We start from the raw sequence: 55970 nt of genomic DNA on the forward strand, positions 1-55970 counted from the left end.
GCAATGACTTGGCGTGGATCGTTTGGATTCAGAATCAGTTCAGTCACATCGCCTATCTCAATGCCGTTGTACTGCACTTTGCTGCCTACGGACAGGCCGCTTACGCTGCGCTCAAAGAGGATGCGGTAGGGCTGATAGCTGCGTTCACCGGCGGCATAGCTCATCCATAGCGCAAACAGAAGTGCGCCAGCGGCCGTTGCCAGCGTGAAGAGACCGATTAAAACGTGATGCGCCCGTGTTTCCATGTGCAGTCACTCCTGGACGTTAGCGTTAGTTGAAGAGATGGAATGCGCACTTTGTGCAGCTCTTCCACGGGGCCCGTGAAAGTAGTCTTGAATCCATTCATCGTTGGTTTCAGCCACTTTGTCGATGGTGTCCACCACCAACACGCGTTTTTGCGAGAGCACGGCAACCCGGTCACAGGCGGCGTAAAGCGTATCCAGGTCATGGGTGACCAGGAAAACGCTGAACCCAAGTGCATCACGAAGGGTTACCAGCAACTGATCGAATGCCGCCGCGCCAATAGGGTCAAGCCCTGCAGTAGGCTCATCAAGAAACAGTATGTCTGGGTCTAGCGCTAAGGCGCGAGCCAGGGCTGCGCGCTTCACCATGCCGCCCGACAGTGATTCAGGAAATTGAAGCGCGGCCTGTGGGGGTAACCCGACCAGCGAAAGCTTCACCCTGGCGAGATGTTCAGCATCTTCGCGAGGTAGCTTGGCGTGCTCAATCAGCGGCAGGGCAATATTCTCCTGCAAATTCAAAGAGCTAAACAGCGCGCCACGCTGGAATAGAACGCCAAAGCGGCGTTCAATATGACTGCGCTCTTTTTCGCTTAGCTCGTTAAGGGTGGTGCCCAGGACTTCGACCGTGCCGCCATTGGGGCGTTTTAAGCCGACAATGCTGCGCAAAAGTACCGATTTACCGGTACCTGAACCGCCCACGACGCCAAGAATTTCGCCGCGTTCAAGAGTGAGATCCAAGTCTTCGTGAACGACATGGGAGCCGAAACTGTTGACCAATCCCCGTACCTTAATTACGGGTTGGTTGTTTTGCTCTATGGCTTTATCTGAATCCATTACCAGCCCATCTCCATGAAGAATAGCGCGGCGAGAGCATCAATCAGAATCACCATAAAAATCGACTGCACCACGCTGGAGGTGGTATGCGCCCCCACTGATTGGGCGCTGCCGCTCACCTTAAAGCCCTCCAGGCAGCCAATAACGGCAATCACAAACGCAAATACCGGGGCTTTGCTTAGCCCTACCAGAAAGTGCGTTACTGACACGTCTTTTTGGAGTGTGTTCATAAACTGGGTAAGAGAAATATCCAGTGACAGAGTAGCGACCATAGCGCCACCCGCTAAACCGCTGAGCATGCCCACAAATGCCAGCATGGGTAGGCTAATTAACATCGCCATGACCCGAGGCAGCACCAAAAGCTCAATAGGGTCTAGCCCTTGCGCTTGAAGGGCATCTATCTCTTCATTGGATTTCATGGCGCCAATTTGCGCTGTAAAGGCGCTGGCGGTACGTCCTGCTAGCAGTATGGCGGCGAGCAGAACGCCGAACTCGCGCAAAAAAGAGAACGCCACCAGATCGATGGTATACACCGTGGCACCAAAATCCTGCAAAACGGTAGCGCCCAGGAACGCTACTACGGCGCCTACCATAAACGTTAATAGCGCAACGATAGGCACCGCATTAAGGCCGCTCTGCTGAACATGCGCTACCGTGGCAGTCACACGCCAACGGCGCGGCCGTAATATCAGCTGGAATAGGGTGGCAATGACCAAGCCAATAAAGGCGAGCAGTTGGCGCTGCTGGGACCAAAGTCCCAACATTTGTTGGCCTACGCTGGCAAGCGCTTGGCTGATGCGCGAATAAGAGGGAGTTTCAACGTCCAGTGGTGCATCCATGGCCTCGGCTATACGCACCAGCAGTGCCTGCTGTTCTTTAGGCAGTTCAGCTGCCCACTCGGACACTTTTTGTGCTTTTTCGACACCAATTAGCTCAATAACGAGTATGGCACCGGCCGTATCAAGGCGGGTGATCGCTTCTAGGGAGATCGTTTCTTTCGCAAACCTGTCAGCCTCGTTCGGCACTTTAGTGTCGGCTTTATGATCAGCAAGTGTCGATTTAATAGCGCGATAATTGGCAAGTGTCCACTCGCCTTGTAGCGTTAAGGTTTGATCATCACGCGCAATCCACTCGCTTGGCATCCCCACTCCTTGGCGCTAATAGTATTGATGAATAGTATCAATGCGCTTGTTTAGAGGACTATTATGCATTCAAACGAGCGTTAGTTAAAGTCTTCCTAGCTCAAGGCTATCTACCAGCACGATATCTGGGGGCCAACTCCAGCTTTATCTGATTAGCGACTTCTTGGAGCCGCGGGCCTAAATTGTTAACCAAGCGGTCGTGATCCAGGCGCAGGCTGGAGCCACCACAATTTATCGCCATCACTTCCGCACCGCCTTCTAAGATCAACGGCATGGCGACTGCACTAATATCGCGCTGCCAGTCTTGCTCAGAAAGACAAAAGCCGTATTGAGCATAATCTTGTAAGCTCTGTTGAATGCCTGCTTCATAACGTGGCCACTCGTTGCCATAAACTTCGGCCAACTCATGAAGCACCTGCTGGCGACGCTCCTCGGATAAGCCACATAGCCAGGCACGGCCAATCGCAGAGGTGGCAATGGGCAGCCGTGAACCGGCATCCAAACGGATGATGAGTGGGCCATGACCATGGCATGTTTCCAGATAAACCATATCGCTGCGGTCAGCGCCGCCCAGGCTTACGTTACAGTCGGTGGCATCGGCGAATTTTTGCAGATGCGGGCGGGCTATTTCACGAATGCCCATATTGGCGAGAAAGCGATACCCCAGCGCCAATACGCCGGGGCCGAGGCGATACTTCTCTAAATGCGTGTTGTGCTGCAAATAGCCCAGTTGGGTAAGGGTATAAGTTAACCGTGAGACCGTTGGGCGGGGGATATTGGTACGCTTGGAGAGTTCGGCATTGCCTAAATACTCTTCACCAGCGCCAAAGGCACGCAGCAGCTCTAAACCGCGCGCAAGCGCGGTGACAAAGTTACGATCTTTTCCTGGCAGCTGCGGGTCGTCAGCATCAGTGTCGGTGGGGTGCATTCAGTATCCCAACAATAGGTGGCTTAGGGTGCCAAGTATCGCATATCTACTTTGGCGCGGCTGTTATGCCCATCAACGAAAAGGCGTTCATTATAAAACTAACTTAGCTGTCTAGACGCTCAATAATAGTGGCGATGCCCTGGCCAACACCGATACACATGGTGACCAGCGCATAGCGTCCGCCAGTGGCCTCTAACTGACGCAAGGCCGTTAGTGCCAAGCGCGCGCCAGAAGCTCCCAGCGGGTGGCCGATAGCAATGGCACCGCCGTTGGCGTTTAATCGGCTGTCGTTGGCGGAAATTCCTAACTGCTGTACGCAGCCCAATACTTGAACGGCAAACGCTTCGTTAATTTCAATCACATCCATTTGCTCAAGCGTGAGTCCTGCACGGGCAAGCGCCTTTTGCGAAGCAGGAACCGGGCCCAAGCCCATCACTCTTGGCGCAACACCGGCAACGGCGCTGGCAACTATGCGCGCGCGGGGCGTTAAGCCGACACGCTCGCCGACACCTTGGGTGCCAACAATCAAGGCAGCGGCGCCGTCATTGAGGCCTGAGGCATTGCCGGCGGTGACAACACCCCCATCGAACAGTGCTCCTAGCTTGGCTAGCTTGTCCTCGGTACTTTGCGGGCGGGGGTGCTCGTCTTTATCTACCCGTAGTGGAGGCTGTTTGCGTCCTTGGGGCACCTCAACGCCAAGCATCTCACCGTCGTAGAAACCGGCGGCCAGCGCTTGGGCGTAGCGGGCCTGGGAGCGGGCGGCAAAGGCATCGCTGGCGTCGCGGCCAATATTCAGGTCGTGGGCAATATTGTCGGCGGTTTCCGGCATGCTGTGGCTCCCAAACTCTTTAGCAATCCTAGGGTTGGGAAAGCGTGAGCCAATCACCGTATCGTACATTGGCTGGTTGCGAGCAAAAGGAGAGTCTGCTTTACCTAATACGTAGGGCGCACGGGACATCGACTCAACGCCGCCTGCTAAAAACAGCTCGCCTTCGCCCAGTCGAGCTGCCCGGGCAGCATCCATCATCGCCGCTAAGCCGCTGCCGCAAAGACGATTGACGGTTTGCCCGGCTACCTCAATCGGCAGGCCCGCCAGCAGCGCACCGTGGCGCGCCACGTTACGGGAGTCTTCACCCGCTTGGTTGGTGCAACCTGCTAACACCTCTTCATAGCTTTCTGGCGCAAAAGGGTTGCGGGCGACCAGCGCTTTAAGCGTTAAGCCCAGCAGTTCATCGGGACGAATAGCCGCTAAACTGCCACCATGGCGACCAAAGGGGGTGCGTAAACCGTCGTAAATATAGGCGTCTTGCATAAGTGTTCTCCTTGTTGTTTTTTTAAGCAGTTGTTAGCGGCATTTGCAGCGCGGCGCGGCGACGAAGCCACGGGCTAGGGCGATAGCGCGGGTCACCGGTGGCCTCTAGCAGGTTGGTCAGTATCGTCATAATGCGCGTGGCGCCGTAATGGTCGCCCATGCTTAGTGGCCCAAAGGGGTAGCCCAAACCAAGCTCAACCGCCCGGTCGATAGTCGCGGGTTCGGCAACCCCTTGTTGGGCAATATCGGCACCCACGTTAACGATGCAGGCAATCACCCGCTGGAGAACGAAACCGTTGCTATCTTGAAGCGTGCTCACCGGGGTGCGGTCATGATTGAGCAGGCTTTGCGCTGCTTGAATAAAGGTGTGTTGGGTAAGCGGTGTCGTCATTAGGCTGCGGCGTTTATCGAGCCCTGCAAGCATATCCACGGCCACGCACTGCTTGGCGTCTAGCCCCTGGCGCAGGGCGCAGCTGGTGACGTCTTCGCCAAAGGGCGTCAGCAGGCAGAGTGCTTGTTCACTGGGCTGCGCGCCGGTTTCTAACGGCCAGCCCGCCGCGTTTACCAATTCGGCGAGAGCAGAGGCACTTTCGGACTCATCCTGGCTGATCCACACTGGGCAGGCGGGCACGGTTTCAATGGCAGGCTCATCCGGCATTTGCTGCTTGCCTTCTACATAGCGGTAAAAACCTTCGCCGGTTTTACGCCCTAATAAGCCTGCAGCAAGACGTTGCCGGGTCAGCGGTGACGGGCGAAAACGTGCCTCTTCATAATACTGGTGGTAAACCGACTCCATCACGGCGTGGGAAACATCCAGGCCGGTAAGGTCCAACAGGGTGAACGGTCCCATTCTGAACCCGCCTTGATCGACCATAATGCGGTCAATGGTCGCCGGGTCAGCAACGCTTTCGCCTAAAATCCGCAGTGCTTCGGTGCCGAAGGCACGCCCGGCATGGTTAACCAGAAAGCCAGGTGTGTCGGTGGCCTGGGCCGTAAAGTGGCCCATGGCTTGACCTAGAGCATTCACCCGATTGGTAACCTCATCGGCGGTACGCAGGCCAGGGATGACCTCGGCAATTTTCATCAGTGGTACGGGGTTAAAGAAGTGAAAGCCGATGACCCGCTCGGGATGCTGGCAGGTGGCGGCAATGGCGGTGACGGATAGCGAAGAAGTATTGGTTGCTAACACCGCCTGCTGGCTGACGATCGCTTCTAAATCGCTGAACAGCCCCTGCTTGGCCTCAAGCTTCTCGACAATGGCTTCTACTACGATATCGCAGGGGGCGAGGGCGGCAAGTTCACTTGTCTCTATCAACTGCTTACTATACTGCTGCGCCTGCTGTTGAGTGATGCGCTGCTTCTCAGCACTTCTCTCCCATAGGCCATTGATAAACGTTTTGGCTTCTTTTACAGCACCCTCTTTAACATCGAACAGCATGACCTTTAGGCCTGCTTGGGCAGCCAGTTGAGCGATGCCACGGCCCATGGCACCAGTGCCGACAATACCAAGCGTGGTGAAAGGCGAAAGTGTTGATTCATTAGACATACGCTAAATCCTCTCTGTAAATGGGTTCTTTTGTGCGTTTGATTCTGCATTGCAAAATAGTGTTTCAATTATTGACTGCCATCCTAGGCTATGCAAAAGTGCCTGACAAGCAATGCAGACGCTAATTTTGCAGGGCGAAATAGGGCGTTCGTACCTAATGCAAACCGGCTTATTAGCGCCATCTATAAGCACTTCTTCCTAATAACAGTTAACAGCAGTCTCTAACGATAAAAAATACGTTGCCACCAGGAGCCGTCATGATTCGCGATCCCGAATTGATTAACCAGCTTGTCGATACTATCGCCCGTTTTGTCCGTGAGCGCTTAATTCCTAATGAGGCGCGCCTGGCAGAAGAGGATGCGGTGCCACCGGAAATTCTTGCGGAAATGAAAGAGATGGGGCTGTTCGGGCTATCGATCCCGGAAGAGTACGGCGGCCTTGGCTTAACCATGGAAGAAGAAGCGCTGGTGGCAATGGAAATTGGCAAAACGTCCCCCGCCTTTCGCTCGGTGTTTGGTACCAACAACGGCATTGGTGCCCAAGGTATTTTGATTGATGGCACCGACGAGCAGAAAGCCAAATATGTTCCACGACTGGCTACGGGTGAGATTCTTAGCTCGTTCTGCCTGACCGAGCCGGATTCAGGCTCCGACGCCGCCAGCCTGCGGACGACCGCCGTGCGTGATGGCGACCACTATATTTTGAACGGTACCAAACGCTATATCACCAACGGCCCCGAGGCGGATCTGTTCACCGTAATGGCGCGCACTGATCCCAATAACAAAGGCGCGGGCGGTATTTCTGCGTTTATTGTTGAAGGCGACACCCCTGGGTTAGTTCGCGGCCCTGCGGATAATAAGATGGGCCAGAAAGGCGCCCACACCTGCGATATTATTTTCGATAACTGTCGGGTGCCCGCCGAAAACATCATTGGCGGAAAAGAGGGCCAAGGCTTCAAAACCGCCATGAAGGTACTTGATCGCGGGCGGCTGCATATCTCCGCTGTATGCGTCGGTGTTGCTGAACGCTTAGTGGAAGAGTCATTGCGCTACACCATGGAGCGTAAGCAATTTGGTGCCGCGCTTGCCGAGCACCAGTTGATTCAAGCGATGCTTGCAGATAGTAAAACCGAAGCTTATGCAGGCAAAACTATGGTAATGGATGCCGCACGACGCAAAGATGATGGTGAAAACGTCTCAACGCTGGCTTCTTGCTGCAAACTGTTCTGCGCTGAAATGGTTGGCCGTGTGGCTGACCGTGCAGTACAGGTGCATGGTGGCGCGGGTTATATGTCTGAGTACGCGGTTGAACGTTTTTATCGTGATGTGCGGCTATTTCGTATTTACGAAGGCACGACGCAAATTCAGCAGATCGTCATCGCGCGGAATATGGTGCGGGAGGCGTCCTAATGGCTTTGTCGGTTCCCTACCAAGCACCGGACGAAAATATTTTTGGTCGCCTTGCCAGCGAACTGGTGGCTGAACTTCCTGATCGGCTCAGCACCCGCGTGCTTGAGAACGCCAAACGCCTGGCTGAACAGCCCGCCATTGTGGATGGCAACGTTCGCTGGAGCTATGCAGAGCTTGGCCGGGAAATAGACGCTGCCTGTGAGTGGTTAAGCGCAATGGGCATACGCCCTGGCGACCGGATAATGACGGTGAGTGAAAACTGTCGTGCTCTGGTCGTGCTGCTGTTGGCCGCCAGTGAATTGGATGTATGGGTGGCGATTGTGAATTCGCGCCTCTCGGCCCAGGAAGTGGACTTGATTCAGGGCAACTGCCTACCCCGGCGCGTGTTCTACACATGCAATGCCTCGCCAGAAGCTTCCCAACACGCCGAGCGCCACGCCGCCGACCGCTACCAGCATCCTCAGTTAGGAGGGCTGGCGATTTCTCCGCTGTACGACAGTGAACCTGAACCGGTATATGCCAGCGGCGCCGAACAGGTCGCGGCGATGATTTACACTTCAGGAACGACCGGTACACCCAAAGGGGTGATGCTGACCCATCGTGGCATTCTCTATATCGCTTCGATTTCGGGCGGCATGCGCCATTTAAGCGAGGGGCAGCGGGTGTATGGCGTGCTGCCGTTGTCCCATGTGTTTGGGCTTTCCTCGGTCTGTATGGGGTCGCTGTATAACGGTGCCTGCCTATATACCGTGCCGCGTTTCGATGCGGCGCATATGCTGGAGACGTTAAAGCAGGAGCGAATTACCGTACTCCAGGGCGTGCCCGCCATGTATGCCCGGGCGCTGGAGTTTTTAAAACGCGAGCAGCGCCCCCTGGAAGCGCCAGAACTGATTTATATCTCAGCAGGTGGTTCACCACTAGATAGCGACACCAAGGTGCGGGTGGAAGCGACCTTTGGGCTGACACTGCATAATGGCTACGGCTTAACTGAGGCCAGCCCCACGATCAGCCAAACGCGCATTGATGACCGCCATAGCAATAGTACCGTTGGCCGTGTATTGCCTCTGCTCGAGTACCGTCTGGAGCCGCTTAGCGATAGCGGAACTTCCGAGCAGTCCGGCGATGAGGTGGGTGAGCTATGGGTGCGCGGGCCCAATATTATGAAAGGCTATTTTCGTCAGCAGGAAGCTACCCGCGCCACTTTAACCGAAGAGGGTTGGCTCAACACCGGTGACATCGCCAAGCTCGACCACGATGACCAGCTGTATATCGTAGGGCGTAGCAAAGAGCTGATTATCCGCTCGGGCTTCAATATCTACCCACCGGATGTGGAAGCGGTGATCAACGAGCATCCTGCGGTCACGCTTACTGCCGTTGTGGGGCGTCAAGTCGCCGGTAACGAAGAAGTGGTCGCCTTTGTGCAGTGCGAGTCGGGCATTGACGTTGATATGGCAGAGCTAAAGGCCTTTATCGCCGAGCGATTGGCACCCTACAAACGGCCCACCCAAATTGTCTTAATGGATACGTTACCTTCTACCGCCAGCGGCAAAATACTAAAAGGGCGGCTGCGGGATTTAGCGCAGCAGGAGAGCGCCTCATGAGCCCTTCGCAAATACACACTCCAGATACGTCTCAACAAGCGCTCATGGGCTATCACGAGTTATTAGGTATGCATGTGGTTGAGTGGCAGCAAGACCGCGCCGTGGTTGAACTCACCATTGAGCCAAAGCACCTAAACCGCAGCGGCAATGTTCACGGCGGCGTATTGGCTTCGATGTTGGATAGCGCTCTGAGTCTGGCGGGTCTGCACTGTGATGTGCCGGGCAATATTCGCCGGGGGATGACGCTGTCACTGACCACTACCTTTGTTGGCCCCGCTCGGCAAGGCGTGTTAAGAGCAACGGGCACGCTGCGTGGGGGTGGGCAGAAAACCTATATGACGAGTGGTGAGGTCGTCGACGAAAAGGGCAATTTAGTGGCCATGGGAGAGGGATCGTTTCGGCGTCGCAGTGGCAGCGAATCGTCCGAGGGCTTTCCGGAAAATAACCCCGGGGAGTCTGCTGAGTGAACCCAGCCCGTCTACGGGTCTCGCTATTACTGCTAGTCACCCTGGCAACGCTGTTCCATCTGGTGGTCGGCAACCTTTTTTGGCAGGCGGTTGGCATTGTCGCGTTGCTGCTCTATTTATCCACGCTGGCGGGTCAGCTTACCCGTATGGCCAAAGGATTACTGCTGGTGGCGGGCGTGTTGACGCTACTTACGCTTTGGCGTTTGCCAAGCCCAGCTCAACTGCTGTTTGAGGCCAGCGGGCGTTTTGCTTTTTTTGCTACCTTTGTGGTGGCACTGAGTATGCTGCGCTTACCTGCCTATCGTTCCCGTTTGGTGCGCCGCTGCGGGCAGAGCATGCTGCTTCAACCACCCAGCCGCCGTTACCCGATTTTGTCATCAGGCTCGGCGCTGTTTGGCATCATACTCAATATCGGCGTATTAAATCTGTTCGCTGCGATGATCGAAAAGAGCAACACTTTGGGTGCCGCCCAAGGGCGGGCCTGGGTTCGCGAAGCTCGCCAGCGGCGCATGATGCTGGCGCTGTTGCGTGGGTTTTCCCTGGCGCCGCTTATTTCGCCCATGGGTATCGGTGTTGCCGTCGTATTGTCGAGTCTTCCCCAGGTCACTTGGCTTGAGCTTGCGCCCTATATTTTGGGCGCTGCAACGCTAATTTTTCTAGCGGGTTGGGTGGTGGATTTTGTGACCGGCCCACATCCTCCTGCTAGTAAAACTCAGCTAGCTACTCCTTCGTTACGCCCGTTGGGCCAGTTTAGTGTGCTGCTGATGGGCATCGTGGCGCTGGTGTTTAGCCTTGCTTGGCTGTTAGAACTGCGTTTACCCATTGCCGCACTGTTAGGCGCGCCCACGGCGGCGTTGCTTTGGCTTGCCTGGCAGCGGCGTAGGCTTGGCTATGGTGGGCTGCCAGCCGCCGTTAGTGCGGTACATCGTCAGTTGCCTTGGCTGTTGTCACCTAGTGCCAATGAGATAGTGGTGCTGGGGGCGGCGGGCTACCTGGGACATTTATGCGTTGGGCTTGTGGATACCCAGCAGTTAGCGCCGCTCTTAACGGTGTTGAATCAGTGGGGCGCCTTTAATGCCGTACTGGCTATGCTAATGGTGGTGGGGCTGGCTCAGGTAGGCGTTAATCCTATTGTGACGGTGACACTGCTGGTAGGCCTGTTACCGCAGTTAGCCATTGAGGGGTTGACGCCACCGCTAATCGGCTCGTCGCTCATGGTAGGTTGGGCGCTGGCGCTGATGTCGTCACCCATGACCGCGTCGATGCTGATATTGTCTCGCTTTACTGGGGTATCCGCCACGCGAATTGGCTACCGCTGGAACGGCCGGTTTCTGGTAACCTCGATTCCGCTGTTAGCAGCATGGTTTTTGTGGTCACCTTTTTAACTAGGTGCTGGAATTAAGGAAGCGCTTGACCTTTGTTCGGCGTTTTTTTATTGTTCTTGTTATAAAATGAAATTACATTCCGCCTTGCAAAATAAAGGCAGAATGAAGGCAAGATTAACCGAATTGACTAGCTCAGCATTGGAGCACGCCCTATGAAAATTCTCGTCGCGGTTAAACGCGTCATCGACTACAACGTCAAAATCCGTGTTAAAGCGGATCACTCGGACGTCGATCTCACCAACGTCAAAATGGCCATGAACCCCTTCTGCGAAATTGCCGTGGAAGAGGCAGTACGCCTGAAAGAGAAGGGCGTCGCGACGGAAGTCATCGCCGTGTCGGTGGGCCCCAAAGCCGCCCAAGAGCAGCTGCGTACCGCGCTGGCGCTGGGCGCGGATCGCGCCATTCATATCGAAACCGACGAACGCGCTGAATCCCTCGCTGTCGCCAAGCTGTTGGCCAACGTGGTTGAGGAAGAGCAGCCCGGTCTGGTCATTCTCGGCAAGCAGGCCATTGACACCGACAACAACCAGACTGGCCAAATGCTCGCTGCCTTGACGGGGCTTCCGCAAGGCACCTTCGCTTCGGAAGTGGCGGTGGACGGCGACAAAGTGAATGTCACCCGGGAAATCGACGGCGGCCTGCAAACCATCGCCCTGACGCTGCCCGCGATCGTGACCACCGATTTGCGTTTGAATGAGCCGCGCTATGCCAAGCTCCCCGATATCATGAAGGCCAAGAAAAAGCCGCTGGATGTGAAGAGCCCCGCCGATTATGGCATCGACGTCGCCTCCAAGGTCAGCCTGCTCAAAGTGGAATCCCCAGCCGAGCGCAAGGGCGGCATTAAAGTCGCCTCGGTAGACGAGCTGATCGATAAACTCAAAAACGAAGCCAAAGTTCTTTAAGACAAGTACTTTGCTACAAGCGCTTTGAAAGGAGCTGATTCCATGAGCATTCTGATACTTGCCGATTTACACGAAGGCCAACTGGCCGGCGCCACGGCCCACGTTGTGGCGGCCGCGACAGCCATTGGTGGCGATATTGACGTTCTTGTTGCCGGTGAAGGCGTTCAAGCCGCGGCCGACGCCGCCGCCAAACTCGACGGCGTGAGCAAAGTGCGCATCGCAGATAACGCTGTCTACGCCCACCAGCTCGCCGAGCCCATGGGCGCGCTACTGGTCGAACTGGCCGATGGCTACACCCACGTACTCGCCAGCGCCTCCACCACCTGTAAAAACGTGCTGCCGCGCCTGGCCGCACTTAAAGACGTCAGCCAGCTATCAGACGTGCTGGGTGTCGAGAGTGCCGATACCTTCCTGCGCCCGATTTACGCCGGTAACGCTATCGCTACCGTCAAAAGCGACGATGTGCTGAAAGTGATCACCATCCGTCCCACCGGGTTTGATGCGGTCAGCGAAGGTAACAGCGCGACGATTGAAGCGGTTGACGTCGTGGTTGAAAACAGCCAGTCCAGCTTTGTTAAAGAAGAGTTGGCGAAATCGGACCGTCCCGAACTGGGCGGCGCCAAGGTGGTGATCTCCGGTGGTCGTGGCATGGGCAACGGTGAAAACTTTAAGCTACTCGACGGCATTGCCGACAAGTTGGGCGCGGCGATTGGTGCTTCCCGCGCTGCAGTAGACGCAGGTTTCGTACCCAACGACATGCAGGTCGGCCAGACCGGCAAGATCGTCGCACCGGATCTGTATATCGCCGTGGGTATTTCGGGAGCCATTCAACACTTGGCGGGCATGAAGGACTCCAAGGTGATTGTCGCGATCAATAAAGACGACGAAGCGCCGATCTTCCAGATCGCTGATTACGGGCTGGTGGGCGATCTGTTTGAGATCCTGCCGGCGCTTGAGAGTAAGCTGTAAGAGTGTTTTAGAGACTCAGTAAGAGGGTCGGGCTCAGCCCAAAGCGGGGGTTATTCGCCATGGCCGGAAAAAAGTTCCCAACGTTTCCGGCATTTCCGCCATCCATGGCGGTCAGATGGCGAATTTAGCGTCCAGGGAAGGATTTATAGCGCCCCCGCGGCGGGCTGTGCCCGATCCGGTATTATGCTTCGATAATAACAACCAGCGAGTTGCCCATGCTAACGCGCCTAACCGCTTCGTTAACTCTGCCGGTGATCGGCTCTCCCATGTTTATCGTCTCAGGGCCTGATTTGGTCATTGCCCAGTGCCAGGCAGGGATTATTGGTGCTTTTCCAGCGCTCAATGCCCGTCCAGCGGAAGTACTGCGCGAGTGGCTACAGCAGATCACTCAAACCCTGGCCGACTATGACGAGCTCCACCCCGATAATCACTCAGCGCCCTTTGCAGTTAATCAAATCGTGCACCCCACTAACGACCGTCTGGAGCACGATGTGGCCTTGTGCGCCGAGTTCAAGGTGCCGCTAGTGATCACCAGCCTGCATGCGCCTAATCGCATAGTGGAGCAGGTGCACGCCTATGGCGGGATGGTGTTTCATGATGTCACCACCTTGCGACATGCCAAGAAAGCGATTGATGCGGGCGTGGATGGCTTAATATTGGTGTGTCATGGCGCAGGCGGTCATGCCGGACGGTTAAACCCCTTTGCGTTTGTGGCTGAGGTGCGGCGCTTTTATGATGGCCCATTGGTGCTGGCGGGGGCGATGACCAGAGGTGAACAGATCGTTGCCGCCCAAGCGCTGGGGGCGGACTTGGTCTACATGGGCACGCGCTTTATTGCTACTCAAGAAGCCAATGCCCAAGCGAACTACAAGCAGATGGTGTTAGACGCAGCGGCGGGAGATATCGTTTATACCAACCTGTTTACCGGAGTGCACGGTAACTACTTACGACAAAGTATTGAAAATGCTGGGCTCGACCCCGATGAGCTACCTGAGGGCGATAAAGCCTCAATGCGCTACGGCTCAAGGGGCAGCAGTAAAGCTAAAGCGTGGCGGGATATCTGGGGCGCAGGGCAGGGCGTGGGTAGTATTAACACGCTGAATAGCGTGGCCGAAGAGATTGCCACGCTACGCGCAGATTATCACCAGGCGCTAGATCATTTGCGACGGCGTTGACGAAACGCCGCCACCCGCGTTTGGAAGTCGTCAGACGCTTTACACTGATCCTGTAGCTTGCCTTCTAAGTGCATGGTGTCGCTAAGTGAACGTTGTGCCGCTTCCCGTAAGGCGAGCTTGGTGACGCTTAACGCCTGGGGCGATTGGCCAACCAGCGATTGGGCCAACTTACGAGCTTCCATTAGGACCTGGTTATCTTCAACCATCCGGTTGGCCAAACCCAGCGTCACACAGCGCTCGGCAGGGATGGGCGTGGCGAGGGCCGCCATCTCAAACGCCTGGACGTGGCCAAGTTGGCGAACCAAGTGCCAGCAGGCGCCGCCATCGGGAATGAGGCCAATATTGATAAAGGCAAGTTTTAGGTAGGCGGAGCGCCCCATCACTACCATGTCGCTGGCGAGAACGTAGGAAACACCGATGCCCGCCGCGGCGCCGCTAACCGCGGCAATCACCGGTTTATCCATCGACATTAACGTGCGTAAGGCAGGCAGAAAGAGTGTTTCGAGGCGTTGGCTGGCGGGTTGGGACATTGCTTTCTCAAACTCGGCAAGATCAGCGCCCGCACAAAACGCGCTGCCTTCTCCATGCAGAATTACGCAGCGCACCTGTTCATCAATCGCTATCGCCGCCAGCGCTTTATTAAGCGCCAAGGCGGTGGTTTCATTGAGGGCATTACGTACCTCTGGGCGCGCAATCGCTACTTCGACGACGCCGTTTTCAATGGCACTGATAGTTACTAACTTGCCGAGAGGGTCTGACATATAGCGCTCCTTTTTAACTTTCCCAGGCAACGTTTTTAGGTAACTTTTAACAGCTCGCTGACCGTTTCAAGGTGGTAGTCGCTGTCGCCCAAATAGTGATCGAACATCACCAGGTGCTTGGCGTAGCTTGCGACATAGCACTCGTCAGACATACCCATGCCGCCGTGAAGTTGGATCGCCTGTTCGGCAATAAAACGCGCCGATTCGCCGCAGTAGGCTTTGGCCGCGGCAATTTTATAGTCCCGCTCACTGGCGGGCAGGGTTAGGCTAGTGGCGGCCAATATCGCCATGGAGCGGGACTGCTCCAGGTGTAGATGCATATCCACCATGCGGTGCTGAAGCGCCTGGAAATTGGCAAGCGGCAAGCCAAATTGCTTCCGCTCTTTTAGGTAGGCCAGAGTTTGATCGCAGGCCTCCTCCATTGCGCCGATAGCTTGGGCGCAGAGCGCTGCGCGGCCTAGGGCCAGCACCTCGGCCAGCGCGTCACTGACATCGACGCTCAGACAGTTTTCTACCGTTAGCGTAACGTTTTCCAGGGTAAGGTCACCGGCAGGCTGATCATCGATAGTGCGATAGAGGTGGGAAGATGTGCCAGGAGCATTTGTGGGCACAATAAATAGCCCTAGTTTGCCGTTATCTAATCGTGCTGTGACCAACGTTGCAGCGGCGGCTTGTAGGTTCAATACCACATCTTTTCTGCCATTTAACTGCCACTGGCCGTCACGCTGGGTGGCCTGGGTAGAGATGGCAAAGGCATCGTAACGAGCGCTGTGTTCCTGCCAGGCAAAGGCTAACTGATGCTCGCCTTCAAGCAGAGGGGTTAGCCAGCGCGTTTGCTGTTCGCCGTTGGCGGTTAGGGCCAGCAGTTGGCCGGGTAGCACCAGGCCCGCAAGGTAGGCTTCCGGAACCAGACCGCGTCCTAGCGCCTGCATAATGATCATCAGGTCGGTACCGTCGCCACCTAGACCACCCACGTCTTCGCTGAAGGGCATATGCAGCAGACCCAGTTCGGCAAAGGTGCGCCATAGTGCAGAATCACCGTTTAGAGTGGCGGCCAGCACAGCGCGGCGCTGCTCGGGGGAAACCTGATCAGCCATCAGGCGGGTGAGCGTCTCTTCGAGCATGCGCTGCTCGTCAGTTAAAGCAAAATCCATGGTGACCCCCTTACATACCTAAAATGGTTTTGGCGACGATACTTTTTTGTATCTCGTTGGCACCGCCATAAATCGACAGCTTGCGGCGGTTGAAGTACTGGGCGCTGGCCGCTGCGCTTTGGGCGCGTTCGGCATCCAGGCTGCCTTCGCCATGTAGGAAATCGGGGAAAAACGGCAGGGCGGCGGGGCCAAGGGCACGACGGGTAAGTTCGCTTAGCTCCTGGCGAAGTTCTGAACCGCGCACTTTCAGCAGCGAGCTCTCTGCCCCGGGCACGCCGCCATCACGAGCTGCGGCAATCACGCGAAGGTTGGTAACTTCCAGCGCCATTAGCTCAAGTTCCGCTTTCACTACCCGCTGGCGGAAGCTGGGCAGCTCTAGCAGCGGTTTGCCGCGATGTTGAATCCGGCTAGCCAGGGACTTCAAATGACGTAAGGCTTGCTTGGCGTGTCCAAGCCCGGCAATACCCGTGCGTTCATGGGTGAGCAGAAACTTAGCGCAGGTCCAGCCCTGGCCCTCTTCACCGACGCGGTTTTCAACCGGCACCCGCACGTTGTCTAAAAAGACTTCATTGACCTCGTGAGCACCATCCAAAGTGATAATAGGTCGCACAGTGATGCCAGGGCTCTGCATATCTATCAGCAGAAAACTAATGCCCGCCTGTTTCTTAGCGTCTGGATCGGTACGCACCAGACAGAACAGCATGTTGGCGTGCTGGCCGAGGGTCGTCCACGTCTTCTGACCATTAACGATATAGTGGTCGCCATCGCGCACCGCGCGGGTATTCAGTCCCGCTAAGTCGGAACCCGCGCCAGGTTCAGAGTAACCTTGGCACCACCAGTCCTGATTGCTCAAAATGCGCGGCAGGTAACGCTGCTGTTGTTCAGCGCTACCGAATTTCATAATCACAGGCGCCACCATATTGACGCCAAAGGGCACTACCGTAGGCGCGTGGGCCGCGGCGCACTCTTCATCAAATATATGCCGCTGTACGGGGCCCCAGCCTGGGCCGCCGTGCTCCTTTGGCCAGTTAGAGGCTAGCCAGCCCTGTTCGCTGAGAATGTTCTGCCAGCGCAGGTGATCATCGGCACGCAAGTGGCGTCCCAGGCGCCCGCGGTCGCTGATATCGCTGGGCAGCGCATCGGCTAGAAAAGCGCGAACCTCTGCGCGAAAGGCCTGCTCTTCGGGACTAAAGGTGAGGTTCATAGGTGTGTGTCCTTAAGGGTAGCCTGACGGTGGGGCCCACCTAAATGGCGCGGATAGCCGAGAGCCTCCACCGCCAGCAGATCAATATCGCTCTCGCGGTAGCAAAAGCCCTGCTCGGCAATGCTGCGACTCGCCTTTTCAAGGGCAGACTGCCTTTCGCTGGCCGACGCTTGCTGGCTGGCAGCGTGTAGGGTGTTCAGCAGACTTTGCTGTTGGCTAACTACCACGCTTAACCGTAACGCTTTAAGCGTAAGCGCCGCTCGCTGTTGGGTAAGTGCTTCGCCACTGTGGTTAACCAGCTCTACCATAGTGCCGTTTTCAGCAACGATCAGGGTTAGCGCCGTATCGCTTTCACTGCTGGTGCCGATATTTTCTAGGGCGATGGCAGGGCACGCCATGCCCGAATCCCTGGGCGCATTTGGCGCCAGTAGGCAGAGTTCGCTGGCACTGTCTGGTGCACTGGTTAAGGTAATGCCCGCCATTTTCGCGGCTTTCTGCAGGCGTTCAAACAGTGGATCTTCGCCGATCAGCGCAACCTGTTTAAAAACGTCGGCGTGCTCAACCTCAGGCACCACGTGGGGGCTGCGGGCAGCGAAAAAGAGGTGAATCAGCCCGGCGCGCTGTGGGGAGTCCATACAGGCCAAAAACAGCTCCCGCTCACGACGCAGGCCATCTTGAAATGATTCAGCCATCACGCTGGCCTCAACGGCCTCCACAATACGAAACGGTGAGAAGAGTTCGGGAGATTCCTGGTTAAGGCGCGTGAGTGTAGAAGCGATCGCTTGGGGATTAGCCGTAGGGGCAGTGAGCTTGCCAGTGATGCGTGGCGTCTGATTGCCTTTCAGCACCTCTTTGGCTGCCGCCAGGCCTGCTTCAAGTGGTGTTGCAGCACTGCTAATGGCATCGATAATGCCCGCCTCAAGCGCTTCTTCTGCCGTCACAAAGCGTCCGCTGGTGATCATCTCTAAAGCGCGCTCAACGCCGACTAAGCGCGGTAACCGCTGAGTGCCTCCGGCGCCGGGCAGTAGGCCAAGCTTTACCTCCGGAAGCCCAACGCGGGTTCCGGTCAGTGCCACTCGGTAGTGGCAACCCAGCGCAACCTCCAAGCCGCCGCCCAGCGCCGTGCCGTGCAGGGCGGCAATCAGCGGCTTTGGGCAGGCTTCCAGTTGGGTGATCACATCGGGCAGCAGAGGCGCTTTGGGCGGCTTACCAAACTCCCGGATATCGGCACCGGCGATAAAGGTGCGGCCATCAGCTAACACTACCAGCGCTTTAGCTTGCGTATCGGCGATACCTTCTTCCAGCGCGTTTAGTAAGCCACTACGTACCGCGTGGCTTAGCGCGTTAACCGGCGGATTGGCGATCTTTATAACGCCTACATCGCCGTGGCGCTGATAATGAACGGACATAGCTTGCTCCCGTATTTCGTATGATAAGTTGTTGAAGGTATTCTTGTTGCCCCGGCCGCTAAACAACGGATGCTTTATGAGATCTTTGATGTTGCCGCTGACTTAAACGCGCCAAGATAACGCCTGGCAGCAGCGCTGCAGCGGCCAGGCCGATCAGTTCCCACTGGCTGAGGGGCACCATTCCGCCGCCCGGTAGTGCCAGCAGTAAACCTGCAACCAATACCAAACCGCGAATAATGCTCTCTTGCAGTGCGCCGTAACCCAGACGTCCCACACCTATCAAGTAACCCTGCATCGCGGAGGCAAACAGAATGATGCCCGCCACTGCCTGGATAAACACCGCCACAATGATCAGTGGCTCTCCCTGCATAATCAGCGCGGGGTTGAGCACAAACAGGAAGGGAATAAAGTAGATCACGCTGCCTAGTCGCATCGCCTGTAGGCCGGTCGCCATGGGGCGAGCGCCAGCAACGGTTGCGGCGGCAAAGGCACCAAGTGCCACTGGTGGGGTAATAAAGCTCAGCATGCCCCAGTACAGGATGAACATATGTACCGCCATGGGATCCAGTCCGCCGCCTTGAATCAAAGCAGGCGCTAGCGCCACGGCAAGGAAGATATAGGCGGCGGTCACGGTCATGCCAATACCTAGCACGAAGCTCGTTACTGCGCCCATGAGTAGCAGTAACGGGACACTGCCACCGGCGATATTGATAAAGTCGTTGGCGATAGTGCCAGAGAGGCCGGTCATGGAGAGTGCGCCGACCAGCATCCCGACACCAGCCAGGATGGCGATGAGCTCGGCAAACAGCTTAGCGGCAGAGGAGAGGGTGTCTCCGACATCCTTCCAGCCCCAACGGTTGTGTTTGGAGAGCTGGTTGAGCACCAGTAGCAGTGCAGTGGCGTAAAAAGGGGCGACCGCTTCACGCTGCATAATCAGCAGCATCCATACCAGCAGTGCGAAGACGAAAATAAAGTACCAGCCTTCCTTTAAAGTTTGCCATAAAGAGGGCAGTTCAACAGCAGGCAACCCTTTGATGTCGTTACGCGCTGCGTAGGCATCAATTTGTATAAACAAACCTAGGAAGTAAAGGATTGAAGGAATCACTGCCGCAAGTGCGATGGTGGAGTAGGGAACATCCAGAAACATCGCCATTACAAAGGCGGTGGCACCCATAACCGGGGGCATCAATACACCACCGGTTGATGCGCAGGCCTCGACGCCCCCTGCAAAAGAGCGGGTCATGCCGATACGGCGCATGGCGGGGATTGATAGAACGCCGGTGGTCAGCACGTTGCTGATGACGCTGCCGCTCATGGAGCCCATTAGGCCGCTGGAGAAGATCGATACCTTGGCCGGGCCGCCGCGCACATGGCCCAATAGAGCGAAGGCTAAATTAATGAAAAATTTACCGCCGCCGCTTTTTTGCAGCACCACGCCAAACACCAAAAATCCAATCACCAAGCCTGCAAAAGCCTGCAGCGGTACGCCCATGATGCTTTCGGTGCTCATGGTGTGGTACATGGCCGTTTCTTCAAGGGATGAAGGAAACGCTTGGATAGGGCCGGGCACAATATCCGCTACCAGCGGATAGAGTGAAAACACGCCAGCAATAATCGCAATCGGTAAGCCACCCGCTCGGCGGGCGGCTTCAATAATTAATAGCCAGTAGGCGTAACTGGCGTAAATGGCTAAATCTGGGGCAGCAAACGCCCAGCCACGTTCAAGAATCGGTACGGCGTTATAAACAAAGTAGCCACCGACGATGAACGTGACGGCACTTAATAGGTAGTCGTACCAGGGAACAGGTTGCTCTTGCTGGCTACTGCGCATAGGCCAAAGCAGGAAAACCAGCGGTAATAGAAGAGCAACCACGGCATAGTAGAACTGTGTTTCCAGGCCAGTCACGAAGGTAAGCCAGCCAATGTTGAACAGGTAATCCAACGTCATCAGCATTAAGACCACGGTGACAGCGGCGGGTACCCAGCGCAGCGCCGGGGGGAGCTGACGAATTTGGCTGATTTTTTCTTTAACCTGCTGAGCATTGGCAGGTGCGGTTTCTGTGGTCATGGCGAGGTATCTGTGGTTGTGACGACTGGTGTATGGAAATATCCGTCAATCAGCAGGGGCGACGAACGCCGCCCCGTAGAGGATTATTCGAGAAAGCGGTTCACTCGAAGATTGGTTCGAAGCCGGCGTCATTCAGCGCGGTCGCGCGGGCTTCCATCCAGTCTGAAGTAAAGGCCTCATCATCACTGGGCGCGTCTTGCATAAAGCTTTCCCAGGCGCTTAGCAGTATTTCCTGACGCTCAACGAGCTGATCCTGATGTGCCTGCATTTCGTCGGTCCACACATCGATCTCTTTGTAGTACTCCACTACCGCATCGTGAAACGGCACGACCCATTGAAGATCCTGCTCTTCCAGGGCATAGCCAAGTGCGCCTGGCGCGTTGTCTTTATAGTCGTCAAAGTTTTCCTGCATCGCTTTGATCAGCCCATAAGCGACGTTGTCTTCCAGGTCTTGATTGGCCACCACAATCGGGTAAGGGTAGCTGGCGCTGGGTACAGGGTTGTCGACGCTAATACCACCAGCACCTGCGGTCACTTCATGGGGGCGGAAATAGGGGGCAACTGCAGCCATGCGCTCCCAGCCAGCTTCATCTTCAGGGTCGAGTACTGGCCAGCTAATACCGCGTGGGCTACTGGCAAGCTGCTGCGCAGGTGGGGTAACGGTAGTGGTAAACGATGCGTCCACATCACCGGCAATAATACCGTCGAAAGAGCGTCCGTAGCCGGGGTAATCAACCCGCTCTACGTCGTCCCAGCTAAGACCACCAAAGGCTAAATACGCCTCGGTACCTTTATTGAGGGCATCGTCGCCACGGATATAAGCGATACGTTTGCCCGCCAAGTCAGCAGGCGTTTCAACATCTAAATCACCCGCGACCGCCAGGGATAATCCGAAAGAGGCCGTAGAGGTGGTAATAACGCGCAGCGGCTGTGGGCCCCAATCGCGGTCAGCAAACATCATCACGCCTTCCGCGCCGTAGTAACTGGCAATCCCACAGGCGCACAGATCAACGCGACCCTGCTTAAGCGGTGTCATGCGTGATACATCGTTATCCCCCGGCAGGATACGCACCGATGAATCGTATTTATTTTGCAGCATATTGCCGATGGCCACCGCTTGGGCGTAGCCACTTGAATTGGTGCCGTAAGCAGTCCAAGCCATGGTTCTAGGCAGTTCAACCTCACTGGCATGACTAACGGCAGCGCCAAGCAGTGATAAAGGCAAGGCGGCGATGAGCAGGCGTTGAGTAAATGGACGCATTGAAATGCTCCTTTATTGTGGTTGTGATAATGGCGGTTGCGATGAACGTTAGTTACGTTCGGTTACTTGGTGTTTCGCTATGCGGTACTGTGTTCTGCAAAGTGGTAGGCTGATAGTAGAGAAGCCGCTGGGGGAATGTCAACGCTGTTGTCAATGGGTGGCTTAGTTAGCATTAGACAGACGCAAAAAAGCTAGGCAAGTGCCTGGCTTTTCAAAGAGCTAGCGGATTTTTTTAGTTTGAAAATTCACGCCAAGCGGCATAGGTACTTAGAAAAACTCGTCCAGTTAGCGCTTCTAGGAAGTCACTCTTCTTGAGTTGATCCATTACCGGCCCTTTTACTTCTGATAAATGCAGTTTTACGTCGGAATCTTTTAACCGAGCATTGATCGCATCCAGGCTCTCAAGTGCCGACGCATCAATCAGATTGACGGCTGAACAGATCAACACAACGTGCTCCAGCTCAGGATGACTCGCCACTAGGTTATAAACGGTGTCTTCCAAATATCGGGCGTTAGCAAAATAGAGGCTCTCATCTATTCGTAGCAGCGCCACGTTATGCACCGTTTCGACATCGTGGCGGATAACATTGCGAAAGTGTTCGGTGCCAGGTACGCGGCCAACCAAGGCGCTATGTGGGCGGCTGGTACGGTATAAAAACAGCGCAATAGACAGGGTGACACCGCCGATAATACCGGCTTCAACGCCTTCGCACAGAGTAAGCAGAATAGTCACCGCCATCGCGGCAAAATCACTGCGCGAGTAGCGCCAGGTCTGACGTAGCATGGGAATATCAACCAGCGTCAAAATCGAGACGGTAATGGTCGCCGCCAGGGTTGCGATAGGCAGGTAGTAGAGCCAGCCGGTGAACGACATGGTGATTAGCGCAATGCCCAGCGCGGCAAAGGCACCGGCAGCCGGGGTTTGTGCTCCAGCATCGTAGTTGATCACCGTGCGTGATAGCCCGCCTGTCACCGGCATACCGCTGGAAAAACCGGCGGCCAGATTGGTGGCTCCCAGGCCTATTAACTCTTGATTGGGTGAAATGCGCTGGCGCCGTTTAGCCGCTAGCATTTGGCCCATGGAAACTGACTCCACAAAGCCAACCAGACTAATCAGCAGCGCTGGAATCAACAGTGCACGCCATAGCGAATAGTCACCCAAGGGAAAGCTCAGGGCGGGTAGCCCACTTGGAATATCTCCCACGACGGCCACATTCACTTCAGCTAATTGCCAGTGCCAGGTAATTAAGGTGGTGATAATTACCGCAAATACTGGTCCAGCTTTTGCAATGAGATCCGCCAGGGCGAGCGGGAGGCCTATTTTATGCAGGCTGGTTTTACCGTAGAGGCGTAAAACGATCAAAAAAAGCAGGGTTCCACTACCAATCAATAACGTGGGTAAGTTGAAAGCGGCTAAATTAGGTACCAGTGTGATCAGGCGTTCAACCAGGGTGAAGCCACTACTTTCGATGCCCAGCAAGCTGCCAAACTGGCTGGCGGCGATTAAAATGCCCGAGGCAGTTAAAAAGCCAGAGATAACCGGGTGGCTAAGAAAGTTGCTAAAAAAGCCCATTTTTAGCAGCCCCATCACTACCAGCATGCCACCGGAAAGCAGCGACAGAATCAGCGCTGCCTGCAAATAGGTATCCGTACCTGTTGCCGCCACGGATGAGAGCGCGGCGCCCGTCATCAGCGCGATGATGGCAACCGGCCCTACCGCGAGGGTTTTGCTGGTGCCAAATAGGGTATACACCAGTTGCGGTAGGATGCTGGCGTAAAGACCCACCACCGCAGGTAGCCCAGCAAGCAGCGCATAGGCGAGCGACTGGGGAATGACCATCACGGTGACGATCAATCCGGCAAGAAGGTCGGCTCCCAGTAGGCGTTTATGATAGTAGGGCAGCCACGTCAAAATGGGCAGATAGCGCTTTAGCATGGCGTCCAGGTGTCATGGATGAGGCAGTAGAGAAAGGGTAAGGGATATTTCCTTTAGTTGCAGTGCTTATATTCATTTGTACTTCAGTAATCGCTATAAAAAGTCGGTTTTATGACACCTTCTGCCCCCAAAGTGCTACTTCTTTCATCAGCGTAACCCGTTAAGATTACCACTCAAAAGTGAGTTAATTTTTCTTACGTATGGCTCCGATACTCAATAACGCCAATAAAAGAGTACACCTCTATGCGCATATTGCTACTACTGGCTCCATTGCTGTTGTTAGCCTTGTCAATAGGCCTTGCCTCTCAAGGTGGGCTATGGATTTACGCTGCGCTGCTGTGTGCCGCTTTGGGCGGGGGGGCTGTTTTGCTCAATACGCTGGACGGCATTTATCGTGCCGATCAGCGTCGCCTTGAGCAGCGTCAGCGTGGTTTCAAATCTCTGCGCGATTATCGTTCACTGCGCGCCATGGCCTACCGTTTAATGAACCGGGCTAGTAGCACAGCGATAGCATCAGCAGAAGTTTCACACTATGCCGATCTAATGGATCAACGCCTTACTCAACAGGAGACCATGGCCCGTGAGGCGTCATCCAGTATGACAGCCATCAATGCTGCTATTATGCAGGTCAGTTCCAGCGCTAGTCAGGTAGCGGCACTGGCAGAGAGCGCCCGGGAAGCCAGCCACCACAATCATGCCGAACTGGACGATATTGTCCAGGATATGGGCGATGTTGCTGAACGCTCTAATCAAGCGCTGGAAATGCTCACCGCGTTGAACGATAAAATTGAGCGGGTACGCAGTGTTACCTCCATGATTGAAGGTATTGCTGAGCAGACGCATTTGCTATCGCTTAATGCCTCGATTGAAGCGGCACGCGCTGGTGAGCACGGTAGAGGATTTGCCGTAGTGGCGGGGGAAGTGCGTAACTTAGCGCTGAAGACTTCCACTGCCACCCAAAGCGTCGATGAACTGGTTAAAGATATGCATGTAAGCGGTCACACGGTGGTCGACACTATTGGCGACCTAATGACACGGATTAGCAAGCGCTCAAAGGGCCTGCAGGTAGTAGGTAGTAGCCTCGGCACGATGACCCAAGAGTTTGATCAAGTGCAGAGTGAAATTACCCGCGTTGCCGACGCGATGGAAAATACCCGACAGCATAGCCAAACCGTGGCCGATAGCCTGCGTCAGCTAGAAGAAGATGTGGATGAAGGTAACCGCAATATGCACGATTTGGCTGAGCAGGCCCGGGCATTGATGGAGGCTGCGGAAGGGGTGGATGGAGAGCTGGCGCAACAGCATTTAGAAGGACGCCATCAGCAGGTGTTTCGTGCCGCACGCTCAACCGCGGACCAATTAGGCAAACTGTTTGCAAAAGCGGTGGCCAGCGGTGAGCTTTCAGAAAGCAAACTTTTCCAGCCCCATTACGAGCAAATTCCAGGCACTCATCCGCCGCTATATAAAACCGGCTTTGACGGGTTTACCGATAAGCATCTGCCCAATATGCAAGAGCCGCTGTTGAAGCAGCTAGGGCTAAGCTACGCCATTGCCTGCGACCGAAAAGGGTACGTGCCGACCCATAATCAGGCGGTTAGCCGTGAACCCACCGGGGATTACACACATGACCTGAAGTTCTGCCGCAGCAAACGAATTTTTGATGACCCTACCGGCAGCCGTTGTGGCGCCCATGAAAAGCCGCTATTACTGCAAACCTATAAGCGGGATACCGGCGAGATCATGCACGATCTCTCGGTACCCGTGTATGTGCAGGGCAAGCACTGGGGCGGCTTCCGTATTGGCTACCAGCCTGAACGGGATACAGCACCGTCTCCTATACCTGAAACAGCCGTGGATGCTAAATCAACACCATCTCTTGCATTAACTAGCCGCGGCGTAGCGCGGGCGTAATTGCCACGCCGACCATGAGTAGAGCGCAAGGCCTAGCCAAATAAGCACAAAGGTCGCCAACTGGATGACGCCCAGGGGTTCGCCGAATACGGTTAGGGCGATTAAGAACTGAATGCTTGGGTTGATGTACATCAGAAAGCCCAGGGTTGCTAATCGTAACCGGCGGGCCGCGCCTGCAAACGCCATTAGTGGTAGCGCCGTTAGTGCGCCACTGGCGATCAATAGACTGGTGGTTGAGGTATTCTGCATAAAGTGTGACGTACCGTTCCAGCTTAGCCACGTAAGTGCCATGAGGGCGAGAGGGAATAGCAGCAGGGTCTCCACAAATAGCCCCGATAAACCATCTAGCGGCACCTGTTTGCGAAACAGGCCGTAACTGCCGAAGCTTAATGCCAGTATTAAGCTAATCCAGGGTAGCTCGCCGAGCATCACAAATTGAATTGCAATGGCGATGCTTGCCAAGCCAAGCGCCACCAATTGCAGTTTAGCCATTACTTCGCGCAGTACCAGCATGCCCAGTGCAACGTTCACCAATGGCGTTAAAAAGTAGCCAAGGCTTGCCTGCAATACTTGCTTGGACTCCACTGCATAGATATAGATGCCCCAGTTAAAGGCAATCAGTAGCGCACAGGCCAACACTCGCCCAAGCCGCCTGGGTTCGCCCAGGGCAGCGACCACTGGCGGCCAACGGCGCAGTACTGTGATCAAGCCCACTAAAAACAGACACGCCCAAATGATACGGTGTATCAAAATTTCAAACGCTGGAACGCCATCAAACAAGGCAAAAAACAGCGGGAAACAGCCCCACATGGTGTAGGCGGTTAGCCCGAACATAACGCCTTTGACTGCTTCAGGGTCGCGTGTTGGAGTAGGAAGCATAGCAGCCTCATTATTTAAAGATGCTAATCTAGCATAAACTTTGCAATAACAGTGGCATAAAGGAGGTGTTGAGTGAGCGAACTTCGAAACACTCTAGTGCAGTGCGATCTGCGCTGGGAGGACCCCCAAGCCAATCATGCGCATCTTGAACAGTTACTGGGTGATTTAGATAACCGCGATACCGATCTGATTGTATTGCCTGAAATGTTTGCCACTGGTTTTACCATGAATTCCCGTGAAATGGCCCAGCCGATGGCACAAAGCCAAAGCGTTGCCTGGCTTCAATCTCAAGCGAAGGCGCGTAACTGTGTGATGACCGGTAGCGTGGCGATTCATGAGGAAGGCGAGTTTTATAATCGGCTAATTTGGGCAACGCCCAAGGGTGGGTTAACCCACTACGATAAGCGCCATCTATTTCGTATGGCTGGCGAACATGAGCGCTACGGCATGGGGAGTGAGCGCAAAATTGTTGAGCTGAAGGGTTTTAAACTACTGCTGAGCGTTTGTTATGATCTGCGTTTTCCGGTGTGGATGCGCCAGCAGCCAGCAGAAGGTGAGCATTTCGAGTATGATGCGCTGCTGTGTATTGCCAACTGGCCAGCACCGCGTCGCCACCCTTGGCGCACGCTACTGCAAGCCCGTGCGGTAGAAAACCTAAGCTACGTCATTGGTGTAAATCGCGTTGGAGAAGATGCAAAAGGGCTTGCCTATAGTGGCGATTCCCTGTTGGTCGACTTCAAAGGCGAACCGCTGATTGACCAACCTGCCCATACCCCGTTTATAGAAACGGGCACGCTGGATAAAACTGCCCTTGATGCTTTTCGTGAAAAATTCCCTGCTTGGCAAGATGCCGACCGTTTTAAGCTACTGCCAGGAGTGGGCCAATGATGCGCCTTGATCGTTTTTTAAGTGAAACCTCGCCATTAACCCGCAGCTTAGCCAAGCGAGCGCTCAAAAATGGTGAAGTGACGTTAAACGGTGAGCCGATTAAACAGTCGGCGACCCAGATCGACACCGATAATGATGTGGTTGTTCTGAACGGTGAGCGGTTAGCGCTGGTGGGTGTGCGCTACATTATGCTGCACAAGCCTGTTGACGTTGAGTGTAATGCCCGCCGTGGGCTTTACCCAAGGGCGATCGATCTAATTGATGTGCCCAAGGCCGAGCGCCTTCAGCCAGTAGGGCGGTTAGATGTGGATACCACGGGGCTGTTGCTACTAACCGATGATGGTCACTGGTCCCATCGCGTCACCTCGCCGCGCCATCGTTGCGCCAAGGTGTATATCGCTGAGCTAGCGGAACCCATGGAGGGTGCGGCGGCAGAGTGGGCGATTGGCCAAGTGGCGGAAGGCATCATGCTGGATGGGGAAGAGACGCTCACTCAGCCCGCTACCCTGCGGCTGCTATCGCCCACGCAAGCAGAGCTGACGATTACCGAAGGGCGCTATCATCAGGTAAAACGCATGTTTGCCGCTTTAGGTAACCACGTCAATTCGCTGCACCGCAGTTCCATCGGTGATCTAGCGCTGGACGAAAGCTTAGCCCCCGGAGAATGGCGAGAGTTAACCGCCGAAGAAATCGCGCTTTTCTGAATTGAGGGTCGGCAACGATTCTGACGAAATCCTCCAAAAAGCGCATTAACCATCTGTTTTACAAGCCCTAAATTAACTATTTCATCGCGTGCAGACGATGCGTTACCTGCCGTATTCCCACACCCAGTAGCCAAAAGCCGCGGCACATAAAAGCCATGTGCCAATAACGACTGCGGCCGCAACGTGGCTGATCGGCTTGGTTGCCACTTTAGCTGCTTTCGAGCGACTCGCTTCTATCACATTCGATGGCGTCAGCTTGATGACAAGGACGATGCCCAGCGGGACCAAGATAATGTCGTCAAGATAGCCCAGGATCGGTATGAAGTCCGGAATGAGATCAATTGGACTCATGGCGTACGCTGCGATTGCGAGCGCAAGCAGCCGAACGACTATGGGGGTATTCGAGTCTCGCGCCACAAAATAAACCGTCAGCGCATCATGCTGAATGCGTTTTGCCGCAGCTCGCAGCCTGCCAAAGGTCACGGTAGACATCTAAACTTCTCCTTGCGCGATTGGCATTACTCGCAACTCTCAGGGATGATCAGGCCGAGACAATAGCGGGCTATTTAGCCAGGCTTGTTTGTAGTTGTTTCAACTGACCCTGGAGGACAGCTTTTTCCTGCAGTAATTCGCGATTCTGATCGTTGAGGAACTGGTTTCGGTCGTCAGCCGCTGCCACGCGCTCTCTGAGGTCGGAGATCCGCTGCTGGCAGGCCGCGAGATGTTTTTCAGAATCCGTTAGGGCCGCACCAAGCTTCTCCCGGTGTTCGGCGTCGCTATCTCGCTCCAGCTGGAGGCGGTCGACTGTCGCTTCCAGCGTTTCTGTTCGCGTTGCCCATTGTGTTATGACGGCCTGGCTCGCGTGCAACTTTTCTTTCAAGTTTTCAGCGTGATCCTGACTGGCCTCATAGCGCTGGTTTATTTGGTCGCGATGTTGTCTCAGCGTGTCGCGGTCCTGTTCGCTGGAGCGGAGCTGCTGCGTCAGCTGATCCACCTGACCCTCCAGCCCTGACTGGGTCCTGTGGAACTGGTCCCGTTCATGACGGCGATCCTCGGCAATCTCCTGCTGGTAGTGCTCGAAATGGCTGCGGATATCGCGGTTTTCCTGCTTCATCTCTTGGACGGTTGCAGTGGTCTCACTGAGTTTCTCCTGACTTGCCTCCAGTTTGGACGTGAGTGAGGCCGCCCGGAGCTGTTCCTGTTGAAGAGCGTGGGCCTGGGCATCGCTTTCGTTGCGAAGCGCTTCATTGGCCTTCTCCAGCCCGCAGCGTTGCTCTTCCAGTGACTCGCACCGCTGCCGCACCTCTTCCAGCTCGGTGCGCCATTGCTGTTCCAGCGTCTGGTGCGCTTCGCGCTCCTGCGTAATACGTTCATCGGCCGCGTATTGAGCTCGCTCATGCAGGGCTTTCACGGCGGCCACCAAGTCAGCCGGGAGTCCGTTCAGATCCGCTGCGGCTTCGCTGCCTGATTTCCAACGTTTCAGCATTGGCCCGAGAGTGCTGCGACTGCCGGTACCGAGCTCCGATCGCACCCGGTCGACAGTGGGCTCGTCACCGCGTTGGCGGACGCGTTGCGCAGCGTTGGCGACATCCTGGTAGGTAATTCCGGCGCGGGCCATGACATGCCTCATTTTTATCATATAACGTGATATGTAATATTACGTTATTTATGAGATAATTAACAAAGTTAATTTAAGACCCATAACGCACGTTAAAGCGTATTAACGTGCGTTAGAGTGTGGTCTGCTCTATTCTGCCCCTGTAACACCGGTACACCACCGGCTCTTGAGAGCACGCCTCGAATTGGAGTGATCATGGATCCAAAACCCACCACCAGGTCCACATTACGTAATACGGAAAAGACCCTGTTAGCCGATTCGGCTAATCGGTACATCCACATGGCCACCACGGACAACACGCGCCGAACCTACCGTGCGGCCATTCGAAGCTTTGAGCGCTGGGGCGGACGTCTACCGACACAGCCGGCGACCTTGGCGGCCTACCTGTCCGACCAGGCAGTCGCGCTTAATCCTCGCACGCTGGATGTCTACCTGACGGCCCTGGGGCGCTGGCACCAGACTCAGGGATTGCGTGATCCCGCTCGGGACCCTGGCGTGCGCAAAACGTTGGAAGGGATTCGTCGCGTCCATGGTCGGCCGAAACGGCAAGCCCGGGCGCTGCGCCTCGAACACATTGCCGTCTTTCTGCAAACACTCCAGCAGCAGCCTGACTCGCTCAAGAAGCATCGCGACTGGGCCCTGCTGCAGGTCGGTTTTTTTGGGGCGTTTCGCCGCAGTGAGTTGGTGACTATTGAAGTGGAGGATTTGTCGTGGGAGCCGGAAGGGCTTGTGGTGACTCTGCCGCGCTCGAAAACGGATCCTCACGGTGAGGGGCTAAAGCGGGCCCTGCCTCGGGGCAACGGGCCGGTCTGCCCGGTCAGTGCCCTCGAAAACTGGCTAAAGCGCGCGGGCATTCACGAAGGACCCGTCTTTCGAGCCGTCAATCGCTGGGATCGGTTGCAACCCCAAGCCCTCTCAGGCGGGTCAGTGAACCGTATCCTGAAGGCGCTCGGGGAAACCTGCGACCTGGACTTCGTGCCGACCCTGAGCAGTCACAGCTTCCGGCGCGGTTTATCCACCGCCGCCGCGCGGGAGAAGGTCGACTTTGCGCAGATCAAGCGTCAGGGCGGCTGGAAGCATGACGGGACGGTGCGGGGCTACATCGAGGAAGGGCAGCAGTTTACGGACAACGCCGCAAGCACCCTGCTGGCCAAAGTTGCTAGCCTGATCGAGGGCTCCGATTAATGTTTAGTATGACAGTGGTTGGCTACCCATCCTGAGAGAGTTCGCAATGCATTGGACAGGTATGGACTATCACAGTCACATGCACAAGTGATGCGTTATCCGTTTGGATACGATCGCGGTAATGACCGGGCGGCTGAGGGTCATGGGTAACGACCGCGACAATCGCAGCATACAAGTTAGGCCCAATCGACCAAACATGAAGATCACTCACGCGCGTATCGCCGCATTCTACCGCTCGTTTAACGCCCTGCTGGATACCGGTTTGCTGTTGATCGAGTAACACGCGCGATGTGGCTTTCAATAATCCCCAAGACCACCGGGTAATGAGAATGGCACCGACGATACCCATTGCCGGGTCCATCCAGTTCCACCCGGCGTATTTACCCGCAAGCAGAGCCACGATGGCCAATACAGAGGTGAGCGCATCGGCCAACACGTGGAAATAGGCCGCACGGCGGTTGTGGTCGTGATGGTCATGAGAGTGGTGTGAATCGTCTTCCTGGTGGGCATGACTGTGGTCATGGTGGTCGCCAAGAATTTATGCCGACACGCCGTTGACGATCAGTCCGATGATCGCTACGAAAATAGCGCCGTTGAACGAAATCGTGACCGGATGGATAAAGCGATCAATGCTCTCAACCACCATGAAGAGAGCGAAGCCGGCCAGGAGTACGGCGCCCGTGAACCCTCCCAGCGCATTCACTTTGCCGGTACCGAAACTGAACCGCGAGCTCGATGCGTTTGAGTTCGGCAACCCCGTTGGGGCGAATCACACCGGCGAGTTGTAGAGCCTGGAAAGCACTGTGGGGCGCGTTATCCAGTGGGTGGCGCGTCCTTTTTATTTGGGCCAGTAGATGTGACGATCATCAACGACAAAGTCATGCTCGTGAGCCCTCGGATGGCACCAAGGCATTTTGACATTTTAAGGCCAGTTTTAACGGGACGATCTCGCGATCACTTCTGACCCATCCGATTCCGATATATCTCAAGATCGTCCCGCAGTGGTTCCAGATCATAGCCGGCTGCGCTGGCTTGGCTGAGCAGGTCCGCGATCGGATAGTGAGCCGCCTTGGCATAGGCCCACAAGTGGATGGCGCGCTTCCCGGTGCGACAATAGCCGAGAACCGGGTCCGTGGATGATTGCAAAGCGCTGGCAAAAGCCTCGATATCCTCAGGGGCGTACTTTCCCGGTTCGACTGGAATTTCGTACCACGTCATGCCCAGGGACTCTGCCTTGTTTTTCAGGGTTTGGGTATCAGGCTGGTCGTCCGTTTCATTTCGAGCTCTGCTGGCAATAATCGTGCGGAAACCCGCGTTTGCCAGTTGTTCAATATCGTCAATACCAGGTTGCGCCGTTACACTAAAGCGCTCATCAAGTTGTTTGATATCCATCGAATATCTCCTTTAATTTCAGGGAACTTCTGAATAAGTTTATGTCAGCTCATAGCGGCTGGGTTTATCCAAAAAGAGACCGGCGAGAATGCCAGCAAGGATCGCTATCGCCAGGGCACGATCGAGGCCGGACTCAGTACTCAATGCAGAGTGCTGCGCCATTGGGTAACAATCCATGCTTACAAACGTCACGGTTGCTTTCCGCATGCCAGATTTGCAGGCACGGCAACATCCATCAGTTTGGGGTCGGGCAAGTTAAGATTATTCATGATCCGGGCGTACTCGGCTTCCGATTTGCCCGCCAGACGTGGGTTGTAATGCTTCTCCTCGTAGATGGAGGAGCTCAGCATTCCTTTGTAGTCATGCGCTGGATATACCAACGTATCGTCAGGTAAGCGGAACAGTTTGTTAACGATAGAATCGTAGCTCTTGCGTGGGTCGCCGCCCTGAAAATCAGTCCGGCCACTACCGCGAATCAATAACACATCGCCAGTGAATACCGCCTTCTGGTCGCCCTGATTCCAGTAAAAACTGAAGGATTCATCAGTGTGACCCGGAGTGTAAATGGCTTCCAACCGAATGCCGTCGATATCAATTCGATCACCTTCCGATACATGTTCTGATACGCATTCCGCGTTAGTAAATTCACCCATGATGGTGACGCATTGGGTGGCGTCACGCAGATCACCAAGGGCAGTGACGTGGTCAGCATGAGTGTGGGTATCAATCGCCCGGACAAGCTTAAGATCAAGTTGATTAATTAACCCAAGATAGGCCTCCGTCGACTCTTTTACGGGGTCGATGATGAGCGCTTCTCGACCCCGGCCGGACGCAATGAGATAGGTGTAGGTGCTGGATGTTTTGTCGAAGAACTGACGGAACAGCATGAATTTCAACCTTGCGAAAAACGCTAAAAGATATAAGGGTGTAACTAAATGTAATAATAGCAAAGGTAGCTGTCAATCGCAGGGCGAGTGGGCGCCATGCCTAGTGTCTCGCCCTTCGGGAGGCCCTGCTTTTTTTGGTTGGTGAGGTTAGCGTACCTCCCTTCAGCCCTTAATTTTGTGTACGCCTCGTTCACGGACTGTCTTGTTCTTTAATCAGGTAAAAGCCGAGTTTTCAAGCCCATCCTGGAGCGATGTGATTAATGGGCATTCAACATTCCCACGCTGAGCGCAGCATTCCTGCACTAACCCGTCCAGCGCACGCTCGATGCGTCGCAGGCTTGAAATTTTCGCCCGCACACTGGCTAGTTTTTGCTCGCCCAATACCCGTGCTTCATCGCAATGGGTACCGTCCTGCAGTGTCAGCAGCCCTCCGATTTCATCCAGACTGAACCCCAGCCACTGGGCCGTTCGAATAAAGTGCAGGCGGGCCAACGCCTGATCGTCGTAATGGCGGATGCTTCCATAGGGCTTTTCAGGCTCTGCCACTAACCCCCGGCGCTGGTAATAGCGGATGGTTTCCACTCCCATACCGGCGGCTTTGGCCAGGGCTCCAATGGTCATTGAGTGTTGTTTTTTGGACATAGGGGTTGATTCCGTAGCTGACTACGGGAGTAACCTTACCTCAGTCACCCATTTTTAGAAAGGAGCCATCGTAATGTCAGAGTCCAAATCCGGTCGCGGTTCGCTGATCGCAGGAGGGATTGCCGCTGCTCTGGCGTCTGCCTGTTGTCTTGGCCCCCTGGTCTTGATCACGTTGGGCATTTCCGGTGCCTGGATCGGCAGCCTGGCCGCCCTGGAACCCTATCGGCCCTGGTTCATCGGTGCGGCACTGGTGGCGATGGTCTTTGCCTGGCGCCGGATATATCGACCTGTCGGGGCCTGCCAGCCGGGCGATGTTTGCGCGGTACCGCAAGTGCGCACGGCCTACAAGGTCGTTTTCTGGATCGTCGCGCTGCTCATTCTGACTGCGTTGGCTTTCCCCTTCGTCTTACCGCTGTTTTACTGAAACCTGATCCACTATGTTGACTGAGAGGCACTACACCATGAAAAAGTCCCTGATTGCTGCCGTACTGTTTACGCTGTTCAGCCTGCCTGCCCTGGCTGCGCAACAAACGGTGACCTTGTCCGTTCCAGGCATGACCTGTTCGGCCTGCCCGATTACGGTTAAAGCTGCCCTAAAGCGGGTCGACGGCGTGAGCGCTGTGGATGTCCGATATGAGGAACGTGATGCGACGGTTACCTACGACGATGAGAAAACCTCCGTTGAGGCGCTGACTCAAGCCACGACTAACGCGGGTTACCCGTCCACGTTGAAACAGCCCCAGGCGAAACAGGAGTAACCATGCGAACCCCAAACCTTGTTGCGGGTGAGCATCATTTGCACCGTGCTGGTCGCGCTGTTTCACGCCGATACTGGTGGTTTTGCTAGGAACGTTAGGCCTGGCTGCCCTGACCGGTTATCTCGACTACGTGCTGTTGCCCGCACTGGTCTTATTTATTGGCCTGACCTGTTATGCCGTCTGGCGCAAGAAGAAACACGACGCCTGCTGCGATAGTCCATCAACTAAGGAGTAACATTTATGAGTGACGACAACCTGCACATTGCTGTGATTGGCAGCGGCGGTAGTGCCATGGCTGCCGCCCTGAAGGCGACTGAACGCGGTGCCCGGGTGACACTGATCGAACGCGGCACCATTGGCGGAACCTGCGTCAACATTGGCTGTGTGCCCTCTAAAATCATGATTCGGGCGGCTCACATCGCCCACCTTCGCCAGGAAAGCCCGTTTGATGACGGCCTGAGCGCCCAGGCGCCGGTGGTGAATCGTCCGGCGCTGCTTGCTCAGCAACAGGGACGAGTGGAGGAACTGCGCGAGTCCAAGTACCAGAATATTCTCAATGACAATGCCGCGATTACCGTCCTCAAGGGCGAGGCGCGGTTCGTGGACGAGCGCACGCTGACGGTTACGCTCAACGCCGGCGGCGAACAGACGGTGAGCTTTGACCGGGCCTTTATCGGCACGGGCGCAAGACCCGCCGAACCACCCGTTCCGGGGCTGTCCGAAACTCCCTATCTCACCTCCACCAGTGCGCTGGAACTGGATCACATTCCCGAGCGCCTCGTCGTAATCGGTGCCTCGGTGGTGGCCATCGAACTGGCGCAGGCCTTTGCACGCCTCGGCAGCCAGGTCACGGTTCTGGCCCGCAGCCGGGTGCTGTCACAGGAAGATCCGGCGGTGGGTGAAGCCGTGGAAGCGGCCTTCCGTCGTGAGGGCATCGAGGTGCTCAAGCAGACCCAGGCCAGCGAAGTGAGCCACGACGGTCAGCTGTTTACCATGCAGACCAACGCCGGCACGATACAGGCAGAGCAACTGCTGGTCGCCAGTGGTCGCACACCCAATACCGAAAACCTCAACCTGGAGGCCATCGGCGTTGCCACCGAGGGCGGTGCGATCCAGATTGACAAACATCTCCAAACCACTGCGTCGGGCATCTATGCCGCGGGCGATTGCACCGACCAGCCCCAGTTTGTCTACGTGGCCGCCGCCGGTGGTAGCCGGGCCGCCATCAATATGACCGGCGGTGACGCCAGCCTCGACCTCAGCGCCATGCCTGCGGTGATTTTTACTGATCCGCAAGTTGCTACCGTAGGCCTGTCCGAGGCAGATGCTGCAGCGGTGGGATATGACACCGACAGCCGCACCCTGACCCTCGATAACGTGCCACGGGCGCTGGTTAACTTCGATACCGGGGGCTTCATCAAGATCGTCGCGGAGCGTGAAAGCGGGCAATTACTGGGTGTTCAGGCCGTGGCAGGCGAGGCCGGTGAACTGATTCAGACTGCTGTGATGGCCTTACGCGCACGCATGACCGTTAACGACATTGCGAATGAGTTGTTTCCCTACCTGACGATGGTCGAAGGGCTCAAGCTCTGTGCCCAGACCTTTACCAAAGACGTCAGCCAGCTGTCCTGTTGTGCGGGATAGAATGGCGACGCCCATGAATGACATCCGTCAAATCGTGGAACGGCTAGGTCTGACCGGAGAAAGGGAAGCCGCGCTTCATGTGACGCTGTTGCGCGAGCTTGCCCTGGGACAACCGGTCACTATTGAGCGGCTCGCGAAGTCGCTCAACTGGACACCTGATGAGGTGGTGTTGGTGCTCGACGAACTGCCTGCTGGAACCATCGAGTACGACGGCCAGGGACGGCTGATCGGCTACGGCATCACACTGCGTGAAACACCGCATGCGTTTGTCGTAAACGACCAGACACTCTACACCTGGTGTGCACTTGATGCTTTGATGTTTCCAATCGTCATTGACGAACATGCGCAGGTTCAATCGCCTTGTCCGCATACCAACAAACCGGTCACCTTGACGGTTACGCCACAGGGGGTGCTTTTGCTCCAGCCGGAGGACGCGGTCATCTCTTTAGTATCGGTGGCCGCAGAGGGAGACATTCGAAGTGCCTTTTGTTGCGACGTCCTCTTCTTTGCCTCTCGACAGGCCGGGGAGGCCTGGTGCCGAGATAAACCGCACGCGAACATTGTGAGTGTTCAGGAAGGTTTCGAACTGGGTCAGCGGATTGCGCACCTTATACTCGACAGGGCAAGAAGCCACTAGCATGACGGTAAACACTCGAATGGTAAAACCCAGCCTTGAACGTGGGCCGGGGCCACAAACAGAAGGCTACGTCATTTCCGAGGCGGCCCGTCTCTGTGGCCTGTCTGTGCATCAGATCCGGACTTATCTGGATATGCGATTGGTGTACGCCTGTAGTACTACCCAAGCTGGTTTTCGCTTATTCGATGACAGCTGCCTGGAACGGCTGAAGTTAATCTGCTCCTGTCGTGAAGCCGGTCTCGGTCTACCCGAGATTACCGAGTTTATACAGGCGCTGGATAGCGGAGATGAACGGCAGTGCCGAGCCGTCGAACGGCAAATACAACACACGATTGGTGTTAAAAGAGCCGCGCTGAATCGCTGCACCCAAGTACTAACCAAGGCGGCACGTGGACATGACTGATAAGGCGCGCGAACCGGCCGAGGTATCCAGGCCGCTCACCGGTTACCTGTGGGGGGTATTGGCGGTGCTGAGTTGCCCCTGTCATTTGCCGATTCTTGCCATCGTGCTGACCGGAACGGGTGCCGGCGTTTTTCTCGGGGACTACTGGGTAATCGTGGGTATCGCACTGACCGGTTATCTGGATTACGTCTTGCTGCCGGCCCTGGCCATTTTCATCGGCCTGACCGTCTACGCGCTATGGCGCAAGAGGCAGTACGATGCTTGCTGCGATACCCCGTCTGAGAAGGAGTCACAACCGTAAGTCGCGCAAACACCCACGCTCGCCAGCTACCGAGTACATCACCGTTTAGCCAGGAGCACCGCCATGCACTCAACCCCGCGCGATCTCGACACGCCCGAGGCCATCGCCGAGTTGCTGGATGCCTTCTACCGGAAGGTCCTGGCTGATGATCGCCTGCGCACGCTGTTCGTGGACGTGGCAGATATCGAGCTCGAAACGCACTTGCCGCACATCCGCGCCTACTGGTGCAAGCTGCTGCTCGGCGAACGCGACGGCTACCGGCGCAACATGGTCGCCCGCCACTTGGCGTTGCACGCGCGACACCCTTTGCAGATTGATGACTTCGAACGCTGGCTGAAGCTGTTTCGGGAGACCGTGAACGAAGATTTCGCAGGGCCGAGCGCAGACCGCGCCAAGACATTAGCAACACGGATCGCGGGGAATCTTGTGCAACTTACACGCTCACCAATCAACACGTAACGGACGATCGCACAACCCACTTTCAATGGAAAGCTGAATCATAAGACATCGCAAAACACTTTTGCGGGTTCGATAAGGAGTCACAACCATGAGTCATTCCAACGCCCAAGCCTTCGGTGACAACGGTCACCTGAACGGGATTTTTAACCAACTTGACGTCCCTGATGACGTTCGCAGGCGTCTGGCCCAGCCGCAGCAGAGCGTGCAGGTCAACATCCCGATCCGCATGGACGACGGCACCTTGCAATTCTTTCCGGCCTGGCGCATACGCTACGACGACACTCGCGGACCAAGCAAGGGGGGCATTCGTTTTCATCCGGACGTGAGCGCGGAAGAAGTCACGGCGTTGAGCTTCTGGATGACCATCAAGTGCGCGGTGGTGGACCTGCCATTCGGCGGTGCCAAAGGTGGTGTTCGGGTCGACCCCAAGGCGCTCTCCCGACTGGAACTGGAACGTCTGTCGCGTGGCTATATCCGCGCCTTTCATGACCTCATCGGGCCGGACAGTGACATCCCGGCACCGGATGTCAACACCAACGACACCATCATGGGTTGGATGGCCGACGAATTTGCCCAGATCGAACGCCGTCAGGTACCGGCCACCATCACCGGCAAACCTTTAGGGCTGGGCGGTTCCAGGGGTCGCACCGCGGCCACCGGGCGTGGTGCGCTGCAGGTGCTTGATCTGTGGGCCGAGCGCCGCAGTAAAACGCATGAAGAACTCCGTGTGGCGGTCCAGGGTTTCGGCAATGCCGGTTATCACTTCGCTCGGCTGGCACGCGAGCGCGGCTATCGGATCGTCGCGCTGTCGGATTCCCAGGGTGCCATCTATGCTGCTGACGGACTCGATCCAGACCCGATCTGGCGCCATAAGCACAAGAACCGGGAGCTCAAGGGCATGGTTTACTGTGATGAATCGGTCTGCCAGGAAGCCGACGTCGAGCAACTGACCAACGAAGAGCTGCTGGCTCTTGATGTCGATGTACTGGTACTAGCCGCACTGGAGGACGCCGTCACCGAGCAAAATGCCGCGACCGTAAATGCCGCCACGATCCTGGAAATTGCCAACGGGCCCGTCAGTAATGCGGCCGATGACCAATTAGCCAAACGCGGTGTCGAGGTGCTACCGGATGTACTGGTCAATGCCGGCGGTGTGATCGTCAGCCATCTGGAATGGGTGCAGAACCGTATCGGTGATACCTGGTCCGAAGACGAAGTCAATCGGCGCCTCACCGAACGCCTGGCCCGCGAGGCCGGCGCCTGTTTCGACCGGGCGGAGGAAGGTAACACAACGCTGCGGACCGCGGCCTATACACAGGCCATCGGCCGCATCGCCGATGCCATGGCGCAACAAGGCACGCAGGGCTATTTCAACGATCACCGAGCATAAGAGGTAAAGCCATACTTGACCACGAGGCAGTCATCCGGCTTGGGATCTTCACGGGCATCCTGCTTGTAATGATACTTGCCGAAGCCGCCGCACCACGTCGCGACCAGCGCTACACTCGCCGGCAGCGGTGGCCACATAACCTCTTGATGGTCGTGGTGGACACCCTGGTCGTTCGGCTATTGTTTCCCGTGGCCGCCGTCGGAGCTGCGGTGATGGCGAATGAGCAGGCGTGGGGACTGCTAAATCTGGCCAATCTGCCAGTTTGGTTGTCAGTCCTTTTGGGGACGATCGCGCTTGATCTCGCAATCTACTTTCAGCATCGCATCTTTCATGCAGTGCCCTGGCTCTGGCGCTTGCATCGTATGCACCATGCGGATTTGGAATTCGACGTAACGACGGGCCTGCGTTTCCATCCTCTGGAAATTGTGCTCTCCATGGCCATTAAAATCACCGTCGTGGTTGCGCTGGGAGCACCTGCGATTGCGGTACTGATTTTCGAAGTGATTCTCAATGCAACCTCAATGTTCAACCACGGAAACGTACGATTGCCTCAAGGGCTGGAGCAAAAGTTGAGACGGTTGGTGGTCACGCCGGATATGCACCGCGTGCATCATTCGATTGTTCCTGAAGAGACAAATAGCAACTTTGGTTTTAATTTGCCTTGGTGGGACCGGTTTTTTGGCACCTATCGGGATAAACCTGCCGCTGGCCATATTGGAATGGTCATCGGCATCGAGGATTTTCGAGAGCCGCGGGACCTCCGGTTGGATCAGATGCTGATTCAGCCATTTCGCAGCACCTACCGACGCCCCTGATCATTGTAAGCACTATCATCAGGAGTTCTTCATTTAATCGGAAAGACCTCATCATGGGGCACTGATAGAAAAGGTCCGTACATGAGTGGCCTCCACGAAACCGCCTATCCGCGATTGAAGGCGGACGTCTCTGAACAGGAACTGGCGGAAATCTATACACCCACCGCCAAAGAATGTGCCTTTGCCAGAAAGCACGGCCGAACACCGGCTGCTCGTGGTGCCTTGTTAATTCTCCTGAAAACGGTTCAGCGCTTAGGCTACTTCGTGAATCTCAAAACGGTCCCGCGGCCCATCACAGCGCATATCCTGGCCTGCGACGACCTTTTACCCGTCCCATTGAGCCAGCTCAGGGAATACGACCGCAATGGTGGCGCCCGTCAGCGGATGTTGGACGCGATTCGTCAACAGGTGGGCATCAAGGCGTTTACCGTCGAAGGCAAGGCTATCGTGAGGGACTTGGCGCGTGAAGCGGCAACCACCAAGCAAGATCTGGCGGACATTATCAATGTGGTGATCGAAGAGCTGGTGCGCCAGCGTTTTGAACTGCCGGGTTTTTCAACGCTGCAACGGTCCGCGCGTCAGGCTCGCAGCACGGTTAATACAGGTTACTTTCGGACGCTCAGTGCGGGTTTGACGGCGCAGCAAAAACAGGAATTTGACCGGCTGCTGCAAGTGCCAGACGATTCATCTCATACCAGTTGGCATAAACTGAAACAGGAACCCAAAAAGCCGACCAATACGGAAGTGAAGAAGTATCTTCAGCACCTGGAATGGCTTCAGGGCTGGTGTCAACGATTGCCCGCTGTTGATCACATTCCAGCCGCCAAGTATCACCACTTCATACTGGAAGCACGAGCGCTTGGCGCGGCCAACATCAAGGCTATGCAAAGCACCAAACGCTATGCCTTGATGATTCTGTTGGTCCATGCCCAATTGCGTCGCGCAATGGACGATGCCGTCGACATCTTTGTCCGCAAGATGCGCAACATCAAGACTAAGGCGGAAGCCAACCTGAACCAGTATCATCTGGATCACATGAAACGGATGGACAAACTGGTCGCTCAACTGCGTGACGTGCTGACCGCCGTTCAGGAAGCGCCGACGGATTCCGAGCGAGGTGCCCGAGTGGCGGCTGCCATCCAGAGCGACCCTGATGAATTACTGGCCGAGTGTGAGGAACACATGGCCTATGCTGGCAATAACTTCATCCCGTTTATGCTGCAACCCTATCGCCCGTTACGCCCCCTGCTATTCAATTGCCTTGAACTACTGGATCTGACGGCAACCAGCCACGATCAATCCTTGATTGAGGCGATTGCGACTCTGAAAAAGCACCGGCACAGCCGCAAGGAATGCCTTGTGCTCAGCACTCAACCCGTCGACGTGTCCTGGCTACCGGAGCGTTGGCGCCGTCTCATATTGGGGTCCGGGTCAAGCCAGCTACTGCCCGGTATGGTCTACCGGAAGTATTTCGAGCTGGGCGTACTAACGCAGGTGAAGCGTGAACTGATTTCCGGCGATCTCGCGGTCGCGAATAGCGACCAGTACAGCGACTACCGCGATCAGCTCGTGGATTGGAGTGTCTATGATGCCCAAATAGCGGACTACAGTGCGATGGTTGATATCGCATCCGACCCAGCCGCTTTTGTGGCGCAGGCCCGCTCACGCTTGAGCGAAACGGCGGACCGCATTGACCGTAACTTCCCGGAGAATGAATACGCCGTCTTCAATGGTGAAGAGCTGGTGATCCGGAAGCACCGTCGCACAGCGCCTCCCGATGGGCTGGCCGAAATTGACAAACAGTTATCCCAGAATTTGCCCGAAAAGAATATTCTCGACATCCTGGTGGAAGCCGAAAAATGGCTGGGGCTCCACAAACGCTTTGGACCACTTTCCGGTTTTGAGAGCAAGCTGGAAGACCCACGTACCCGCTTTGTTTCGACCTTGTTTTGCTATGGCTGCAATCTCGGGCCAACTCAGACCGCCCGATCCATCACGACACTTAATCGCCGGCAGGTGTCCTGGCTCAACCTGCGGCACGTCACCGAAGAGCGCTTGGAGCAGGCCATTGTGCAGGTTATCAATGCCTACAACCGCTACCGGCTGCCGCGACACTGGGGAACTGGCCAGCGGGCTGCCGCCGATGGCACAAAATGGAATCTGTACGAACAGAATCTGCTATCGGAATACCACATACGGTACGGTGGCTACGGCGGGGTGGGCTACTACCACGTCTCCGACAAATACATCGCGCTGTTCAGCCACTTCATCCCTTGCGGCGTTTATGAGGCCATTTACATCCTTGACGGGCTGATCAAAAACGATTCCGATATCCAGCCTGACACCTTGCATGGCGATACTCAGGCGCAAAGTGCGCCCGTCTTCGGGTTGGCTTACCTGCTGGGTATCAACCTGATGCCCCGCATCCGGAATCTGAAGCAGCTGGTGTTCTACAAGCCTGACAAACGCCAACGGTATGAGCACATCAATGCCTTGTTCAGCGAAACCATTAACTGGCAACTGATCGAAACCCATGTGCCCGACATGCTCCGGGTGGCGCTATCGATAAAGGCAGGGAAAATAGCACCGTCCACGGTATTGCGACGTTTAGGTACCGCAAGCCTCAAGAATAAACTCTACTTTGCTTTCCGGGAACTGGGGCGGGTAGTTCGGACAACCTTTCTTCTGGACTACATTGGCAGCGTGGAGTTGCGGCGAACCATTCATGCGGAGACGAACAAAACGGAGGAGTTCAACCAGTTCGTAAAATGGCTATTTTTCGGCGGCGAGGGGGTGATCGCCGAGAATATCCGCCACGAGCAACGGAAGGTGATCAAATATAACCACTTGGTGGCCAACCTGGTCATTCTTCACAATGTGGAGTCGATGACGTTAACCCTTAAAGATCTCAAGGATCGCGGCCATCATATTGATCACGATATTCTCAAAGGATTGGCCCCATACCGCACGGACCATATCAACCGATTTGGCGATTATACGCTTGATTTTGAACGGCAGGTTTCACCCATGAGCTACAACGCCAAAATAATTTAAATACAATAGGTTAAGGCACATTTTGGAGGATTTCGTCAGAATCGTTGCCGACCCTCAATTCTGCCTTAAGTCCTTTTAGCCGCTTCACGTATTGGAAGCGGCTTTATTCTACCTAAATATTTATACCGTTATCTTATAGAGTATACTTTTAGTAACTTCCTTACTGCGTACCCATCAGATAGAAACGTCGTGTGCCGAAGCTGCCTCCCAAGAGTGCAGTTAGCAGCTGCGAAATCAGCTTTTGCCTATTTATTATTAGGATTAAGGTGCGCAGCGGCGATTAGCGCTTGGGTATAAGCGTGCTGTGGCGCTGAAAGCACTTCCAGACAGGGGCCTTGTTCGACTACTTCGCCATCCTTAAGCACCATAACCCTGTGAGCCATGGCGCGGATAACAGCAAGATCGTGGCTAATAAACAGATAGCTAAGCTGTCTGCGTGCCTGTAAGTCACGCAGTAGGGTCACTAGTTGCTTCTGTACGGTGCGATCTAGTGCTGAGGTGGGCTCATCAAGCACCAGTAGCTCAGGCTCTAAGATAATCGCTCTAGCAACGGCAATACGCTGGCGCTGGCCACCTGAAAATTCGTGAGGGTAGCGGGCGGCACAGCTCTCCGGTAGCCCAACTTCACCTAGCGTTTGATTAACCCGTTGGGTGACTTCTTCAGTGGTGAGATTAGGGTAGTGAAAACGTAGCCCTTCACTGACGATATCGAACACCGGCATGCGCGGCGAAAGCGCGCCATAAGGATCCTGGAAAACCATTTGCAAGCGGTGCCGCTGACGACGCAGGGCATCGCCGGTCAGGCTGCTGAGTTTATCGTTGCCAAGGGTAATATCACCTTGGCTAGTGACTAAGCGCATGACGGCAGAGGCGAGCGTGGTTTTACCCGACCCGGATTCACCCACAATCCCTAACGTTTCACCAGGTGCGATATCAAAATCGGTAGGGTGAAGCGCCGCAAAAGCAGGCGGCTGACGCTTAAACAACCCCGTTTTAGGCCGCTTAAAGCTGACGCTCAACTGGCGGGCGGTTAACAGCGGAGGCGCGTGGGTAATTGCTTGAGGCCTACCTTCAGGCTCAGCAGCGAGCAGCGCTTTAGTGTAATCGCTCTTGGGATGCTGAAAGACCTGTTCAACCGGGCCAATTTCCTGCACTTCGCCACGGTACATAACGCATACGCGGTCTGCGTGGCGGCGTACCAAATTTAAGTCATGGCTGATAAATAGCATGCCCATGCCGTAACGATCCCGCAGTTCGCGAAGTAGGGCGAGAATCTCTTGTTGAACAGTGACGTCTAACGCCGTGGTAGGCTCATCGGCAATTAACAGCGATGGGTTGTTAGCAACCGCCATGGCTATCATCACCCGTTGACGTTGCCCCCCTGAAAGCTGATGGGGCCAGGCATCCAGTAATTCGTCCGCCCGCGGCAACTTAACTTGTTCTAACAACTCCTTGCTGCGTAGCCGCGCCTCATGACCACGTAATCCTTGGTGCAGGCGCAGCGCTTCACCGATCTGCTTACCCACACGATGAAGGGGGTTTAAAGACGTCATAGGTTCTTGGAAGATAAAACCAACACGATTACCACGTATACCGTTCCACTGAGCTTCGGTTAAGCCAGCTAAATTGGTATCGCCCAACCAGCGCTCGCCTTCGATTGTGGCATTACTAGGCAGTAAGTTGACCATGCCAAGTGCTGAGACCGATTTGCCTGACCCCGACTCACCGACAATCGCCAGGGTTTCACCTGCATTAATAGTCAGTGAGAGGGAACGAACTACCTGGCTTTCACCGAAGGCGATGTTGAGGTTTTCAATTTGCAGGAGCGGTTTAGACATGGTTGGCCTCCTGAGCAGCGCCGATTTGGCGCTGCTGCACGTGACGTGGATCAAAGGCGTCGCGTAGCCCTTCACCAATAAAAACCAGCAGCGACAGCATGATCGCCAGCGTCATAAAGGCCGTAATGCCCAGCCAGGGGGCGTGTAGATTATTTTTACCTTGGGCGGCTAACTCACCCAGCGAGGGTGCGCCAGGTGGTAGGCCAAAGCCGAGAAAGTCGAGCGCGGTCAGCGTGCCAATCGCGCCGGTAAACAGAAACGGAATAAATGTCAGCGTGGCGACCATGGCGTTTGGCAATACGTGACGCCACATAATTAAACGTGACGGCAGGCCCATGGCTTTGGCAGCTCGTACATACTCTAAATTGCGCGCGCGTAAAAACTCGGCACGCACGATATCGACTAAGCCCAGCCATGAGAAGAGCAGCATGATGCCCAGCAACCACCAAAACCCTGGCTGCACAAAGCTAGCTAAAATAATCAGGAGGAACAGTACTGGCAAACCCGACCAAATTTCAGTCATCCGCTGGCCAATTAAATCGACCTTGCCGCCGAAGTAGCCTTGCACGCCCCCCACCACAACGCCCATCACGAGAGACCCCGCCGTAAGCACTAAGGCAAAGGCCACTGAGAGGCGAAAGCCATAAATGACTCGTGCTAATACATCACGCCCCTGGTCATCAGTGCCCAGCCAGTGGCGGCTATCTGGCGGCGCCGGAGAAGGGCGCGTCATATTCATATCAAGGGTTTGATAAGAATAGGGAATCGCGGGCCACAGCGCCCAGCCGTTGTCATCAATCTGTTGTTGAATAAAAGGGTCTAGATAGTCGGTACGTGTTGGTAGAAAACCGCCAAACTCGGTTTCTGGGTAATCCACTAACAGCGGGGCATACCACTTCCCGTCGTACTGCATAATGATGGGTTTATCGTTGGCGATCAGCTCGGCAAAAAGGCTGAGAATAAACAGTGTGCCAAATAGCCATAGAGATACTCGGGCACGGCGGTTGGCTTTAAAAGCGGCCAAACGCCGCTGAGTAATGGGCGAAAAACGTGATGAAAAAGACGCCATGATCACGACTCCCGGGTTGAAAAGTCGATGCGCGGGTCTACCCACACGTAGGTCAAATCGGAAATCAGCTTAAGGATTAGCCCGATCACCGTATATAGAAACAGAGTGCCGAATATCACCGGATAATCCCGCTGCATAACGGCCTCAAAGCCGAGTAGCCCCAACCCGTCTAAAGAGAAGATAACCTCAATCAGCAGTGCACCGGTGAAGAAGATGCCAATCATGGCGGCAGGCAGGCCCGCGATAATAACCAGCATGGCATTACGGAACACATGGCCGTAAAGCACACGCCGTTCGTCGGCGCCTTTGGCTCGGGCGGTAATCACATACTGTTTATGAATTTCATCAAGAAAGCTGTTTTTTGTCAGCATGGTAAGCGTCGCAAAACTGCCAATCGCAGCGGCGATCACCGGCAGGGTAATATGCCAGAAGTAGTCTTTGATTTTGCCCCAAGTGGAAAGCTGGTCGAAGTCAGGCGAGGTCAGGCCCCGTAACGGGAACAGATCCCAATAGGTGCCTCCAGCGAACAGTACGATCAATAAAATGGCGAACAAAAAACCAGGGATAGCGTAGCCAACAATCACTAATCCTGAAGACCAGACATCAAAACGCGAACCGTGACGAAGTGCTTTTTTAATGCCCAATGGAATTGAGATTAAATAGACCAGCAGGGTGGTCCAAAGCCCCAGTGATATAGAGACGGGGAGCCGCTCTATCATTAGCTCGGTGACGGGTCGGTCGCGGAAGAAGCTGGTGCCGAAATCGAGCGTAAGATAATCCGCCATCATGCCGATAAAGCGTTCGTGGGGGGGCTTGTCAAAGCCAAACTGTTGCTCTAGCTGTTCAATAAAGCGCGGGTCGATACCACGAGCGCCCCGTGAATCGTCGCTGACTTGAACATCGGCACCGCCCATATCCAAGCGGGTGCTAGCCATCGCATCAGCGCCTTCAAAGCGCGCTAACATCTGATCGATTGGCCCGCCTGGGGCCGCCTGAACAATAATGAAATTGAGCAACATAATCCCGATCAGCGTCGGAATCATAAGCAGTAGTCGGCGTAGAGTGTAGCGTGCCACAGAGCACTCCATGGTTCTTTAAGAATAAACCGAATTTAGCGGCGTCGATGACGGCGCTGCAGTTCAGCTTCACGGTCGGTATCGACCCACCACGCATCCAGGTCCATGGCGTACTCTGGGAATGGTTCGGGGTAGCCAAATTTATCCCACACCGCAATGCGAGTTTCGCCGGAGTGGTAGTGCGGAATCACATAAAATCCCCAGCGCAGCACCCGGTCCAGTGCTTTCGCGGCGGTATCAAGTTCTTCACGGCCATCGGCACGTATCAGCTCCTCAACCAGCGCATCTACCGCTGGGTGAGCAAGTGACATGCGGTTGCGACTCTGCGGTGCCTCTGCCGCAGCGCTGGTCCAGAAGTCGCGTTGCTCGTTGCCGGGGTTGTTCGACTGGGGGAAATGGCTGATGACTATGTCATAGTCGTAATTGCGCTGCCGGTTTAAAAATTGGTTGATGTCAACGATACGCAGCGATGTTTGCACACCCAGGCGCGCCATATTGCGCAGCATGGGCTGAACCACCCGCTCAAAGCCAGAATCATACAGCAACACTTCAAGGCTCAAGGGCTGTCCGGTTGCCTGATTAACCAGTACGCCATCTTCAACCTCATAACCCGCTTCACGGAGCAGCTCCAGCGCCAAATGCAGGCGCTCACGGAGATCGGTAGGCTGATCAAGGGGTAATGGGTCGGTAAACAAACGCTCAGAGCGATGAGACGCCAGCAACTCTTCCCGGAAGGGTTCCAGTAGCGCTAGCTCATCTTCGGATGGTAACCCGATGGCTTCCATTTCAGAATTTTGAAAGAAGCTTTCAGTCCGCTGGTAGGTGTCGTAAAAAATATTGGTATTCAGCCAGGGGAAATCAAAGGTAAGGCTTAACGCTTCGCGTACCCTGGGATCTTGAAACTTCTGTTTGCGCAGATTGAAAACAAATGCCTGCATCATGGAGGGGTTTACATCAGGCACTGTCAGTCGTTTTACAAAGCCCTCTTCATAGGCAGGGAAGTCATAGCCGATTGCCCAGGTAGCTGCTCGGGCATCAATGCGGAAATCCGTTAGCCCCGCTTTAAATGCCTCCCAGGCGATATCGCGATCACGGTAGTAGTCATAAATAATTCGATCGATATTGTAGCGCCCAATATTGACCGGTAAGTCTTTACCCCAGTAATTCTCATCACGCTGAAAAACTATTCGCCGACCGGGGTCGACCTCACTGATGCGGTAAGGCCCCGAACCTGGGTGAGCGGCCAGGGTAGGCGACGTGAACTCTCTTGGCTCCCAGTAGTGCCGGGGTAGTATCGGCAGTTGGGCAACGATTAAAGGCAGCTCGCGAGACTCGGTATCGTTAAAGGTGAAACGCACCTGATGCTCACTAAGCGCAATCACTTCCTCTACACCGGCGTAGTAACTGGCGTAAAACGGATTGCCGTCTTCCCGTAGTAGATTCAGCGAGAACACCACATCGTAGGCAGTGACAGGCTCGCCATCTTGAAAGCGTGCTTCTTGGCGCAGATCAAATTCAATCCATTGCCGGTCAGGGTCTAGGCGCACGCCTTCGGCAAGCAGGCCGTAGAGACTAAACGGCTCATTGGGATTGCTGGCCATCAAGGTGTCATAAATTTGCGAAATGCCGGTGGCGGGAGTGCCTCGAATGATGAACGGATTTGTCGAGTCGAAACTGCCCCCAACGGCGGTATGGGTCATTGTGCCGCCTTTAGGAGCTTGCGGGTTTACATGGGGAAAGTAAGCAAAGTCGGCTGGCAGTTCAGGGCTATCATAAAGCGATAGCCCATGAACCGTTTCAACAGGAACCACATTGTCAGCATCAGTATCAAGATCGCCCACGACAGCATTGCCACTAACATTGCCGCTTAATGCACCGTTAGATGAATCAGCGGCAGCGGTTACCTCCGTAGCCAGTACCGATGCGTGTAATAGCAAGCCACTGACGAACAGAAGCGTTTTCGCAAAAAACAGACCACGCGGCATTGGTTACTTCCCATGTGAACAAAGCCAACTGTTTGACGATAGTGTTACTACGTTTGAATTCAACGCCCTGAAAGTGTCAGGAGTTGGCCCGGTTGTAAAGCGCCAGGACGATCAATCGCATTCCAGCGTATTAAGTCTTGCTGGTCAATATTATAGCGGGCTGCAATTGCCGAGAGACTATCGCCGCTTTCAACGCGATGGGTGTCGCCGCTAGCGGCCTGAGCAAGCGCCTGACCGTTGCCCTGTGAAAGCTGAGCCAATACCTGAGCATCCACTTCTTCGGGTACCAGCAGCGTCTGTGCGCTGCTCGGATCAATGCTGCCATTGAGCAAGCCTGGGTTTAATTCTGCTAAAGCTGCCTGGCTGACATCCAGCATTTGCGAGGCTTCCGACAGGCTCACCGCATGCGCTAGCTGTACCTTTGCGAACGCCGGTTCAGTATGTATTTCCGGCAATATGACGTCGTAACGCTCAGGGTCACTGATGATCGTCGCGATCGCTTTCAACTTGGGGACATACTGCATGGTTTCTTGGGGTAACGAGAGATCCCAGTACTCGCCATTCAAGCCCTGGCTTTGGGCTTGGCGCTGGGCACGATTAACGGTGCCAGCGCCTGCATTGTAAGCCGCTAGCGAAAGCATCAGATCGCCTTCGTACCACTGATCAGCCTGCATTTCCAAGTAATTGAGTGCTGCATCAGTAGAGGTGACAACATCGAGTCTACCGTCGTAATTGCCGTTGCGCACCAGTCCCAATGCATCCCCTGTGCCGGGCATAAATTGCCATAGGCCTGCCGCGCCGCGGTGGCTTTTGGCACCAGGATCAAAGGAGCTTTCGACGAAGGGAATCAGCGCTACTTCACCGGGTAGACCACGCTCGCTAACCTGCTGGGTTATCCAAGCCAGCCAAGGTGTCGCGCGTTCGGTAATGGTGGCAATGTTTTCGGGGCTCGAACGGTAATGCTCAATCCATTCATCCACTCGGGCCTGAGCTTCTACTGAGAGGGAAGCATTTTGCCACTGAAAGCTTTCACGTAGTGTGGTCCAAGCATCTTGAGGCTTTAACTCCAAGGCTTCCCAAAAGTGCGTTTGGAAAGCGGTTGGACTAGGCTTTGTCGTGTCCATCGAGCTGTTTGAAACAGAGCGAGAGGAGGGTGTTGACGCACCTGTGAATCCAGTCGGTGTTTTATATGCCGGCGCTGAAGCTTGAGAACTTGCTGCGGCGGCTAACATTAGGCCCACAATTACGGTACTGCCTGCGCTCAGCATAAAGCGCTGGCGAATCGTTCGATAGGTCATAGTTACATTCGTTTAGTTTCGATAGCGTTCTTAAAAACGGTTCTTCCACTCGCGAAGAGTGGTGAACGTTGCGAGGTCGTTATCATTAACACCCTGGGAGCTGGCTGCTTGGCGCACGCTATCTGTGCCCACGCGCAGGTAGGGGTTGATTTTCAGCTCGCGTCCTATCGTGCTGGGTAAGGTGGGGCGATCCAATGCCCGCGCCTTTTCACACTCCTGCAAGGCGTGTTTAACGTCTTCATTTTCAGGATCCGCAGCACGAGCAAACACTAGGTTCGCCAGCGTGTACTCATGGGCTGCAAAGACCAGCGTATCTTCAGGGAGTTCCGCAAATTGTTGCAGAGATGTAAACATCTGTTCTGGCGTACCTTCAAATAAACGCCCACAACCTGCGCAAAAAAGCGTATCACCGCAAAATAGCAGCGCGGGAATTCCCGCCGTAAAATAGCTGATATGGTCTAGCGTGTGGCCGGGCGTTGCCGAGACCTCAAAGCGCCTTCCCATAATGCGGACTTCATCCCCATCGCCCACTGCTTCATCAATACCTTCAATGGATGGGTTGGCAGGGCCAATCACATGGGGCGAGTAGCGTTTAATTAACTCAGCTAAACCACCGGTATGATCATGGTGATGGTGAGTAATCAAAATGCTTTCTAACTTAAGTGACTCACGCTCAAGCAGCTCAATCACCGGAGCAGCTTCACCAGGATCCACCACGCAAACGCTTTGACTGTTATCTTGTCTTAATAGCCAAATATAGTTGTCGCTTAGGGCAGGGATCGGTGTCACGCTCAACATCATCAAGTTCCTTTGAGAAAAAGCAGACCGTTAAAAAATAGCAAAATGTTAAAACACCTTAGATAATGCGCATATTAGCGCTTAACCGGTGCGTAAAAGGCGTTAAAAAGCCGTTACTGTGGAGGGAAGCGCTGTTCATGTCAAATTCGACGACGGCAACATCACTCGCCAAACAATTGATCAATAGCCAGCCTTACTGGGAAACTGAGGCGGGGCGCTCGCTTTGGGAATCTCAACGGGCGTGCTTAGGGCCGGTTGCGGAAACCCGGGTAGGGGGCCACAGCTTGGAGATGGGCATGGGACCGGCCATGATGACCATGTCGGCAATCCCCCACGCTATACGCTGGTCGCCCACCCGGCAGTTGGCGCAAAGCGATGCCACATTAATATGCCCGCCGGACCAGCTCGCACTGCCGGATAGATGTTTAGATATTATGGTGATCCATCACTGGTTAGAGCATTTAAAGGATGCCCATTTCACGCTTCAAGAGGCCGCACGGGTAACGGCAGATAATGGCATTTTAGTGCTGTTTGGCTTTAATCCTATCGGTGTGAGTGGGCTTGCGCGTCAGTGGCGTAAACGCCAGCAGCAGTTTCCGTGGAGTGGTACTTGGCGCACGGCAAATCGGCTGCGTGACTGGCTGGCGTTTGTCGACTTTGAGGTGGAGCGGGTAGACTATTGCTGTTTTCGCGGGCGGGCGAGCGCCAAATGTGGCGAGTATTGGGAGTCACTGGGTCGGCGGCATAATTTTCCCCTGGGAGAGAGCTATATGATTCAGGCTAGGCGTCGCCAACGCCATGCTCCGGTTCAACGTATGAAATTTGGTTTAAGTGCACCGGCTTCGCCCGCTTCCCTGGGAGTTACTCGTTCAGGTTCATCAGCCCACTATGAACCCGCTCAAAAGCAGCCCATTCAAGCACATCAAACCCACACGCATAAATCTGAACCAGACAAACGAAGGGATGACAAGATTGACTAATAAGGCTGCCGAGCATTTACCTCAGGTAACGGTTTACACCGATGGAGCTTGCCGAGGGAATCCAGGCCCCGGTGGGTGGGGTGTTGTGCTGGCGAGTGGCGAGCATGAAAAGACGCTAAAAGGCTATGAAGCCGAGACCACTAATAATCGCATGGAATTGATGGCAGCGATTATGGCGCTGCGCACGCTGAATAAACCTTGCGAAGTAGCGCTCTGGACTGACTCACAGTATGTTCGCCAAGGGATTACCCAGTGGATACATAACTGGATTAAGCGAGGCTGGAAAACTGCCGCCAAGCAGCCTGTTAAAAACGCCGAGCTATGGAAAACCCTGCATGAAGAGACTCAGCGCCACCAAGTGGCGTGGCATTGGGTGAAAGGTCATAGCGGTCATCCCGGTAATGAGCGTGCCGATTCGTTGGCTAATGAAGCGATTGATGAGCATCAAAAGAGGAGAGCATGATGCGCCAGGTGATTCTAGATACTGAAACCACGGGTATCGACCCAAAAGATGGCCATCGTCTGGTTGAAATCGGTGCCATTGAGATGGTTAATCGTCGCTTCACTGGGCGTACCTATCATCAGTACATTAATCCCGAACGCCATATCGATGCCGAAGTTGTTGCCGTTCACGGTATTGACGATGACAGAGTCGCCAATGAGCCAGTATTTGCCAAAATAGCCGATGATTTTTGGGCATTTATTGAAGGTGCTGAGCTAGTGATTCATAACGCCCCCTTCGATGTGGGCTTTATTGATCACGAGCTGGGCATGCTGAATCAGCAGCGTAAAAGCCCAGTGCTGGGGCCGGTAAGCGAATATTGCGGCATATTAGATACGCTGACCATGGCCCGGAAAATGCACCCCGGACAGCGCAATAGTCTTGACGCCTTATGTAAGCGCTACGATATCGATAATGGCCACCGGGTACTGCATGGGGCACTGTTAGACTCTGAAATCCTCGCTGAGGTCTACCTGGCGATGACCGGTGGGCAAACCGCGTTAACGTTAGACGCAGCCTCTGCAGCGGAACAGGAGCAGGCCGATACCTCTAATGAGGGTATGTCGATTCAACGCATGGTATTAACGCCTGGTCAGCTCCGTGTAGTGCGACCCACCGCAGAGGAGCAAGCGGCTCATAATGCTAAGTGTGAAGCGCACAAGCTTCATTGGTTTAAGGGTGCAGCAGGCGATGCTTAGGCGAGAAATCCCCCATCATGAGCAAGCTGGGCGAGTTATTCGCCTGTCGCGCAGTATGCTTGCGCCCGCGCCTCTTATCGGCAGCGAGGAGCTAACCCCGTTACAGCCGTATCAACCCTGGACAGCGCAGATGCAGCCGCTGTGCTACTGGCATGATGAGCCAGTCGCACTGCTCGTTGAATCCCAGGCGGAAAGTGGCTGGATCGATGGTCGGCAGTGGATGAGTGAGCTTTCTACCGCGTGGTTTAGCCTACTCTCCACAGCACTGCAAGTAGGGGCGTGGTTAGAAAATCACCGCTTTTGCAGCCGCTGTGGTGCGCCGGCCACTAAGCTTACGGCAGAGTTTGCCATGCATTGCGATGGTTGCGGACACCGTAACTACCCGCGCATATCACCCTGCATTATTACCTTAGTAACCAGTGGTGAAGCAATGTTGCTTGCCCGCAGTCCCCGCTTCCCGCCTGGGCGCTACTCTACTTTGGCAGGGTTTATTGAGCCAGGGGAATCGGCAGAGGAGGCCGTGCACCGTGAGGTATTCGAAGAGGTGGGCGTGCATATTGACCAGTTGCGCTACTACCAAAGCCAGGCGTGGCCGTTCCCGCATTCACTGATGTTTGGTTATTTCGCTGAAGCGACGACACGACGTATACGAATTGACGGTGTAGAAATCAGCGATGCTGCGTGGTTTTCGCCACGTCAGCTACCGTCTCTGCCACCGCCATACTCAATCTCGCGCGAGCTGATTGAAACGCATTTGGCACGCTGGCGCTGATAGGCGCCGCATGGTTGCGTGAACGTTATTCGCTTGGGAACAGGCTGGTCAGTTTAGTGGCCAACATGACATTGCCAGTCGCTTTTAGCTTACCGGTCATGAACGCAGTCATGCCATTGATGTCTCCATTCATAATCCCTTTTAATGTTTCAGTGCTTAGACTTAGGCTGACAGAGGGATCGTCGTGCTCACCCTCTTGTACATCCAGTGCGCCATCTTGGATATGCAAGTAGTGGCTACCGGCGTCTGAAAAATGGAACTGGAAAACTTCGTTCATGCCCTCGGCTGCTTCAGGGTTGAAACGCGCTTGCAGTTTCTCAAGGGTATTATTAGACATCACAAATCTCTCAATTAAGTAAGTAAATTAGATTAAGGCTAGCGATAGCAGCCTGAGGAAACAACTAAATAAGAAAATGAGATTATTTCATACAAGCGTTTCAATCAAGCGCGGTGATGGCACACTATACAGTGCTGACAAATTCGAAAAGCAAACGCCATCCACCGCAGCGATAGGATTCAATACTCTAATGGAGAACGTCAATGAGTGAATGGGTAGCAGAGGTAGCTATGTTTGCTGTGCAAACAACTATCGTGATGGCACTGTTGGGGATTGGTTTACTCCTGTTCGCGCACTCAAAACAAGATAAAGAGAGTGATTTAAAGCTGTATATCGAACCGCTTAACAATCAGCGTCGCCGCCGCGGCCGCCGGTTGCGGCTAGCTGCGACGCTACCCGCGGCGCGAAAAAAACTCATGAAAGCCTTTCGTACGGAAGATAAAAAACGCCAAAAGGGTCATAAGCACGAGCATGATGCCGTGCAAGAGTCACGTGTATGGGTGCTTGATTTTCATGGTGATTTAAAGGCATCGCAAACCGAGCACTTTGCTCAAGAAGTGTCGGCGATTATCGATGTTGCCAACAAAGATGACGAGGTGGTGGTTCGTCTTGAGTCAGCAGGCGGGCTGGTTCATGCCTATGGGCTGGCGGCCGCGCAGCTGGATCGCCTGCGTGTGGCTGGGCTTACCACCACCGTTTGTATCGATAAAGTAGCGGCGAGCGGTGGGTATCTCATGGCCTGTACCGCGCAGCATATCAAGGCAGCGCCTTTTGCAGTGATTGGCTCAATTGGTGTGGTGGCGCAGGTGCCCAACATCCATCGACTGCTTAAACGTCATGACATTGATGTAGAACTACTGACAGCGGGTAAGTACAAGCGCACCTTGACTGTGTTGGGTGAAAATACCGAAGAAGGGAAAGCCAAGTTCTTAGAGGATTTAGAGAACACCCACCGGCTGTTTAAAAGCTACGTTGCCGAACGGCGCCCAACAATGGATATAGACACTCTCGCGACGGGAGAAATTTGGTACGGCAGTGAGGCATTGCCCCAGTTGCTCGTCGATAGTGTTGGCACCAGCGAAGCCTATCTAGTTGAGCGCATGGCGCAGGCGCGGGTGTATGCCGTCAAGCTTGAGCCACCCAAAACAGTGAGCCGTAAATTGGGATTAGCAGTGTCAGCAGGGGTCGAAAAAGCCGCGCTAAAAGCGCTTGGTCTTATCGACGCCGCCGGTTGGCAGCGCCGCTAAGTCTCATCTCATAAAGCGTTATGCGGCATAGTGGTGCGCCAAGGTGTCAATGATCGCCTTGGCGCTCTCACTGCTCAAGGAGTAATAGATAGTTTGTG

55 protein-coding genes and 1 pseudogene (2 of these 56 only partly in view) are annotated in these 55970 nt (G+C 55.0%); 27 read left to right on the forward strand and 29 right to left on the reverse strand.

Annotated elements, in window-relative coordinates:
• The 6 genes from ACQKE4_RS08500 to ACQKE4_RS08525 form a co-directional block, all read right to left on the reverse strand.
• Window positions 1–245, reverse strand: partial view of an MlaD family protein gene (locus tag ACQKE4_RS08500; RefSeq protein ID WP_427387828.1) — the 5' portion only. It extends 697 nt beyond the left edge of the window; the window shows 245 of its 942 coding nt (coding positions 1–245); its start codon is at window positions 243–245; its stop codon lies beyond the left edge, outside the window.
• A 6-nt stretch (window positions 246–251) separates the two neighbouring features.
• Window positions 252–1076, reverse strand: a complete 825-nt coding sequence (locus tag ACQKE4_RS08505) for an ABC transporter ATP-binding protein (RefSeq protein WP_427387829.1) — start codon at window positions 1074–1076, stop codon at window positions 252–254.
• Entirely contained in the window at window positions 1076–2218 is a 1143-nt protein-coding gene (locus ACQKE4_RS08510) for an MlaE family ABC transporter permease (RefSeq protein WP_427387830.1), read from the reverse strand. Before ACQKE4_RS08510 ends, ACQKE4_RS08505 begins: the two co-directional genes overlap by 1 nt.
• 106 nt (window positions 2219–2324) lie before the next feature.
• Window positions 2325–3146, reverse strand: coding sequence for an IclR family transcriptional regulator (locus ACQKE4_RS08515; protein WP_427387831.1), 822 nt, complete (start codon window positions 3144–3146; stop codon window positions 2325–2327).
• A 103-nt stretch (window positions 3147–3249) separates the two neighbouring features.
• The gene (locus ACQKE4_RS08520) at window positions 3250–4458 is read right to left on the reverse strand and encodes a 3-oxoadipyl-CoA thiolase (protein WP_427387832.1); all 1209 of its coding nucleotides are present in this window, start codon (window positions 4456–4458) and stop codon (window positions 3250–3252) included.
• Between the two features lie 22 nt (window positions 4459–4480).
• Complete coding sequence (locus tag ACQKE4_RS08525) at window positions 4481–6004, reverse strand: 3-hydroxyacyl-CoA dehydrogenase (protein ID WP_427387833.1); 1524 nt, start codon at window positions 6002–6004, stop codon at window positions 4481–4483.
• A 257-nt stretch (window positions 6005–6261) separates the two neighbouring features.
• Here ACQKE4_RS08525 and ACQKE4_RS08530 point away from each other — a divergent pair, with 257 nt between their 5' ends.
• The 7 genes from ACQKE4_RS08530 (at window position 6262) to ACQKE4_RS08560 (ending at window position 13912) form a co-directional block, all read left to right on the forward strand.
• Window positions 6262–7413 (forward strand): acyl-CoA dehydrogenase family protein, encoded by a 1152-nt coding sequence (locus ACQKE4_RS08530; RefSeq protein WP_427387834.1) that lies wholly within the window; start codon window positions 6262–6264, stop codon window positions 7411–7413.
• Window positions 7413–9014 (forward strand): class I adenylate-forming enzyme family protein, encoded by a 1602-nt coding sequence (locus ACQKE4_RS08535; protein WP_427387835.1) that lies wholly within the window; start codon window positions 7413–7415, stop codon window positions 9012–9014. The genes ACQKE4_RS08530 and ACQKE4_RS08535 overlap by 1 nt, the downstream gene beginning before the upstream one ends.
• Window positions 9011–9481, forward strand: coding sequence for a PaaI family thioesterase (locus ACQKE4_RS08540; protein ID WP_427387836.1), 471 nt, complete (start codon window positions 9011–9013; stop codon window positions 9479–9481). The genes ACQKE4_RS08535 and ACQKE4_RS08540 overlap by 4 nt, the downstream gene beginning before the upstream one ends.
• Window positions 9478–10866, forward strand: coding sequence for a hypothetical protein (locus tag ACQKE4_RS08545; protein ID WP_427387837.1), 1389 nt, complete (start codon window positions 9478–9480; stop codon window positions 10864–10866). Before ACQKE4_RS08540 ends, ACQKE4_RS08545 begins: the two co-directional genes overlap by 4 nt.
• Before the next feature lie 152 nt (window positions 10867–11018).
• A complete protein-coding gene (locus ACQKE4_RS08550; protein WP_427387839.1) occupies window positions 11019–11768 on the forward strand; it encodes an electron transfer flavoprotein subunit beta/FixA family protein in 750 nt (249 codons plus the stop codon).
• 42 nt (window positions 11769–11810) lie between these two features.
• Complete coding sequence (locus tag ACQKE4_RS08555; protein WP_427387840.1) at window positions 11811–12737, forward strand: electron transfer flavoprotein subunit alpha/FixB family protein; 927 nt, start codon at window positions 11811–11813, stop codon at window positions 12735–12737.
• Window positions 12738–12952: 215 nt separating this feature from the next.
• Window positions 12953–13912, forward strand: a complete 960-nt coding sequence (locus ACQKE4_RS08560) for an NAD(P)H-dependent flavin oxidoreductase (protein WP_427387842.1) — start codon at window positions 12953–12955, stop codon at window positions 13910–13912.
• Here the strand turns inward: ACQKE4_RS08560 and ACQKE4_RS08565 are convergent.
• From ACQKE4_RS08565 to ACQKE4_RS08595, 7 genes are all read right to left on the reverse strand, one after another.
• Entirely contained in the window at window positions 13894–14673 is a 780-nt protein-coding gene (locus ACQKE4_RS08565) for an enoyl-CoA hydratase/isomerase family protein (RefSeq protein WP_427387843.1), read from the reverse strand. The genes ACQKE4_RS08560 and ACQKE4_RS08565 overlap by 19 nt on opposite strands.
• A gap of 35 nt (window positions 14674–14708) precedes the next feature.
• Window positions 14709–15827, reverse strand: a complete 1119-nt coding sequence (locus ACQKE4_RS08570; RefSeq protein ID WP_427387844.1) for an acyl-CoA dehydrogenase family protein — start codon at window positions 15825–15827, stop codon at window positions 14709–14711.
• A 10-nt stretch (window positions 15828–15837) separates the two neighbouring features.
• Window positions 15838–17031 (reverse strand): acyl-CoA dehydrogenase family protein, encoded by a 1194-nt coding sequence (locus ACQKE4_RS08575; RefSeq protein ID WP_427387845.1) that lies wholly within the window; start codon window positions 17029–17031, stop codon window positions 15838–15840.
• Window positions 17028–18440 (reverse strand): enoyl-CoA hydratase/isomerase family protein, encoded by a 1413-nt coding sequence (locus ACQKE4_RS08580; protein ID WP_427387846.1) that lies wholly within the window; start codon window positions 18438–18440, stop codon window positions 17028–17030. Before ACQKE4_RS08580 ends, ACQKE4_RS08575 begins: the two co-directional genes overlap by 4 nt.
• A gap of 58 nt (window positions 18441–18498) precedes the next feature.
• Window positions 18499–20508, reverse strand: coding sequence for a TRAP transporter permease (locus ACQKE4_RS08585; protein ID WP_427387847.1), 2010 nt, complete (start codon window positions 20506–20508; stop codon window positions 18499–18501).
• 100 nt (window positions 20509–20608) lie between these two features.
• The gene (locus tag ACQKE4_RS08590) at window positions 20609–21769 is read right to left on the reverse strand and encodes a TAXI family TRAP transporter solute-binding subunit (protein ID WP_427387849.1); all 1161 of its coding nucleotides are present in this window, start codon (window positions 21767–21769) and stop codon (window positions 20609–20611) included.
• A 232-nt stretch (window positions 21770–22001) separates the two neighbouring features.
• Window positions 22002–23705, reverse strand: a complete 1704-nt coding sequence (locus tag ACQKE4_RS08595) for a SulP family inorganic anion transporter (RefSeq protein ID WP_427387850.1) — start codon at window positions 23703–23705, stop codon at window positions 22002–22004.
• Window positions 23706–23948: 243 nt separating this feature from the next.
• On the opposite strand from ACQKE4_RS08595, the gene ACQKE4_RS08600 reads away from it, so the two are divergent.
• The gene (locus ACQKE4_RS08600) at window positions 23949–25616 is read left to right on the forward strand and encodes a methyl-accepting chemotaxis protein (RefSeq protein WP_427387852.1); all 1668 of its coding nucleotides are present in this window, start codon (window positions 23949–23951) and stop codon (window positions 25614–25616) included.
• Here ACQKE4_RS08600 and rarD read toward each other — a convergent pair.
• Complete coding sequence (gene rarD, locus ACQKE4_RS08605; protein WP_427387853.1) at window positions 25587–26495, reverse strand: EamA family transporter RarD; 909 nt, start codon at window positions 26493–26495, stop codon at window positions 25587–25589. The genes ACQKE4_RS08600 and rarD overlap by 30 nt on opposite strands.
• A gap of 72 nt (window positions 26496–26567) precedes the next feature.
• On the opposite strand from rarD, the gene ACQKE4_RS08610 reads away from it, so the two are divergent.
• Window positions 26568–27383 (forward strand): amidohydrolase, encoded by an 816-nt coding sequence (locus tag ACQKE4_RS08610; protein WP_427387855.1) that lies wholly within the window; start codon window positions 26568–26570, stop codon window positions 27381–27383.
• The gene (locus ACQKE4_RS08615) at window positions 27383–28087 is read left to right on the forward strand and encodes a pseudouridine synthase (RefSeq protein ID WP_427387918.1); all 705 of its coding nucleotides are present in this window, start codon (window positions 27383–27385) and stop codon (window positions 28085–28087) included. The genes ACQKE4_RS08610 and ACQKE4_RS08615 overlap by 1 nt, the downstream gene beginning before the upstream one ends.
• A gap of 102 nt (window positions 28088–28189) precedes the next feature.
• On the opposite strand, the gene ACQKE4_RS08620 is transcribed toward ACQKE4_RS08615, so the two are convergent.
• On the reverse strand, window positions 28190–28579 hold the full coding sequence (locus ACQKE4_RS08620) for a YkvA family protein (protein ID WP_008295667.1): 390 nt from the start codon (window positions 28577–28579) through the stop codon (window positions 28190–28192).
• A 70-nt stretch (window positions 28580–28649) separates the two neighbouring features.
• A complete protein-coding gene (locus ACQKE4_RS08625) occupies window positions 28650–29705 on the reverse strand; it encodes a DNA-binding protein (RefSeq protein ID WP_023007038.1) in 1056 nt (351 codons plus the stop codon).
• A 195-nt stretch (window positions 29706–29900) separates the two neighbouring features.
• On the opposite strand from ACQKE4_RS08625, the gene ACQKE4_RS08630 reads away from it, so the two are divergent.
• Entirely contained in the window at window positions 29901–30890 is a 990-nt protein-coding gene (locus ACQKE4_RS08630; RefSeq protein WP_023659524.1) for a site-specific integrase, read from the forward strand.
• 22 nt (window positions 30891–30912) lie between these two features.
• Here the strand turns inward: ACQKE4_RS08630 and dmeF are convergent.
• The 5 genes and pseudogenes from dmeF to merR all read right to left on the reverse strand — a co-directional run bounded on the left by dmeF (window position 30913) and on the right by merR (window position 33811).
• Window positions 30913–31593: pseudogene (dmeF, locus tag ACQKE4_RS08635) on the reverse strand (CDF family Co(II)/Ni(II) efflux transporter DmeF).
• A 251-nt stretch (window positions 31594–31844) separates the two neighbouring features.
• Entirely contained in the window at window positions 31845–32282 is a 438-nt protein-coding gene (locus ACQKE4_RS08640) for a TIGR01244 family sulfur transferase (RefSeq protein ID WP_008295672.1), read from the reverse strand.
• 39 nt (window positions 32283–32321) lie between these two features.
• On the reverse strand, window positions 32322–32444 hold the full coding sequence (locus ACQKE4_RS08645; RefSeq protein WP_008295673.1) for a hypothetical protein: 123 nt from the start codon (window positions 32442–32444) through the stop codon (window positions 32322–32324).
• 26 nt (window positions 32445–32470) lie between these two features.
• Window positions 32471–33169 (reverse strand): MBL fold metallo-hydrolase, encoded by a 699-nt coding sequence (locus ACQKE4_RS08650; RefSeq protein ID WP_008295674.1) that lies wholly within the window; start codon window positions 33167–33169, stop codon window positions 32471–32473.
• 213 nt (window positions 33170–33382) lie between these two features.
• Window positions 33383–33811 carry an Hg(II)-responsive transcriptional regulator gene (merR, locus tag ACQKE4_RS08655; RefSeq protein ID WP_015077956.1) on the reverse strand — a complete coding sequence of 143 codons (429 nt, stop codon included), beginning with the start codon at window positions 33809–33811 and terminating at the stop codon, window positions 33383–33385.
• Between the two features lie 73 nt (window positions 33812–33884).
• Here merR and merT point away from each other — a divergent pair, with 73 nt between their 5' ends.
• The 11 genes from merT (at window position 33885) to ACQKE4_RS08710 (ending at window position 43272) form a co-directional block, all read left to right on the forward strand.
• Window positions 33885–34235, forward strand: coding sequence for a mercuric ion transporter MerT (gene merT, locus ACQKE4_RS08660; protein ID WP_273195526.1), 351 nt, complete (start codon window positions 33885–33887; stop codon window positions 34233–34235).
• Between the two features lie 37 nt (window positions 34236–34272).
• Window positions 34273–34569: a mercury resistance system periplasmic binding protein MerP gene (merP, locus tag ACQKE4_RS08665; protein WP_023659522.1), complete on the forward strand. Its 297-nt coding sequence runs from the start codon at window positions 34273–34275 to the stop codon at window positions 34567–34569.
• A gap of 76 nt (window positions 34570–34645) precedes the next feature.
• A complete protein-coding gene (gene merF / locus ACQKE4_RS08670) occupies window positions 34646–34804 on the forward strand; it encodes a mercury resistance system transport protein MerF (protein ID WP_232774866.1) in 159 nt (52 codons plus the stop codon).
• A gap of 5 nt (window positions 34805–34809) precedes the next feature.
• Window positions 34810–36213, forward strand: coding sequence for a mercury(II) reductase (gene merA, locus ACQKE4_RS08675; protein ID WP_288372397.1), 1404 nt, complete (start codon window positions 34810–34812; stop codon window positions 36211–36213).
• 13 nt (window positions 36214–36226) lie between these two features.
• Window positions 36227–36850: an organomercurial lyase MerB gene (gene merB, locus ACQKE4_RS08680; RefSeq protein WP_015077958.1), complete on the forward strand. Its 624-nt coding sequence runs from the start codon at window positions 36227–36229 to the stop codon at window positions 36848–36850.
• 1 nt (window position 36851) lies between these two features.
• Window positions 36852–37253, forward strand: a complete 402-nt coding sequence (locus ACQKE4_RS08685) for a MerR family transcriptional regulator (RefSeq protein ID WP_273195536.1) — start codon at window positions 36852–36854, stop codon at window positions 37251–37253.
• Complete coding sequence (gene merE / locus ACQKE4_RS08690; protein WP_015077960.1) at window positions 37246–37554, forward strand: broad-spectrum mercury transporter MerE; 309 nt, start codon at window positions 37246–37248, stop codon at window positions 37552–37554. The genes ACQKE4_RS08685 and merE overlap by 8 nt, the downstream gene beginning before the upstream one ends.
• 63 nt (window positions 37555–37617) lie before the next feature.
• Entirely contained in the window at window positions 37618–38013 is a 396-nt protein-coding gene (locus ACQKE4_RS08695) for a group III truncated hemoglobin (protein WP_015077961.1), read from the forward strand.
• An 88-nt stretch (window positions 38014–38101) separates the two neighbouring features.
• Window positions 38102–39403 carry a Glu/Leu/Phe/Val family dehydrogenase gene (locus ACQKE4_RS08700; protein WP_119516124.1) on the forward strand — a complete coding sequence of 434 codons (1302 nt, stop codon included), beginning with the start codon at window positions 38102–38104 and terminating at the stop codon, window positions 39401–39403.
• Between the two features lie 68 nt (window positions 39404–39471).
• Complete coding sequence (locus ACQKE4_RS08705) at window positions 39472–40218, forward strand: sterol desaturase family protein (protein WP_218972799.1); 747 nt, start codon at window positions 39472–39474, stop codon at window positions 40216–40218.
• 81 nt (window positions 40219–40299) lie between these two features.
• Window positions 40300–43272 (forward strand): Tn3 family transposase, encoded by a 2973-nt coding sequence (locus ACQKE4_RS08710; RefSeq protein ID WP_273681880.1) that lies wholly within the window; start codon window positions 40300–40302, stop codon window positions 43270–43272.
• Between the two features lie 245 nt (window positions 43273–43517).
• On the opposite strand, the gene ACQKE4_RS08715 is transcribed toward ACQKE4_RS08710, so the two are convergent.
• Genes ACQKE4_RS08715 through gloB form a run of 6 tightly spaced genes read right to left on the reverse strand, consistent with a single transcriptional unit; the run spans window position 43518 to window position 51336 of the window.
• Window positions 43518–45110: an ABC transporter ATP-binding protein gene (locus ACQKE4_RS08715; protein WP_427387861.1), complete on the reverse strand. Its 1593-nt coding sequence runs from the start codon at window positions 45108–45110 to the stop codon at window positions 43518–43520.
• Window positions 45103–46179, reverse strand: a complete 1077-nt coding sequence (locus ACQKE4_RS08720) for an ABC transporter permease (protein ID WP_427387863.1) — start codon at window positions 46177–46179, stop codon at window positions 45103–45105. Before ACQKE4_RS08720 ends, ACQKE4_RS08715 begins: the two co-directional genes overlap by 8 nt.
• A gap of 2 nt (window positions 46180–46181) precedes the next feature.
• Window positions 46182–47255, reverse strand: coding sequence for a microcin C ABC transporter permease YejB (locus ACQKE4_RS08725; protein WP_427387864.1), 1074 nt, complete (start codon window positions 47253–47255; stop codon window positions 46182–46184).
• A 35-nt stretch (window positions 47256–47290) separates the two neighbouring features.
• Complete coding sequence (locus ACQKE4_RS08730) at window positions 47291–49240, reverse strand: extracellular solute-binding protein (RefSeq protein ID WP_427387866.1); 1950 nt, start codon at window positions 49238–49240, stop codon at window positions 47291–47293.
• A 59-nt stretch (window positions 49241–49299) separates the two neighbouring features.
• Window positions 49300–50538, reverse strand: coding sequence for a transglycosylase SLT domain-containing protein (locus ACQKE4_RS08735; RefSeq protein ID WP_427387867.1), 1239 nt, complete (start codon window positions 50536–50538; stop codon window positions 49300–49302).
• 30 nt (window positions 50539–50568) lie between these two features.
• A complete protein-coding gene (gloB, locus tag ACQKE4_RS08740) occupies window positions 50569–51336 on the reverse strand; it encodes a hydroxyacylglutathione hydrolase (RefSeq protein WP_427387869.1) in 768 nt (255 codons plus the stop codon).
• Between the two features lie 137 nt (window positions 51337–51473).
• On the opposite strand from gloB, the gene ACQKE4_RS08745 reads away from it, so the two are divergent.
• The 4 genes from ACQKE4_RS08745 to nudC are packed head-to-tail and all read left to right on the forward strand — an operon-like array spanning window position 51474 to window position 54288.
• Complete coding sequence (locus ACQKE4_RS08745) at window positions 51474–52316, forward strand: class I SAM-dependent methyltransferase (protein ID WP_427387870.1); 843 nt, start codon at window positions 51474–51476, stop codon at window positions 52314–52316.
• Entirely contained in the window at window positions 52300–52779 is a 480-nt protein-coding gene (rnhA, locus tag ACQKE4_RS08750) for a ribonuclease HI (protein WP_427387872.1), read from the forward strand. Before ACQKE4_RS08745 ends, rnhA begins: the two co-directional genes overlap by 17 nt.
• Window positions 52779–53516, forward strand: coding sequence for a DNA polymerase III subunit epsilon (gene dnaQ / locus ACQKE4_RS08755; protein WP_427387919.1), 738 nt, complete (start codon window positions 52779–52781; stop codon window positions 53514–53516). Before rnhA ends, dnaQ begins: the two co-directional genes overlap by 1 nt.
• A complete protein-coding gene (gene nudC, locus ACQKE4_RS08760) occupies window positions 53509–54288 on the forward strand; it encodes an NAD(+) diphosphatase (RefSeq protein ID WP_290833906.1) in 780 nt (259 codons plus the stop codon). Before dnaQ ends, nudC begins: the two co-directional genes overlap by 8 nt.
• 25 nt (window positions 54289–54313) lie before the next feature.
• On the opposite strand, the gene ACQKE4_RS08765 is transcribed toward nudC, so the two are convergent.
• The gene (locus tag ACQKE4_RS08765) at window positions 54314–54625 is read right to left on the reverse strand and encodes an SCP2 sterol-binding domain-containing protein (protein ID WP_290833904.1); all 312 of its coding nucleotides are present in this window, start codon (window positions 54623–54625) and stop codon (window positions 54314–54316) included.
• Window positions 54626–54828: 203 nt separating this feature from the next.
• Between ACQKE4_RS08765 and sohB the strand changes: the two genes are divergently transcribed.
• Window positions 54829–55872 carry a protease SohB gene (sohB, locus tag ACQKE4_RS08770; RefSeq protein ID WP_427387874.1) on the forward strand — a complete coding sequence of 348 codons (1044 nt, stop codon included), beginning with the start codon at window positions 54829–54831 and terminating at the stop codon, window positions 55870–55872.
• Between the two features lie 18 nt (window positions 55873–55890).
• On the opposite strand, the gene ACQKE4_RS08775 is transcribed toward sohB, so the two are convergent.
• Window positions 55891–55970, reverse strand: the end of a protein-coding gene (locus tag ACQKE4_RS08775; protein WP_427387876.1) for an ArsR/SmtB family transcription factor. 241 nt of this gene lie beyond the right edge of the window; the window shows 80 of its 321 coding nt (coding positions 242–321); its start codon lies beyond the right edge, outside the window; it ends in the stop codon at window positions 55891–55893.

Source organism: Halomonas sp. NPDC076908 (assembly GCF_050269715.1).
Taxonomy (GTDB): domain Bacteria; phylum Pseudomonadota; class Gammaproteobacteria; order Pseudomonadales; family Halomonadaceae; genus Vreelandella.

Excerpts from the sequence above, each read along its gene's own strand:
- ACQKE4_RS08505 (WP_427387829.1), bottom strand. The coding sequence starts at position 1,076 with ATGGATTCAGATAAAGCCATAGAGCAAAACAACCAACCCGTAATTAAG.
- ACQKE4_RS08510 (WP_427387830.1), bottom strand. The coding sequence starts at position 2,218 with ATGCCAAGCGAGTGGATTGCGCGTGATGATCAAACCTTAACGCTACAA.
- ACQKE4_RS08515 (WP_427387831.1), bottom strand. The coding sequence starts at position 3,146 with ATGCACCCCACCGACACTGATGCTGACGACCCGCAGCTGCCAGGAAAA.
- ACQKE4_RS08520 (WP_427387832.1), bottom strand. The coding sequence starts at position 4,458 with ATGCAAGACGCCTATATTTACGACGGTTTACGCACCCCCTTTGGTCGC.
- ACQKE4_RS08525 (WP_427387833.1), bottom strand. The coding sequence starts at position 6,004 with ATGTCTAATGAATCAACACTTTCGCCTTTCACCACGCTTGGTATTGTC.
- ACQKE4_RS08530 (WP_427387834.1), top strand. The coding sequence starts at position 6,262 with ATGATTCGCGATCCCGAATTGATTAACCAGCTTGTCGATACTATCGCC.
- ACQKE4_RS08535 (WP_427387835.1), top strand. The coding sequence starts at position 7,413 with ATGGCTTTGTCGGTTCCCTACCAAGCACCGGACGAAAATATTTTTGGT.
- ACQKE4_RS08540 (WP_427387836.1), top strand. The coding sequence starts at position 9,011 with ATGAGCCCTTCGCAAATACACACTCCAGATACGTCTCAACAAGCGCTC.
- ACQKE4_RS08550 (WP_427387839.1), top strand. The coding sequence starts at position 11,019 with ATGAAAATTCTCGTCGCGGTTAAACGCGTCATCGACTACAACGTCAAA.
- ACQKE4_RS08555 (WP_427387840.1), top strand. The coding sequence starts at position 11,811 with ATGAGCATTCTGATACTTGCCGATTTACACGAAGGCCAACTGGCCGGC.
- ACQKE4_RS08560 (WP_427387842.1), top strand. The coding sequence starts at position 12,953 with ATGCTAACGCGCCTAACCGCTTCGTTAACTCTGCCGGTGATCGGCTCT.
- ACQKE4_RS08565 (WP_427387843.1), bottom strand. The coding sequence starts at position 14,673 with ATGTCAGACCCTCTCGGCAAGTTAGTAACTATCAGTGCCATTGAAAAC.
- ACQKE4_RS08570 (WP_427387844.1), bottom strand. The coding sequence starts at position 15,827 with ATGGATTTTGCTTTAACTGACGAGCAGCGCATGCTCGAAGAGACGCTC.
- ACQKE4_RS08575 (WP_427387845.1), bottom strand. The coding sequence starts at position 17,031 with ATGAACCTCACCTTTAGTCCCGAAGAGCAGGCCTTTCGCGCAGAGGTT.
- ACQKE4_RS08580 (WP_427387846.1), bottom strand. The coding sequence starts at position 18,440 with ATGTCCGTTCATTATCAGCGCCACGGCGATGTAGGCGTTATAAAGATC.
- ACQKE4_RS08585 (WP_427387847.1), bottom strand. The coding sequence starts at position 20,508 with ATGACCACAGAAACCGCACCTGCCAATGCTCAGCAGGTTAAAGAAAAA.
- ACQKE4_RS08590 (WP_427387849.1), bottom strand. The coding sequence starts at position 21,769 with ATGCGTCCATTTACTCAACGCCTGCTCATCGCCGCCTTGCCTTTATCA.
- ACQKE4_RS08595 (WP_427387850.1), bottom strand. The coding sequence starts at position 23,705 with ATGCTAAAGCGCTATCTGCCCATTTTGACGTGGCTGCCCTACTATCAT.
- ACQKE4_RS08600 (WP_427387852.1), top strand. The coding sequence starts at position 23,949 with ATGCGCATATTGCTACTACTGGCTCCATTGCTGTTGTTAGCCTTGTCA.
- rarD (WP_427387853.1), bottom strand. The coding sequence starts at position 26,495 with ATGCTTCCTACTCCAACACGCGACCCTGAAGCAGTCAAAGGCGTTATG.
- ACQKE4_RS08615 (WP_427387918.1), top strand. The coding sequence starts at position 27,383 with ATGCGCCTTGATCGTTTTTTAAGTGAAACCTCGCCATTAACCCGCAGC.
- ACQKE4_RS08620 (WP_008295667.1), bottom strand. The coding sequence starts at position 28,579 with ATGTCTACCGTGACCTTTGGCAGGCTGCGAGCTGCGGCAAAACGCATT.
- ACQKE4_RS08625 (WP_023007038.1), bottom strand. The coding sequence starts at position 29,705 with ATGGCCCGCGCCGGAATTACCTACCAGGATGTCGCCAACGCTGCGCAA.
- ACQKE4_RS08630 (WP_023659524.1), top strand. The coding sequence starts at position 29,901 with ATGGATCCAAAACCCACCACCAGGTCCACATTACGTAATACGGAAAAG.
- ACQKE4_RS08640 (WP_008295672.1), bottom strand. The coding sequence starts at position 32,282 with ATGGATATCAAACAACTTGATGAGCGCTTTAGTGTAACGGCGCAACCT.
- ACQKE4_RS08645 (WP_008295673.1), bottom strand. The coding sequence starts at position 32,444 with ATGGCGCAGCACTCTGCATTGAGTACTGAGTCCGGCCTCGATCGTGCC.
- ACQKE4_RS08650 (WP_008295674.1), bottom strand. The coding sequence starts at position 33,169 with ATGCTGTTCCGTCAGTTCTTCGACAAAACATCCAGCACCTACACCTAT.
- merR (WP_015077956.1), bottom strand. The coding sequence starts at position 33,811 with ATGTCCAAAAAACAACACTCAATGACCATTGGAGCCCTGGCCAAAGCC.
- merT (WP_273195526.1), top strand. The coding sequence starts at position 33,885 with ATGTCAGAGTCCAAATCCGGTCGCGGTTCGCTGATCGCAGGAGGGATT.
- merP (WP_023659522.1), top strand. The coding sequence starts at position 34,273 with ATGAAAAAGTCCCTGATTGCTGCCGTACTGTTTACGCTGTTCAGCCTG.
- merA (WP_288372397.1), top strand. The coding sequence starts at position 34,810 with ATGAGTGACGACAACCTGCACATTGCTGTGATTGGCAGCGGCGGTAGT.
- merB (WP_015077958.1), top strand. The coding sequence starts at position 36,227 with ATGAATGACATCCGTCAAATCGTGGAACGGCTAGGTCTGACCGGAGAA.
- ACQKE4_RS08685 (WP_273195536.1), top strand. The coding sequence starts at position 36,852 with ATGACGGTAAACACTCGAATGGTAAAACCCAGCCTTGAACGTGGGCCG.
- merE (WP_015077960.1), top strand. The coding sequence starts at position 37,246 with ATGACTGATAAGGCGCGCGAACCGGCCGAGGTATCCAGGCCGCTCACC.
- ACQKE4_RS08695 (WP_015077961.1), top strand. The coding sequence starts at position 37,618 with ATGCACTCAACCCCGCGCGATCTCGACACGCCCGAGGCCATCGCCGAG.
- ACQKE4_RS08700 (WP_119516124.1), top strand. The coding sequence starts at position 38,102 with ATGAGTCATTCCAACGCCCAAGCCTTCGGTGACAACGGTCACCTGAAC.
- ACQKE4_RS08705 (WP_218972799.1), top strand. The coding sequence starts at position 39,472 with ATGATACTTGCCGAAGCCGCCGCACCACGTCGCGACCAGCGCTACACT.
- ACQKE4_RS08710 (WP_273681880.1), top strand. The coding sequence starts at position 40,300 with ATGAGTGGCCTCCACGAAACCGCCTATCCGCGATTGAAGGCGGACGTC.
- ACQKE4_RS08715 (WP_427387861.1), bottom strand. The coding sequence starts at position 45,110 with ATGTCTAAACCGCTCCTGCAAATTGAAAACCTCAACATCGCCTTCGGT.
- ACQKE4_RS08720 (WP_427387863.1), bottom strand. The coding sequence starts at position 46,179 with ATGGCGTCTTTTTCATCACGTTTTTCGCCCATTACTCAGCGGCGTTTG.
- ACQKE4_RS08730 (WP_427387866.1), bottom strand. The coding sequence starts at position 49,240 with ATGCCGCGTGGTCTGTTTTTTGCGAAAACGCTTCTGTTCGTCAGTGGC.
- ACQKE4_RS08735 (WP_427387867.1), bottom strand. The coding sequence starts at position 50,538 with ATGACCTATCGAACGATTCGCCAGCGCTTTATGCTGAGCGCAGGCAGT.
- gloB (WP_427387869.1), bottom strand. The coding sequence starts at position 51,336 with ATGTTGAGCGTGACACCGATCCCTGCCCTAAGCGACAACTATATTTGG.
- ACQKE4_RS08745 (WP_427387870.1), top strand. The coding sequence starts at position 51,474 with ATGTCAAATTCGACGACGGCAACATCACTCGCCAAACAATTGATCAAT.
- rnhA (WP_427387872.1), top strand. The coding sequence starts at position 52,300 with ATGACAAGATTGACTAATAAGGCTGCCGAGCATTTACCTCAGGTAACG.
- dnaQ (WP_427387919.1), top strand. The coding sequence starts at position 52,779 with ATGCGCCAGGTGATTCTAGATACTGAAACCACGGGTATCGACCCAAAA.
- nudC (WP_290833906.1), top strand. The coding sequence starts at position 53,509 with ATGCTTAGGCGAGAAATCCCCCATCATGAGCAAGCTGGGCGAGTTATT.
- ACQKE4_RS08765 (WP_290833904.1), bottom strand. The coding sequence starts at position 54,625 with ATGTCTAATAATACCCTTGAGAAACTGCAAGCGCGTTTCAACCCTGAA.
- sohB (WP_427387874.1), top strand. The coding sequence starts at position 54,829 with ATGAGTGAATGGGTAGCAGAGGTAGCTATGTTTGCTGTGCAAACAACT.